We start from the raw sequence: 41296 nt of genomic DNA, 5'->3' as shown, positions 1-41296 counted from the left end.
CCGTACATCACTTTGTGACTTAAAAATAACATTTGTTACATCACTACCTTTTATGAGTCATCAACCCTATTTGACATAGAGCCATAATAAAAAGAGAGTTAGACAATTTGTCTGACTCCTTTTTGTTTTATCATAAGATTAAAATTCATTTTCTTGTATCATTGTTTGTATATGTTTTTGTTTCTTTTTATGAAATTCTGTAATATCACCAAAAAATAAGTTTTTTTCAGGAATTTGATATAACTCTTGCATCTTCAAGCTAATTGATCTTGGTATATGGGAAGAATTACGTTCATATCGAGATAATGTATCTTTGTTAATAGACAAAATTTTTGACGCTTCAATTAGTGTTAAATTGGCATTAGCACGTGCTGCTTTTAAAGATAAAACAATCATGATAATATCCCTCCTTTTATATATATTCTATATTATCCGAATAAATTCGGATAGTCAAATAGAAAAGTGCTTTATATACTATAAAATCTATTTTCTCTATATATAAATTCTTTTTATTTAATGTTTTATTATAGTATAATAGACTTAAATATTTTGTTTTAAATAAAAAATATAGATTTTGTGAATAGAGGATATAAGTTGAAAGAAATATTAAAAAAAGCGATGAGTCAATCTTTAAAAGACGCTCTTTTAAAAAAACAAAAGACACAAACAGCTATTTCAAAAGAAACAGGTATTGCAACAAGTACATTAAATGATTACATCAAAGGGCGCACATACATTTCTGAAAAAAATCAAGAAAAAATAGCACGAGCTCTTGATATGAGTGTTGATACACTATTTCCAAAACAAAAAATAGTTTCATATTTAAATTCACCTATTGAACAAAGTGAAGTGCATGAAGCAAATACAATATATGGCACTTTAACGACTGAAGAACTTCATCAGATTGCAAAACCATTTACACAAGAGCAGGTTTTAGAAATGCATATCGTTAAAAATGATGTAGGAAACTATGACGTATCAATTATACAAATGAATAAGTAATAATTTATATTGATGGTGAATGGCTAATGCTATTCACTGTTTTTTTATTTGGAATAAACTAACCAAAATAAAATACTTGGGTTGCCCCAAGCATTTTATTGGTTATCAAAATAGACTTTTAAAGCATTAACAACGTCTGTTGCCACTTTTTGTCTGTAATCTTCTGTATTAAAAATTTTCACGTCATTATCATTATTCATATAGCCTAATTCTAAAAGAAGAGAAGGCACTTTATTATCGTATAGAACTTGATAAACGCTTAATTTAACACCATTTGTTTTTAAAGGTAGATTTTCAAATTGTTCATTTACTAAGTCTGCTAATCGCATATCTTCGTAGTGGAAGTAGTGAACGGTTGTTCCACTTGGACCTTTTACATCGGCTGAATCATAGTGCAGGCTGATGAACACATCAGCTTGTGCTGTATTGGCAATTTCAGAACGTTTTTCTAAAGTAACATCAACATCAGATGTACGTGTCATAATGACTTTAGCACCACTTTCTTCTAATAATGTTTTTAATACTTCCGCTGTTTTTAAAGCGAGAATACGTTCGTTTATATTTTCTGAAATATTTGAAACAGCACCACCGTCTGTTCCTCCATGTCCTGGATCTAACACAATTGTTGCACCATTTAATGTTTTTGATTTTGTTCCAACTCTTTGCGCTACATTTTCAAAGAATTTTGCTTTACTTGCATTGATATAACCATCTATATTACTACTAGACGTTGCTGAATAATAGCCATTTTGAGCTTCCTTATCTTTTACATATAAGAACTCACCTTTATAAATGTTTTCCAATGCTCCTGAAGGACCAGGAGAAGCGAGTAAACTTGTTGGATCTGTTGCTTTAATAATGTTTCTTGCTGGATAATTATTTGCTTTTATTTTAGAAGTGACTTGATTACTTTCTGCAGATTGTTGTGTTGTTTCTTTTAATGCAGATGATTCTACCCAAGCTAATTCATTTTGATAAAGAATTTGGCTCCAGTCATTTTTATCAAAAAACTTTAAATAAGTAGCTTGTCTATCCAGTTTTCCTATTTCTTTATCAGTGGATCTAGGATCTTTAAACACAGATACATTTTCTTTTGCCACACTCATTGTACTTCCTGAATGTGTTACATTTACTTGGTCAGCATATAAGTCTTCTTCTTGAATCCATCCTTGTGTATTATCGTAAAAGATATGTACCCAATTTTTTTCTTTTTTTAAAATGGTTACTTTACTATCTTTTTTGACTAGTTGTTGGATAACACTGTCGGTATTAGCGTTTTGTCTGACTGCAATATATTCTGCTTTTACTAATGTTGTTGTGACTAAAGATAAAAAGTAAATATTTAATATAGCAACAATAATAATTGTTGCTGTTAAAATGATAAACCTATTATTTTTACTTGTATTCATTTAGTTATTCCTTATATTTCATCTTTTGTAAGTATCTTTTTTTAATATAACATAAAATACATATAAAGAGAACAGATAACTTTCAAAATAAATAGATTTTAAGTATTTTTTAGTAAGACATATTTTTAAAACTAAATTGAAGTATGGTATAATAAAATGTAAAGACGTGAAAAGGAGAGTTTTATGACATCTTTAGGTAATATTTTAAAAGAAAAAAGAGAAAAATTAGGCTATACTCTAAATGACATTCATGAAAAAACGGGTATCCAATTACGCTATTTAGAAGCGATTGAAAATGATCAATTAGATATTATTCCAGGAGATTATTATAAGAAAAATTTCGTTGTGCAATATGCCTCTGTTGTAAAAATGGACGGAGAAAAATTGCTTGAAGAAAACAAACGACAAGCTGAACTAGCAGAAAAAGAACGTTTGAAAAAAGAACAAGCTATGAAAATGAATAAACCGAAAAAAGTAGCACCGGTTTCTCCTAAACCAGCAACGGCGGCTACAACACCAGAACAAAAGAAAAATAGAAAACCTGTTATTATATTTTGTGCCATTGCTTTAGCCATTGTTACTTCGTTAATTTATTTTTCACCGAAACTATTCCAGCAATCAGTAGAAACAACGACTACAACAACGACAACTGCTGCATCTATTACGACAACAAGTACAGCTAGTACAACAAGTACAACAACTGCGACGACCACTGAAAGCACAACAACGACAACAGAAACGACACAGTCTAGTACAGCTAATAATAGTGGTGTATCACAAAATACTGTAGCACCTGGTGGTAGTAATTTGGTTGTTCAATCGTCAACAGCAAATCAAATCGTGTATGGTCTAGGTGATGCATTTAAAAATTATAAAGGTGACTATAACTTAACGATAAAAGTGACTGAACCAACATGGGTGCGTGTGTCTGTTCACGGGAAAGTTATTTTAGAAAGAACGATTACAGATAAAGTGCCAACAACTATTCGTGCTTTAAATAATGCGAATGATGTTACAATTACATTTGGTATTTCTCAAGCAGCAACATTAACACTAAATGGACAAAATGTGGCTGTTCCAACGACATCGAGAGTTGAAACGGTTAAAATCAATTTAGCAAAATAGGTGATAAAAAATGAATATTGCAAACAAATTAACACTAGCAAGAATGATTGCCATTCCATTTTTTATTGTGTCTATGTACGTATTTCAAACTTTTGAAATAGCAACGCTGATTTTTGTATTGGCAAGTATAACAGATTGGTTAGATGGTTATTTAGCTAGAAAATATCATCTCATTACAAATTTTGGAAAATTTGCTGATCCTTTAGCAGATAAAATACTTGTCTTAACAGCATTTATTTTGTTAGTTGAAAAGCACTATATACCTGCTTGGATTGTGTGTATTATCGTTTGTCGTGAATTAGCCGTTACTGGATTACGTTTATTACTTGTCGAACAAGGAAAGGTTATGGCTGCGGACTGGTCGGGAAAAATAAAAACAGCTACACAAATGTTTGCGATTATTTTTTTACTAATGAATAATTTTCATGTTGGAAACATATTTTTATATATTTGTTTATTCTTTACCATTTATTCAGGTATAGAGTATTTTTATAAAAATCGTTCTGTTTTTGAAAATTTATCATCATAATGCATATACTATAAATAGAGGGTTTATTTATGAAAGCAGAAATTATTACAGTCGGAACAGAATTACTCTTAGGTGAAACATTAGATACAAATACGCATTATATTGCCAATGTTTTAAAAGAATTGAGTATTCCAACTTATTTTCATACAAGTGTTGGTGATAATATAGAGAGAATACGTAGTTTATTAAATATTGCTTCCAAAAGAAGTGATTTAGTGATTTTATCAGGAGGACTTGGCCCTACAAAAGATGACTTAACAAAAGACGCATTAGCTGAACATTTACAAGAAACATTATTATTAGATGATGAGGCTGTTGATAAAATCAAACATCATTTTCATAAAATTGAAAAAGAAATGCCAGAAAATAATTTGCGACAAGCTCACTATATCAAAAATAGTCATATTTTAAAAAACCACAATGGCTTGGCTATTGGTATGGTGACAACAAAAGATAATGTGATGTATGCTGTATTACCTGGTCCTCCCTCTGAAATGACAACAATGGTGGAAAAAGAACTATTGCCTTTTTTGAAAGAAAAAATAGGTGGTGTTTTTGTGTCAAAAACACTGAGATTCACAAATATCGGTGAATCTGCTTTAGCAGAAAAAATTAGTGCTATTATTGATACACAGTCTAATCCTACGATTGCGATTTACGCATATACAGGCGATGTTACCGTTCGATTAACCGCAAATGGTCGAACAACACAAGAATGTGATGAAAAAATTAAACAGACGGAAGCGCTGATTTTAGAGCCATTAAAACCTTATTTCTATGGATACGATCATCAAACACTGGCTGATGTTGTGATTGCTTTATTAAAAGAAAAGCACTATACACTCAGTGTTGCAGAAAGTTTAACAGGTGGTTTATGTCAAAGTAAGCTGGTTAGTGTTTCTGGTGCATCTGATGTTTTTTCAGGCGGTGTTGTCACATATCAAACAAGTGCTAAAGAAAAAATACTTTGTATTCCTTCAGAATTACTGTTAAAATATGGAACAATAAGTCATGAATGTGCTATGGCTATGGCACAAAATGTGAAGGCATTATATGGTAGTGATATTGGTCTTTCTTTTACTGGGATTGCTGATGAACATGCAATAGAAGATAAAGTATCTGGAACGGTGTATATTGGTATTGCAATGCCAAATAAAGAACCTATATCATATTGCGTACATTTTAATCGTGGTAGAAATGCCAATAGAGAATTATCCGCAATATTTGGTTTAAACAAATTGAGAGAATTGCTCGAAGAAAAAGGAGAACATTATGGTTATTAGTGAAGAAAGAATGAAGGCATTGCAAGATGCTATTAAGAAAATTGAAAAAGATTTTGGTAAAGGATCCATTATGCGCTTAGGAGATAGAGCCGATACAAAAATTGATGCCATTTCATCAGGTTCTATTTTAATTGATTCTGCATTAGGCATTGGTGGTTTCCCTCGTGGACGTATCATTGAAATTTATGGTCCAGAATCATCTGGTAAAACAACAACAGCTTTACACGTTGTTGCAGAAGTACAAAAAACTGGAGGAGTAGCGGCATATATTGATGCAGAACATGCAATGGACCCTCTTTATGCTAAAAATTTGGGAATTGATATTGATGATTTATTCTTATCTCAGCCAGATAGTGGGGAAGAAGCACTTGAAATTGCTGAAGCTTTAATTAGTTCAGGTGCGATTGATGTTATTGTCATTGACTCCGTTGCTGCACTTGTACCAAAAGCAGAAATTAAAGGTGATATGGGTGATTCTCATGTTGGGTTACAAGCTCGTTTAATGTCACAAGCGTTAAGAAAATTATCAAGTGTGATTAACAAACAAAAAACAGTTGCTATTTTTATTAACCAATTACGTGAAAAAGTCGGTGTTACATATGGAAATCCAGAAGTAACACCAGGAGGACGTGCTTTAAAATTCTATTCAACGATTCGTATGGAAGTACGTAAGAGTGAAGCCATTAAAGGAAGCAAAGATTCTGAAATCATTGGTAACTCAACAAAAATTAAAATTGTAAAAAATAAAGTGGCACCACCATTCAAAACAGTTTATGTCGACATCATGTATGGTGAAGGTATTTCTAAAACAGGAGAAATTTTAGACTTAGCTGTTGAGCATGACATGATTAAGAAAAGTGGGTCATGGTATTCTTATGGTGAAGATAGAATTGGGCAAGGGCGTGAAACAGCTAAAAAATTCTTGTTAGAACACCCAGAAATCATGGCTGAAGTTGATAGAAAATTACGTATTAAAATGGGACTTATTGAACCAACAGCAGAAGAGTCTGCTTTATTAAACAAAGATATTTCTACTGAACAAGAAGAAACAGTCGATATTACAGATCCATTATTAGTGGAATTATTAGAAGAGGAATAACATAAAAGGGCTATCTCAAAAATGAAGTTGACAAATTTTATTTCAAAAATTTAGTCTTATGTATGCTGTATCAATGGCAAGCGGATACCCAAACATGTCTGCTTGCCATTTTTTTATCATATATCGGGTCAACCTCTTTATCTTTAATATTATGAAAAAACGTGTTTATTTATTACTATCATTAGGTTGTATCATACTATCGATATTATTTACATTCAAACAAGTCATACCATATCAATGGCAAACGTCATTTTATGGTTCTGTGTACACTGATGATCAGCCACTTGGAGATTATCGTTTACGAGTGCATGCTATTGAAAAATTAGATACTGTCATTAAGACAAAAAATAGCACTCTTTTTTACATAGTAACACATGAGTATGGTACGATTTTATTAGAAGCAGAAAAAGACGATAAAGATGTGAACATGATTTATAGCCAAAAAGACGCATTAGCAACATTACAACCTACTTTATGTGTTAGAGTTATGCCAAAATATACGTCTGGGTACACAGAAATAGAAAATAATCTTCCTAAGTATTTATCAAGTGATAATATGACATTATCACGCTATGTATCGGTTTATCAGTATAAAAAAGTAGCACCATGGGCGTGGATTATTTCTCTTATTTTCTTATTTTTTGCTCTTAAATATTTATATCGGTTATTGACAAGGAGAAGAACATAATGAGAAAACAGCGATTAAAAGGTACAAAAATAAAATTACTCATTAGTTTTTTTGCTATCATTTTCTCTTGTTCAGCCGTATCGGATATTTTTCAATCTAATGAACAACTGGCAAAAGACGCTTATGATAAAGGGCAAGTTTATAAACAATATACTTTACTATATGCCAATCCTGTAGCAATAAAAGTATTTGATATAGATAAAACATCTATTGAAATAAACGAAACAACATTATACCTCATTAAACATGAGTACGGCTATGTTATGCTTGCAGCAGAAAAAAACAACACTATCGTGCGTGATTTATTTCATCGAAAACAAAGTTTAAAAGAGCAACCTGCCTATGTCATGACAACTTTTGTTCCAACAGTTGAAAAAGTAGGACGTCGCTCAAAACGTTTATTTACAAATGTGACTGTTGACTTATATACCGATTTTTTAAGAGCTGTGCCAAAAGATGCAATAATTGGTTCGGAATATGTATCCTTAAAGAGATTTAACGACTCACAAGTTGTCAAACACTTGATAGGTTTTGGTGGGATAATAATTAGTATTTTTCTATGGATAACATGCACGAAACGTATTAAACAAAATTTAAAAATGTATACAATTTTTGAAGAATACTTTCCAGAAGTGACATTTGGATATGGTATTATTGCTTCAAATGCTTCATACAAAGATAAAAAATTACATCTTTATGTATATAAAGATACCCTCATTGTGAATCAGAAGAGTTTTATTTTTATCCCCTTAGAAGAGATTGCAAGTATAAACTATACAACATATATACGAAAAGTAAAGAATAGTACCGTTACTATTTTTCAATTAAGTGTTAAGAAAACAAATCGACAAACGATTTCTCTAGTAGAGAATGCACGGAATCTTAAATTACGTGTCGTGCTTTTTTATGAGTATTTAGAGAAGCACAATTCAAAAATCCGTCGAAATATGTCTATCTAAGCTTTTTGGTTTTACATCGGTTTTAATTATCTGTATACTAGATGCAGTCAAGCGACCTTCAATCGCTTAATCAAACGAAATGATGGTGATTTTATGACAAAAACAAATGCAAATACTCGAGTTGTTGTTGGCATGAGTGGAGGAGTAGACTCTTCTGTGACAGCACTTCTTTTGAAAGAACAAGGATACGATGTGATAGGTATTTTTATGAAAAACTGGGATGATACAGACGAAAATGGTGTCTGTACAGCAACGGAAGATTATAAAGATGTTGAAAAAGTTGCTCAGCAAATTGGTATCCCGTATTATTCGGTGAATTTTGAAAAAGAATATTGGGATAAAGTGTTTACGTACTTTTTAGATGAGTATAAAAAAGATAGAACACCTAATCCTGATGTGATGTGCAATAAAGAAATAAAGTTTAAAGCCTTTTTAGACTATGCTATGGATTTAGGTGCAGATTATGTCGCAATGGGGCATTATGCACGTCTATCGACAGATGAATATGGTGTAAAGCACTTATTAAGAGGCGTTGATAATAATAAAGATCAAACTTACTTTTTAAGTCAATTATCCCAAGAACAATTACAAAAAGCGATGTTTCCTATTGGGCATTTACCAAAATCAGAGGTAAGACGCATCGCACAAGAAACTGGTTTAGCTACAGCAACAAAAAAAGATTCCACTGGGGTATGCTTTATTGGTGAACGTAATTTCAAAGAATTTCTTTCTCACTATTTACCAGCACAGCCAGGTCCTATGAAAACATTAGACGGCAATATCATTGGTGAACATGCCGGATTAATGTATTATACGATTGGACAAAGACAAGGATTAGGCATTGGTGGTGTGAAAGGTTATTCTGTTCATGAACCTTGGTTTGTCGTCGGAAAAGATTTAAAAGAAAATATTTTATATGTCGGACAAGGTTATCATCATGAGTATTTATATACGGATTATTTAACAGCGAGTGAATTACAATTCACAACAGATGAAGAAAAACCGTCTGTGTTCCACTGTACAGCTAAATTTAGATATAGACAAGCTGATGTTGGTGTGACCGTTCATTTATCAGACTCACAAAAAGAAGCAAAAATTATTTTTGATGAACCAGTTAGAGCCATTACTCCTGGACAAGCTGTTGTATTTTATGACGGCGAAGAATGTTTAGGCGGCGGCATTATTGATGCAGCATATAAAGATAATGAAAAAAGACAATATAGTTAAAAGAACAACCTTCGGGCTGTTCTTTTATAGAATTTGTAAGCGTTTTTTGTTATAATAAATAAAAAGAGGAATAGTATAGCATTTGGTCGTTATACAGTTTCTGTCATACGTCTTTTTTGTTTATTCAGCTGTCAACTAGAAACAGTATCTCTTCATGTTATATTATGGCCTATTAAGAAGAAACATTATTAAACATCTTTGTCGGTAAATAACCGTGCTTTCTTCTTTATTTCAGAAGGTGTTACATACTATTATATTAGGAATGAATATGATTAGAAATTCATTGGTTAAATAAAAGGAGGAAATGGTATATGAAACAAAGATATTTTTTGTTATGTATAATACTATGTTTATGTGGTTGTACACAATCTGTAGGAAAAATACAAGCAAATCCTTTTTCAAAAAATGAAGAAACATTATTATCAATTTTTTTAGAAGATATTCCCATAAGAGTAAAAATTACTCCGCCAAATCAAGCGCAAAAAGTGACGTATATTCTTAAAAAAATCACACATACAGGAGAAACGATTATTGAAGAAAGTGACTTTTTGATGCAAGATGAAAAAGAAATAAATCCTTTTGAATTGATTTTACGATATAACGATCATACATTGCAATTAATACTAGGAAGTCATAGATTTCTTAAACCATTAAAATTACCTGAATTGATGTATGGTATGGCAGGAAAAATATATGAATCAAAACTTAACAAATCTATTCAATTAAATGAATTTATTCCTTTATTTGTGTATAAAGACAGTTCTAATACCACATTGGAAAATATTGATAATTTACTAAGAAAAGATTTTATCGTAGAAGAACAAGAAATATATTATATCTTTGGTATTCAATGTGAATAAAAAGCACGACTATCGTGCTTTTTTTGGTTGTCTGTGTTAAGATAATAAACGAGATATAACTTAGTAAGTAGGTGACATATTGGAAAATGAAGAAATAAAAATACAAGATATCCCTGAAGCGAAAGTTTTTGTTAAAGAAAATCTTGTTTTTATCAATGAACATGAATATACACTAGAAGTCGATTTTAAAAACGGCTTTCAAATAGATGCTCTAGAAGATAGATACACTAAATTATTACAAAAATATCATTATATTGTAGGGGATTGGGGACATAATCAACTTCGTTTAAAAGGATTCTACAAAAATGATATGAAAAATGTAGAAGAAGATAGTAAAATTTATACACTGGAAGATTATTTACGTGAATATTGTGCTTTTGGGTGTGCCTATTTTGTACTTTCTTTAAATGGTAATCCTGTTATGCCTAAAGAAAATGCTCCACACAAGTCTAATCAACAAAAACGTAAAAAACAAAATACATCTAATCATAAAAAGCATACACATCAACAAAAACAACCACAAAAAGAAAAGACAAAAAAACATGCTTTTGTCATTCGTAAAGGAGATAAAAAAGCATGAGATACAAAGGATATTTAATTGATTTAGATGGTACTATTTATGTAGGGAAAAAAAGATTACATGAAGCAGAATGCTTTATTAAAACCTTGCAACAAAAACAGATACCATTTTTATTTGTGACCAACAATGCAACAAAATCTCCTGAAATGGTACAAGCGTTTTTACAAAATTCATTGGATATAGAGGTGAATATCTCACAAATTTATACCAGTGGTTTAGCAGCTTTAGATTATTTGCTCGCTGAAAAATTAGGAAATAAAGGATTTGTTATTGGTGAACAAATTTTGAAGGAACAATTTTTAAATGCTGGATTTATTGAAGAAAAAGAACATCCAAATTTTGTATTGCAAGCGCTGGATACACAAGTGACATACAATGATTTAAAAATGGCGAGTTTAGCGATTCAACAGGGTGCAAAATATATTGTGACAAATATTGACAAACAATATCCAACAGAAAAAGGATTTGTTCCCGGAGCTGGTGCTATTAAAGAGTTACTTGTTGCAGCAACAAGAGTTGAACCTGTTATTATTGGAAAACCATCGTCTATTATTATGAACCATGCAATCAATAGATTAGGCGTTCGTAAAGAGGATGTTATAATGGTTGGCGATAATTATCAAACGGATATTTTAGCCGGTATTGATAATGGAATAGATACATTATTGACGTTAACTGGCGTTACACAAAAATCAGATATTCCTCATTTACCAAAAGTACCAACACATATTGTGAATGACTTAAGTGAGTGGAATTATCTATAAAAATTTTTTAAAGGAAAGTTTTATATCATGACAAAACAAGCAGGACATCAATTTTTAGCTAAATTAGGTAAAAAAAGATTGCGTCCAGGAGGAAAAGAAGCAACAGACTGGTTGATTAAAAATGGAAATTTTTCTAAAGAGAAAAAAGTGCTAGAAGTTGGTTGCAATATGTGTACAACATCTATTGAACTTGTTAAAACATACCAATGTCATATTACTGGTATTGATTTAGACAAAAATGCACTTGAACAAGCAAAACAAAATATTAAAACAAATCAACTAGAAGAGTATATTACTGTTCAACAAGGTAACGCAATGCATTTACCATTTGATGACAATTCATTCGATATTGTCATCAATGAAGCAATGCTGACTATGCTGTCTAAAAATGCTAAAGAAAAAGCCATTAAAGAGTATTACCGTGTTTTGAAACCAAATGGTATTCTACTGACACATGATATTACATTCTTTAGCGATACATTAGAGAACACTATTGATACTTTACGTGAAACGATACATGTCAATGTTCATCCAATGCACCGTGATGATTGGCTACATCTGTTTCAAGAAATAGGCTTTGAAAGCCAAGAAATACACGGTCAAATGTCTTTGATGACGCCTACGGGAATGATAAAAGACGAGGGATTTTTTAATACGATGAACATTCTTAAAAATGGATTGCTTAAATCGGAAAATCGACCAATGTTTTTAAATATGTTTAAATTTTTTAATAAGACAAAAAAAGACTTAATGTACATTGCAATTTGTAGTAGAAAGAAGGAAAAATCATGACAATAGGAAACATAGCCAATCAAGCGGGTGTATGCTTTTCGTTTGATACATTCAAAACAGTCAAAAAAGTATTGGCAAAATCAGAAAAAATTAACAGACATAACCATATCGGACATCAAATTGTTTTTGTTATTGTGAAAGGAGCGGTTACGGTTTTACTAGACAGACAAGAAGAACATTTGTTGACTCCGGGTACAGCACTAACCTTTAATGGTGAACATACTATTGAAGCAGAAGCAAACGAACATTCTGAAATTTTTGTTACGTTAATAAAAGAATAATATCAATCCCTTATTGGAAAGTATGCCAGTAGGGGATTTATTATACATCAAAAATAAGTATTTATATAACTAATATATTGAATAACTGTTAAACAAGGTAAGTGGCTATAAAAAACTATAAAATATTCAAATAAATGACAGATGAACAAGTCGATGACTTGTCTGTATGTATTAAGAATACACTACGCATTATCAATCAAAAAGATATTCAACGCAAAGAAGCGTATCTGTTTTCAGCATGAAAAGATTATTTAAAAAAACCGCTATTCGTGTTGATTATCATCATATAGAATACGATGTAAATAGTACATTATTAGTTGACTATATTAGAATAATATATCATTTCCTATAAAAAAATGAAAATATGATAAAAAATCATAAAATCATATATAACGGTAAAAATGATTGAAAAAAAAAAAAAAAACGATATAATGAGCGTAGAAAGGAGACAAAAATATGAACAAAAAATTAAAATTAAGTGGACTATTATTAAGTACATTATTATTGTCACAATATCAACAAGTGACAACTGTCTTCGCTGAAACAGTGAATACACAACAAGAAGAAAAATATGTCAAAGCAACATTAGAAACAAGAGAAGATAAACCAGTATTAGTGGTTTCTTCTACAAAAGATATTAAAAATATTGTTGTATCTGTTAAAACAGATAAAAACGAAGTATTACATGTGCGAATACCTTTTATAAAAGCAAATACTGAAGAACGGTTAGACGTAGAATTAGAAAAAGCAACAACACGCCTACTACCAAAAACAAGTACTGTCAGAGAAACGTTAACTTTACATGAAGAAATCAATGGCAGACCTGTTACCATTACGATTCGCTATGATATTGAAAAAGTAGTAATTGATGAATTGCCAGTTAGTGTGACGTCACCTGAAAAACACGACACAGTGTCGCTCACAACAACTGAACGTCAACCAAGTATTGAAAAAGAAAAAGAGCAACCTAAACCACAGGGGCAACCAAAAGTGGAGCAACCTACTGTTGAAGAAACACCAAAAGCAGACACTCCAGTGGATGCAAAACCAGCAGAAACACCAGAACCACAACCGATTGCTCCTACACCAGAACCAGTAGCACCAAAAGAAGAACCAGTGGTTGCTCCTAAAGTGGAACAACCAAAAGAAGAGGCACAACCAAGTGTTGAAGAAACACCAAAAGTGGAATCTCCGGTTGACGCACAACCAGTAGAAACACCAGAACCACAACCGATTGTTTCTGCACCACAGCCAGTGGCACCAAAAGAAGAACCAGTTGCTCCTAAAGTAGAACAACCAACAAAACCAACAATCGCACAACCAAGAAATTTAGTACGTTATACACAAGATAACGCACCTTATAGTAGTCGTGTGTATGGCAATTACACAATCGGCAGCACGGGTTGTGTACCAACAGCTTTAGCGAGTATTTTCACTGAATTAAAAGGAACATCTGTTTCTCCAATAGAGGTAGCAGATTATCTATACAATAGCACAAGTGAATTTAACAGACGATTTGTTGGAACATCTGGTAAAGGTGTTGCTTTAGCAAGTGCTCATTTTGGATTAACTGCTGAAGTATTAAGAACTGTTGAAGATGTAAAAGAGGCATTGAAACAAGGGCATTTGGTTTATGCAGCCGTTTCTGGTCAAGAGTTTACACCTGGTTCAAGTCACGCTATCATTTTGACAGGATATGATGAAGAAGGACAAACAACAGTGTATAACCCTATCTCTTACAAACAAGTGAAAAAATATGATGTACATTACATTTGGGCACATCAAAGTTGGGATTCAGACGATAGAGCATTAGGAACACCATTTATTGTGATTAAATAAAGACGAAAAAAGCGACACGGTGTCGCTTTTTTTTGTTTTATAAAAAGGAGCAACTATAAAATGAAAATAGAAATAAAAAATCGTTTAGTTTGTACGATATTATTTAGTTTATTTTTTGTGAATATATTGATTTTCGGTACTCAAATAAGTTGTTTTTTTGATAGGTATGATATAAATATAGCTCTTATTTATGCTTTAGGCAATATGATGGCAATATATGTTCCTATTGGTTTTGCGGTTATTTTACTATATGACAGAAAAAGTACAAGTATACATGAGCAAGATAAAGAAAAAATGATATAATCAATAAAAAGTATATTTAAGGAGAAATATTTTGAAACAAATTAGAACGTTAATGTATACTTTTATTTTGTTACTCCCATTTTCTTTATGTGTTTATTTGGAAACTAAAGATATTTCTTTAAGTTTATTCTTGATGATTGGTTTCACTTTTTTCTTTTGGATTATTTTTTCTATTGGTATGTTAGAAAAAAGGGTATCTCAGTATTTTATATGGTTTGAAAACTCTACGTTCTCCAATGTTTTATCGTTTTCTTCATTGTTTATTTCTATACTATTGGCTGTTGTTGGTATTTTATATACCTTTAAATTTTCTCCAGTTGATATGACTGACATACAGCCCACAAAAGAAGCTATATTTTTAACAAAAGAAAATAGTTTTTTCCCAACACATGGATTGAATGTGTCAAATATAACATCTAATATATCTGGAGCATATAAAGAGATTTTTATTGGTACAATCATACCTTTAGACGATAATAAAAAAAGTTTGGTGCTAGAATCATTACTCACGACTAACAAACAAGAAAAAAATGGTATATTTGTCAATCTAGTAAATATTGATACTGGAATAAAAGATATTCCAAACATTTCACCACAACCTACAAAAATTTTATTTTTCTATGGAGACAAACCTAAAGTAAATCATATTTTTCTTGTTGTCGAAGATTACAATGGAAACAAAAATTATATCATGTATGTTTTATCTATAAATTCAGAAAAAAATCAATCGTACTTAAATTACTATCCACTAAAAGAAAAGGATTTATATAGCACAAATACATTATATGCATTATATGAAAAGATAGATTTTTCAAATGATATTTTTTGGAAAGAAAAACGGATTGAAGATATGCATACCTTTAAAGAGTATTTGATTCAATCGTTCAAACAATTTAAACAGACATTAGAGAAAGACTAAAAAACGACACGATGTCGCTTTTTAGTCTTAGAAAGGAATACTGAGAAAGCATGTTAAATCGAGAAGAGTTACGTTTACGTGTTTTAAACAAAATAGAACAAAGAGGTATCAACAAGCGTTGTTTATCTAAAATTTTAGGTTGGTGTCCTCAAACTTTAGAAAAGTTTTCTTTAAGTGAACATTATTTATCTGATAAAAAGCTATTAGATTTATGCGAATATTTACATATTCCTTTATATGAGAAAACAAAGCCAATGCTTCATCAAGAGTATATTGTAAAAGTAGATACTAAGTTTTATGCAGGAAAAAGAAAGCATACAGAATACTCTTTTGGCTATAAAGAATGGTATACGCATGTGTTCCATTCACGGAGATATAAAGCAAAAATATATAACAATTTTTTGTCTGCTGAAGCAGTTGCAAAACAATTTCATGGAACTGTTATAGCCCTTTAGTTTGTAAGTGAACTTATTAAAAAAATCAAAAAAATATTTATACAGTATTTTGTATGAAAGCCATTTTTGAAAACAAGTGTTTGAAACAAATGTTTTTTTATTTATTCAAAAAACTGTATAAATAAACAAAAAACCTTGTTTTACAATATTTGGTAGTGTTTACAATAAAGAGAAAAAGTTTTATAATATGTTTGTAAAAGAAAAACATATTAAAAAGAAACAGGTGAATCCAATGTACACAGTATAGCTTTTCATTAGAAAATCTTTAAAGTAAGAACATTAACAAAAAAGGAGAAGATTAACATGAGAAAAAATTTAAAAAAATTAGTAGTGTTAGGTTTGGTTGGTGTGTCTTTTGGTGGAGCGATTGTTCCTACTGTGTCAAGTGGAGTAGTTTATGCAGAAGAAATTACGAGTTCACTTACTGAAAATGGATATTATTATACGAGTTCAGATGGTATTACAAGATATGTTTATATAGATAGTAATAAAAACATTTTTGTTGATGGTCAACTAGTGATTGAAATTAAACCTATTTATGAAGATAGATCAGTTATATGGGATGGAAACTGGATGTATAATGTTACTGTTAGAACAACTCGTAGTGCAGGCAGTTCAGGTAGCGGTACTTTAAAAGCTGCATTATCTGCATTACCAGTTGTTGGGATTCCTTTGACAGTTGGATTTGGTATAGAGTCTATTAAAGCTGCATTATCTAAACCACGTCCTGGAGAATATCTTATTATTACAATGTGGACAAGAAAAGATTATAAACAAATTAAAATGGTTACAGAACGATTTCTAAATTCTGATTATTCTGGTTTTGTTGGAACAGATACAAATATAATTGATACAGGTGTCTAATATGGAAAAATTTTTTAGAATTTGTTGGGTAGTATTATGTATTTTAGGATTTGTGGGGGTTGTAATAATAAACTGGCAAAATATTATTTCCTTTGATATTAAAACAATTATTGTTTTAATATCGTTAATCTTATTTATTATTATTAGAAAAAAAGAATATAAACATATGAATGATTGATTCTATTTATTTAGCCACTTTTTCAAGTGGCTTTTTTTGTTTGGAAAGGAGAGAAAAAATGTTTTGTGTTGTGTCTCAAATGCTTTATATCATTTTGTGTCAAAAGACACGAGAACCGCCTTAAAAATCTTTATTTTAAGCGGATTTTATAGTACAATATACACAAAAAAATGATGAAAAAAAGAAAGGAAATGTGTCTATTATGAAAATGAATGAATTGAAAGAAAAAGCGTTAACGATTGTAAAAGAGAGAAAAGTTGTTGTGTTAAGTGTGAGTGCTGTCTTGTTATTAACAGCTGTTGCTATACCTGTTGCATTGACGCAAGGAAAACCAACACAAGTAACGAAAACAGCTTTAACATTGACAACAACGACAACTGTAAAAGCTAAAGCTGAAGATAAAAATAAGGAGAAAGAAAAAGCAGTAAAAGACAAAATTGAAACAGCTTTAAAACAAGATATTAAAGCAGATACGGATTTATCTTCTTTAGAAAAAGAAATAGAAACAATCACAGATACAAGTGTGAAACAAGCGTATCAAGAAAAACTATCACAGTTGAAACAAACCGTTGAGGAAAAGAAAAAAGAAGTTGTTGCGAAGAAAGAAAAAGAAGCAACTGTTTCAGTAACATCTCCGCAAGACAATACCGCTAATCAATCCGTTCATGTGGCACAAAACGTTCCTACTTCATCATCAAAACCAGAACAACCTCAACCACAGGAGCAACCAAAACCAAGTACACCAGCACCACAACCACAACCGAAAGTGGAACAACCAAAGGTAGAACAACCTAAACCTAGTTCAGAAAATGAGCCATTAAAAATTCATGGTCAAGTTTGGGTACCAAGAAGTTCTTATGAAAAAGTATTCATGACAGAAGAAGAAGCAGTTGCTTATGCTGAAAATTTACCTGATGAAGTTTTGCTTGCTTATAGTCGTGTTGGGTATGGTTCTTATCCTAGTAATCGAGGGGTTGTATGGATGGTATATTGTTACAACTAAATAAATGAGTGATTAACTTTATCAGTTTGATAAGGTTTTTTTATTTTTAGGAGAGGTAACATGTTAAAAAACAAATCATTTAAAAAGATATGCATGGTCATCACATTACTGTTTAGTTATGTGTTACCATTTGTCAAGCAACCTGTTCTTTATGCCATTTCTGAAAATCCAACAGTAACCGTTGGGGAATTATCAGACGTTGTGTCTAATGTGACAAAAGACGGGCAAACGTTTCAAGACAGAATGGGATTTATTTATGCAGACGGAGAGATTGTCTTTTGTGTTGACCCACGAACAATCGTGGACAATGGACGTGTCTACAATACTGGCTCTTTTTCACAAGGTGAAATTCATGATAGCCAAGGAAACACTCTGACTCAAGGACAAGTTGAAAAAATCAAAAGTATTATTTTCTGGGGTTGGGATATGAGCGATGACCATTCCTTAACACAGTATGTGAAAGTGCAAGGAGCGATTTATAAAGCGTTAGGGTATGATTTTGATAGAATGTCTAGTCAAGTTGATTCGGCTGATGTGGATACATTTATATCAGAAGTTGACGCACACGTTATAGGTACTTTTTCTTTTGCTGGAGATACTATTACTTTAAAACCTGGTGAAAGTCGTACATTAACTGATACTTATGGCAACTTACAATATTTAGACTTTACTAATAAAGACGGTTGGGAATTTTCAAAAAATGGAAATACTCTGACGATTACAGCTACTGAACAAGCAACAAATACAACGGTGTCATCTTTTAACAGAAAATTAGGAAGATTTATGAAAACTAGTCTTTTGTTAACATCAAATGGGTCACAAACCGTTGTGGCATTTAAAGACCCGAATTTTTTAAGAGGAATATTTAAGTTAAATGTTGAAGAACGAAAAGGGCATATTCGCATTGTGAAAACAGACGCTCAAACGGGCGAAGCACTACAAGGTGTCGAATTTGCATTATTTGAAAAAGGTGGTACCAAAGAATTAAAAGTTGCATTAACGAACGAACAAGGGATTGCTGAATTTAGAGATTTAGCTGTAAAAGAATACGATGTTAGAGAAGTCTTAGCGAAAACAGGCTATGAATTAAACCCTCAAACATTATCTGTCACTGTTGAAGCGGATAAAACAGCAACCCTAACCGCAACAAACGTGAAAAAAGGTTCTTTATTAAAAATTGTCAAAGTAGACGCTGAAACGCAAGAAACAATCGCTGTTGCTGGTGTATCTTTTCAAGTTTATAAAGATGATCAACCTATTTCTATGAATGGTACAGATACGTTTGTGACTGATTCAACTGGTATGATTATCCTACCAGAAAAATTACCAGTGGGTTCTTATCTCATCAAAGAAGTAAAAGCACCAACTGGTTATGTGTTATCTAAAAAAGCCATTCCAGTTGTCATCAACGGAAAAGAAACAACAGTGACAGTCACTGTACAAAACACCAAACAAAAAGGTCAAATTTGGCTATCTAAACGTGGTTTTAAAATCACAGCTTGGAACAAGTTAGAAAATGGTGTTTACTTAGCTGAAACCGATAGTGTACTTTTAGGTGGGGCTACATTTAGATTTACAAATACAGCAACACAAGCACAATTCGAGTTAACAACTGTTGACGGAGAAGTCTTAAAGACAGCAGAATTGCCACTTGGTACTTATGAAGTAGTGGAATTAACAGCTCCAAACGGCTATGTCAAAGACAATACGGTTCATACAGTAACCTTAACAGCAGAAGACCCAGCACAAGAAGTTAGTATCGAGTCTTTAAGTGTTTATAATACACGTCAATCATTAACTGTTAACGTCACAAAAGAGTTTGAAACGTCTGAAAAAGGACACGAGGCAAAAGCAACGATTGGGTTATTTTCTGCTGAAGATTACACAGAAAATAATGTGACATTGCCAAAAGATACGTTAATTGGTCTAAAAGAAGTGACTGGCACATCAAGTATCACTTTCGACAATATCCCGTCACAAATGAAAGTATATGCAAAAGAAATCTCAACATCTCAAGCATACACATTAAACGAAGAAAAATTCCAAGTGACACCTGGTAAGATGAGTGATACAGGTAAAATTTCTAGTGAAATTGTGACAATCAAAAATGCATTGAAACGTGGAGAATACAGCTTTGTTAAAGTGGATTCTTCTAGTAAAGAACCTCTTGCGAAAGCAGAGTTTAAATTAGTATCTATTTTATCGGACGGTTCAGAACGTGAAGTTGGGTTATTTACATCTGATGACAAAGGTTTATTGAGCTTTAAAAATTTAGAGTTTGGTAAATACTACACACAAGAAACAAAAGCACCTGCTGGTTATTTCTTAAATGCGATGAAACATTTCTTTGAAGTGAATGGTATCAGCAATGCAACCAATATGTTGCGTATTGAAAATGAACGTATTCCGTCTATTGTCACAGAAGCAACCGCTCTTGACGGTGGAAAAGTAGTTTATAAACATGAAAAAATCAAAGAAGTGGCACGTTTTGATAGTTTAGTACCTGGTAAGGAGTATGAAGCTGTTGCTACGATGTATACGTCAAAAGGAGAGGTTTTAGCAACACAAAAACGTATGTTTACAGCTAAAGCCATTCAACATGAAGAAGTATTCTTCTTTAATGTACCAGTCAAACATGTTGGAGATACTGTTTTTGGTGAAGAGTTATACAGAGACGGTGAAAAAGTTGCGGTACACTTTGATTTAACAAATAAACATCAAACAGTGACAGTATTAGAACCAACAATCGGTACAATCGCTAAAATCGGTGGTCAAAAACAAATGACAGTAGGCGAAAAACAAGAACTTGTTGATACGCTAACATACAAACAATTTAAACATGGTAAAGTGATTGTATTAGCTTGGTTAGTGAAGTATGGTACTGATGACATGGTTGTGAAACCAGTTGAAAAAGTTGTAGAATTAAATGGTGACGGAGAAGTTGCAATCACATTAGATACTATTGATGTATCTAAATTACCAGTAGGAAAATATACTATTTTAGAACAAGTTTTTGAAGTTGATGAAAACGGTAATGTTGGGAAATTAATTTCAGAGCATACAAATAACAAAGATGAGCAACAATCCTTTACGATTGTTGAGAAAGCTAAATTACCAAAAACAGGTGAAGATGATTTATTTGCATTGGTTTTAATTGGTTTAGCCTTTGTATTATGTGGTATTGTTTTATTTTTACAAGTGAAAACAAGACAAATGGATAGATTAAACGATAAAGAAAAATTATCATAAGGAGTAAAAAAGCGACATCGTGTCGCTTTTTTTACTAGGAAGTATATTAACTATGAAAGATAGAATATTTTTAAAATTATTTATATATTTTTTGGCTGTAGTGATTGTATTTGTGTCACTTATTTATTTTATAACAGCTACATTTAGTGGACAAATAACAGCGTTTGTGTTACCGATTGCGATTATATGGTTTGGGTATCTTATTCTTAAAGGTCTTTTGTATCTAGCAAACAATTTTTAGTCAATCTGTTGTATCATATACATTATCAATCATAGAAAATTGAGAAAGAAAGAGAATTAAATGGAAAAGTTTATCACATTGAATAGACTTTTTTGTTAGGAGTTATTCGATATGCAAAAAATGGGAATCAGACTAGCAAATCCTAAAAAAATAGATGAAAATGGATTTATGACATTTGATAATTTTTCTTTTCCATTAGATGAAAACCATGTTTTTAACATGATTGGTAAAGAAAAAGATTATTTAGTGTGTCATGTATTTGAGCAAGGTGATTTGGGTTTAGGTGGTACATTGATACAAACGAATAAAAGTGTTGATGAATTAAATGCTTTTTATAAAAAATATTGTCATGTGCATAATGAATTGCTTAGTCGTTTGAAATGGTCAGTAACAATGTTTGCTGTTGCGGATTATTTTAACCATGATATTGATAAAATATATTCTGCATTATCTGGTTTAAAAATTGAAAGAAATGATGTTGAGACAGTCTACTATCATGGTAAAAAAATTAAGGGTTATGAAAAAAGAGACGTGAAGACTTTAGAAGAACAACTAAACATTGCACAACAAAAAGCAACGATACTCAACAAAAACGAAACCCAACATGATAACAAAATCAATATCGAAAGATAAAGCGACACCGTGTCGCTATTTAGATGACATCATCTATGTATAAGTTGTGAGTATATCGTTCATTATGATATAATATAAAAAATAAATTCATTAAAAGAGTAAGGTATTTTGCAGTAGGATTACCAAGTTCTGCTTCGTATAGGTGAGTATATGGATAGATATACAGTTTCTTTAATTATACATGGAATAGCAAGTACACCATTGATAGCGATATTTTTTCTAATCTTTTTATTGATAGTTCCTTTAGTATCAATAGGTGTAGGCATATTGAATGTATCATTGTTTTTAATAATAATACTTATATTACATACATTCGTCATTAGTATATTTATTATTTTAAGGTTCTTGCGATTAAAAAACATGTTAGTGCCGTTAGAAAGAAGAGTTGATTAGTCATCACAAACGGTGCTAAACAAAAAATAAAATTGATATTGAAAGATAAAGCGACACGGTGTCGCTTTTTTATTTTGGTTGTATGATTTTTAACCTTTATTTTTTAGGAGGTGATGTTTTTGTCAGATGAAAGAGCTGTTGAATTTGTATTACGAAGCGGTAAACTTTCTGCAAAACTACTCTCAAAAGCCATTTTATACTCTATTCGCCCTTTGACTAGTCCGAAATATAAAAGAGAAAAACGGCAACAGATTGTTTATGGAAAACAGACAATGAAAAAATTAAATTTACATGGACGACAGTTAGAACATGTGGATATTAACAAAACAGATTTAGTCTCTTTTAAACGTCATTTAAATAAATTAGGTGTTGATTTTAGTATCGCAAAAGATAAAACAACAGGAAATTATCATGTTTGGTTTAAAGGACAAGATGTGGAACGTGTCAAACATGCTATGGAAAAAACAGCTATTGCCTTTAGTCAATCTGATAGACCAATAGATAAAGAAAAGCCTTTATCTGAAAAAGTGAAAGAAGCAAGTGAAAAAGCAAAAGAAAGAAATAACGAAAAAGGACAAAAACATCTAAAGGAGAAAACAGTATCCCATGAAAAATAAACAAGAACGTATATTATTTGTAGGTCTTTTTGGTCTGTTATGTGCGTATATTGTTCATAGATGTGTGCTATTGTATGAACAAGGAACAGGTACGTTTTTAGAAAAACTACAATATCTATTAAAGCATACACACCGTGCTCTTAATCCACTTTTTCATTTTTCTTTTTCTTTTGCGTCACTGATTGGCTTTTGTTGTGTGCTTCTTTTTACAGGCTTATTTGCCTTGTATATTGCGTTTGATGACAGAGTGTACCGTCATGGAGAAGAATTTGGTTCTGCTAAGTGGGGTACACGTAAAGATATTAAACCTTTTATTGATAAACAGTTTGATAATAATATTATTTTCACAGAAACAGAACAGCTTAGTATGGCACCTAGACACAAAATATTTAAATACACTCGAAATAAAAATGTTTGCGTGATTGGTGGAGCAGGTAGTGGGAAAACCTTTTCCTTTGTGACACCTAACCTACTTCAAAAATACGGTTCTTATGTTGTTTCTGACACAAAAGGATTGATTTTAAAAGATACAGGATACATTATGAGTCAAACACATAAAATACGTGTTTTGAATTTAGTAGATAGAGAAAACAGTGATTATTATAATCCTTTATACTATATCAAAACAGAAGACGATATTTTAAAAGTAGTGACAAACTTTATGCAAAACACAGCCAATCCAGATAAAAAAGGTGGAGATGAGTTTTTTGATAAAGCTGAAACATCGCTTTATATGGCATTGATTGGCTATTTATTAGAAGAAGCATTACCTGAAGAACGTCATTTCCCTCAAGTCATCAATTTAATTCGTTCAATCGAGGTTCGAGAAGATGTTGAGGATTATGTGAGTGCGGTTGATATTTTGTTTGAGGAATTGGCTTTAAAAAATGAGAGTAGTTTTGCTGTGAAGCAATATAAGCTGTTTAAGCAAGCCACTGGAAAAACACAAAAGAGTATTTTGATTTCGGCTGGTGTACGTTTAGCACCGTTTGATATACCGAGTATTGCGTCACTAATGTCACATGATACACTTGAATTAGATAAAATAGGTGATGAACCTACGGTTTTATATATTATTTTACCAGACACAGACACCAGTTATAGTTTCATTTCTAGTATGTTGTATCAGCAGCTATTTGACACATTGGTTCATAAAGCCGATACAGTGTATCGAGGGACGTTGCCATACAACGTTATTTGTTTACAAGACGAGTTTGCAAACGGCGGAAGAATCCCTGATTATGATAAAAAAATTGCAACTTTGCGAAGTCGTGGGATTTCTACAAATATTATTTTACAAAATTTAACACAGCTAAAAACGTTATATAAAGATAGTTGGGAAACCATTGTAGGGAATTGCGATAGCTTTTTATATTTGGGAGGTATGGAATCAAGTACACACAAATATGTATCAAAAGAAATACTAGGAAAGCAAACGATTTATACGACAGATACAAGTGAAACGAAAGGAACAAATGGGTCGTGGTCAAAACAAAATAAAAAAATGGGACGTTCTTTATTAGAGCCTGACGAAGTGGCACGTCTTTCTGGAGATAAAGCCATTTATGTTTTAAGAGGTGTTAGACCGTTTCTATCAGATAAATACAATGCGACAAAACACCCGTTTTATCAGGAATTAGGAAGTGTAGATGATACGAAGTGGTTTACATATAATCCTATTGAGAATGAATTAGGACGATTAGTCATTGATGAATCTGTCGATTTATCCATGATACAGTTTGAGCATTAAAAAGATAAAAAGCGACACTGTGTCGTTTTTTTGTAAGGAGGTAAGTATGGATTTATTAGGACAAGTTATAAAACTTATTATTGACGCTGTTACGCTTGGAGGTGGTCTTTGGTTACTTTTTGGAGCGATTATTTTAGCTGGTGGACTAAGAGATAAAAATGGACCTCAAATACAAACGGGGATTTGGCAAATCGCTGGAGCTTTGGTTATTTTAGGAGCAGCCTTGTTATTTAATAGTTTACAAACAAACTCAAGTGCAACAACAGAGACAGGACTTCACATCATCAAACACTTTTTTTAATGCTTATGTTGTGGATTGCTAAATGATGAAAAAGCGACACGATGTCGCTTTTTCTTTAGGAGGTGTTTTTTATTGGATAAAGCAATAAGAGGTATTATTGAATTGATTTTTAAGATGATTACCTCTTTTTCTTCAGATTCAAAATTAACGTTAAGTTTTACAGACTATGCACCAAATGTTTATAAGTTTGTTGAATCGATTATGACGACTGTTACATTACCAGTTGGCTATTCAATTTTAGGTTTGTTTTTCTTGCTTGAAATGCAACGTATTGCTTATAAGGTAGAGCAAATGGGAGGCTCGCAATTTGGCTTTCAAACAACCGGTATGACACTAGTCAAGTTAGTGTTATGTAAAATTGCTATGGATAGTATTAGTCTTATTTTAAAAGCTATTTCGGAAGTATCTATTTTTTTAGTTGGTGAAATAGCAAAAGTAGAATTTGCGTCTGCGGTTGGACAAAATACAGTAAGTATTGATAAGTTAATGGAACCAATTTCAAAATCTGGTTTTTTTGAACAACTTGTTTTGTTTATCATTATGTTATTAGTACTGATTTTAACGATTATTAGCACAGTCATCGCACATGTCTTATTGCTTGCACGTATGATTGAACTATATGTTTTATTTGCTTTTTCACCAATTCCGATTGCTACCATGCCAAACCAGGAACATAGTAGTATCGCAAAAAATTTCTTAAAATTATTTGCCTCAGGTTGTATTCATGGCACCGTGATTTATTTGGTGATGTTGATGTATCCGTTATTTATTGCACAAGGTTTATTAAATGCTAGTCAGTTAGACGTTTGGAATACGATAGGAACGGTAGCAGGATTTAGTTTTCTGTTGATTTTTGCATTGATGAAAACACAACAATTATCAAAAGCTATCGTTGGAGCAATGTAAGTAAGGAGGGTTTTATGGCAATAGAAGTCACTGTATTAAAAGATATTCAAGAATATAAAGAGAAAATTATTTTTAACATGAGTTTAAGACAGTTGCTGTGTAGTTTTATTTCTGTTGTGTTAAGCATAGGTACTGGTTTGTTGTTTACATTTGTGTTTCATTGGCATATTAGTCATACAAGTTACATCATTATTTTGTTAAACATTCCTGTTTTTTATATTGGGTGGTTTACAAAAGGCAATTTAAATGCGGAAACATATTTTAAAATTGTGCGTAACTGGTATTTACAAAAGTCAATTCGTCTGTATCAAACAACATCTTTAGAAATAAATAAGAAAAAAGAAAAACGGATTGAATATGTTGAATAAGGAGGATATATGTTAGGCAAACATAAGAAAAGCGACACCGTGTCGCAAAAACTAAATAAACAAAAAAAGGTACGTGCAAAGCGTCAAAGAAAGAATGCTCCGCCAAAAACCTCACAAGATAGCATAGGGTATCTAGCGATGTATGAAGACGGTATTTGTGAGATTGAACCAGGTTTATTTTCAAAAACACTTTTCTTTTCTGACGTGAATTACTCCATGGCTGATGACGATGAACAAATTAATGTTTTTTCAAAATATTGTGATTTACTCAACGTAGCAGATAATAATACACATCTTCAATTAACTGTTCTTAATCGAAAAATAGATTTAGAAGCCTTTCAAAAAAGTGTACTGATTCCTGCAAAAGACGATATGTTACAAGTATATCGAGATGAAATGAATGACATGCTTTTAGAAAAAGTCAAAAGTGGACAGCATAGTTTTTTTAAAGCAAAATATTTAACCTTTTCTCACAAGGCGAGTGATTTACAACATGCTCAAACTGTTTTAAAACGGATTGAGTATAATCTTATGCAACAATTAAAAAAACTAGGCACTGAACCTAAGGCTCTCAATGGTCTTGAACGACTAAGTGTCATGCATGAACAATTACGACCTGAAAAACAATTTTTATTTACCTATGATGATTTACGTTACAGTGGATTAACAACGCATTCAGCGATTGCCCCAATGTCGTTAAATTTTAAGAAATCAAAAAGTCAATTTGAGTTTGGTGATTTTATAGGATCGGTATTGTTGTTAAGGGATTATCCAACGGACTTAACAGACGGTATGATAGCCGATTTAACAGCTATTCCAATCAATATGACGATTACAATACATATTGATAATCGTACAAAAGAGGAGTCATTAGACTTTGTGAAATCGAGAATTGGTTTCATGGAACAACAAAAAATTAATGAACAACAAAGAGCATTAAGAAGTGGTTATGACCCGGAAATCGTCTCACAAAATTTAAAAGAAAGTTTAGAAGAAGCAGAAATACTAAAGACAGATTTAAAAGAAAAAAATCAAAAATTAACGAATGTTACCTTTTCTGTATTTGTTTATGCTGAAAATCAGGAAACATTAGATGATTATGTTGAGCGTGTTTTCTCTGTTGGGCGTTCTAACAGTTGTGTCTTTGAGCGTTTACATTATTTACAAGAACAAGGGTTGTCTTCTAGTTTATTGATTGGGAAAAATAATGTACCAATACAGCGAACACTGACAACTGCTAGTACTGCTGTTTTTGTACCATTTACAGCACAAGAAATCATGGACGCAAATGGTACTTACTATGGTGTGAATGCAACAACTGAAAACATTATTACCTTTGACAGAACGAAATTGAAAGCTCCGAATGGGTTTATTTTAGGGACACCAGGTAGTGGGAAATCCTTTACGTCAAAAAGAGAGATTATCAACGCTGTTTTGAAAAATCCTGAAGCTGAAATTATTGTGATTGACCCAGAGCGTGAATATTCTATATTAGCAGAACATTTTAATGGTGAAATTGTCAAAATTTCTGCTGGGTCAACCAATTATATTAATCCCTTTGATATTTTATCAGACGATTACGGAAATGGAGAAGACCCTATTTTACATAAGACAGACTTTTTACTATCGCTTTTTGAGTTGCTTTTAGGTGGGAAAAATGGGTTGGAAGCTGTTCAGCGAGGTATTTTAGATAGAACATGTCGACAAGTGTATCAAAGTGTGACAGATAGAACACCAACCTTAGTAGACTTTTTTAATGTGCTACACACACAGTCTGAACAAGTGTCTAAAGATTTATCTATTTCATTGGAACCATATACAAAAGGAAGTTTAAGTCTTTTTGCACATGAAACCAATGTGAATACAAAATCTCCGTTTATTGTGTACGATATTAAAGATTTAGGAAAACAATTACGCTCTTTAGGTATGGTGATTGTGCTGGATCAGATATGGAATAGAATTACCATTAACCGTGCAAAAGGTATTCGTACTTATGTCTATATTGATGAAATGCAACTATTGTTTTCCAATGAACATGTTGCGGTATATTTTTTTGAATTATGGTCAAGAGCACGTAAATGGGGAGCTATCCCAACGGGTATGACTCAAAATGTAGAGACGCTTTTATTATCTGACTTGGCAAGACGTATGTTATCAAACAGTGATTTTATTATTATGTTAAACCAAGCAACAAGTGATAGAGATGAACTAGTACGATTGTTACATATTTCTCCAGAACAGGAAGAATATATTACTGGTTCTGAAGAGGGGTCAGGGTTATTGTTTGCCGGTAAAGGCATTATTCCTTTCTATGACAGGTTTCCGAAAAACACGCAACTCTATAAAATCATGTCAACGAAAATTCAGGAGTCGTTATGACAACAGATTGGAAACGATATGCTCGTAAGAAAACCGTTGAGGGTAAACAACTGATTAAAAGTGACCGTAAAAAACAACTCGCTTCTAGTCGACGTGTCCAATTCAAGAAACGGTACATCAAAAAAGCAACAGAAGATATTTTGTTGTCCTCTGAAGAGGAAGAAACAAAAACAAATAGACAAAGAGTTTTCACGATTAAAAGGCGAACAGCCAATGTGACACATCAGATAAAAAATAGACTCTTTAAGAAACCGTTTGTTGCACAAAAACCAATAGCTTATCAAAAGAATGGGTCAGTAGTCACCATTCGTCAAAAGCGACACAATGTCGCTAAAAGCTCAAAACGCCAACTTGGGATAAAAAAGAGAAAAAACACAAGCGGTATTCAAAAGCTGTTTAAGAAAAAGTCAAAACAAAAATTACGTCAATTATCGATGAAAGTCGCCACAGAAAGTATAAAAGGTCTTGTACGAATCATTACAGCTCTTGTGAAAACAATGGTGACAAATATTCCACTGATGATTCCAGCGATTGTTGTTGTCAGCGTTGTCTTATCTATTTCCTCGATTATTCCGTCTTTTACGATTAAACAAAATGAAGATGATTTAACAGCGATGTATACATATATTACTGAATTGGATACGGATAAAACTTTATTGATTAAAAGAAAAGTAGAAGAAGCAAAAAGGAACACGGAAGACCTTGTACAAGTAAAAATCAATGGACAGCTTGCCAATGTCAATCACTTAAACATTATTACAGATACAGATACTTTCTTATCATTCTTTGATGTGAAATACGATAAATACAAGTTTGATGATATTATCAATGGGTTGTTAGGCGGAAAAAATGTTAAAGATGAAGTCAATCGTATTCACGATAAATTAGTGCATACAGATACACAAAAACGTGTTGAGACCGTTAAACAAACGAAAACAACCATTGATAAAGACGGAAACACTCATAAAGAAACGGTGACGGTTAATCGTACGATAACAGAAATCAATATCACGATTAAAACATTATCTGCTTTATTAGAAGAAGATACCACATTATTAACCAAAACAGATAAAGATCGATTAACGGCGCAAAAACATATAGGGCAATATGTAGCTTATGTGCGTTTTAGAAGTCCATTTGATGACCCTCAAGAAAAAATACGTGTGTCTGAACGTTTTGGTTATACACCAAAGAATAATCAAAAAAAATTTTTAGATACGATGACAATCGCTGTATCATCAGAAAAATCTATTTTTTCTGGTCAATCAGGTACTGTTTCCTCTGTTACAGAAAACAGTGTGTCTGTTACAGAAGCAGATAGAGTATTGACATATAGTGGGTTATCACAGGTGTATGTAAAGCAACATCAAACGGTGACACAATCTGATGTTCTTGGAATTGCTTCAAAAGACTTTACTATTCATTATACATTTCATCAGAAAGTCTATAATCCTGCTTTTTATTTCCCTAATATTGAATATCTCCAAAAAACGAGTTATACCATAGGTGGACAGTCTTCAGGAAGTATTAAAGGTGAATTGATTAGTCCTCCTCCAATGGTCACACAATGGAGAGAGCTTGTTACAAAATATGCGAAAGAACAAGGGATAGAAGATTATGTAGATACATTGTTGGCGATTATTTGGGAAGAAACTGGAGGAAATCCTGATTATTCTCCTGATATTATGCAATCAAGTGAAAGCATTGACGGACGGATTGGAAATATTACAAATCCTGAAGATAGTATCAGACAAGGTGTCAAACATTTTGCCTCTATGTTGAGTGCTTCAAGACAATATGGGACGGGGGAATTATCTGCTATTCAAGCGTATAACTATGGTGGAGGATTTATTACCTGGTTAGCCAATAGAAGTAAAACGTATAGTTTTGATGAAGCTGTGTCATTTGCTCATGAATACAGTAAAGGTGCAAGAGTCTCTTATCCTAATCCATTGGCTATTGAAAAAGGTTATAACTGGAGATATAACTACGGGAATATGTTTTATGCTTTACTAGTCACACAACATTTAACGTTATCTTCAGGTAATGTAAATACATCAGGTCAACCATTAGATAACATGTCTGAAGTTATTATTACAAGTCCTTTTGGTTTAGCTAGACAGATTGATTTAGGAAATGGACAAACGCATGTCGATGTGCATAATGGCGTTGATTTAGTTTATAAAGACGGACGGGCTAATGCTCCGATTTATACAATGGCTGACGGAGAAGTTGTTTTTGCACAGCCTGATTCTGCGGGTGGTTTAGGTGTGATTGTAAAACACTCTGAAGATTTTTATAGTTATTACTGGCATTTATCCACTATAACTGTATCACGAGGTGAACACATTACAGCTGGTACGCAAGTTGGAAATATGGGTGCTACTGGATTAGCAACGGGTATTCATTTACATTTAGGATTTTCAAAAGGGTATTGGTCTGATTATTTTGACCCAGTCCCTGCTTTAAAATTTGAATAGGAGAAAATATGAGTAAAAAACTAGAACAAAAACGGAAAGCGTTCATGACGGTTGAAGAAAAAATAAGTCAACTGTTACAAGAAAAGGAAAAATTAGAACAAGAGATTAGAGATTTAGAATCAACAGAAGTTTTACAATTACTTGAAATACATCATCTATCAATAGATGACTTAAAAGCATTATTAGGCAATAAATAAAGGAGGTTTGACATGTTTTTAGAATGGATAAAATCCACGAAAGGAAAAATTATCTTGCTTATTTCAAGTGTCTTATTCATTACTATCATCATGATATTTATGACATTTTACCAGGTAAAAAAACCAGGTGTGTCTAAAGAAGAAAGTAAGCAAGAGTATGTGAAAAAACAGGTGTTGTATGCTGGCACTTACTATGCTGATAATGACAATCAAGATACATTCACTTTATCTAATGACAGTACATTTGTTAGTTCAGCGTTTGGTAGTGGCACATTCCAATTTAGTAAAGACAATAAAACACTTGAATTGCTGTCAAAAGAAAAAGGACATATTGTGTTTGCTTTAGACACAAAGTATCACGAAACGATTTTTATCAATATGAGTAATGGCGAAACGTATTATGTTAATGAAAAATTTAGAGATATTGCGATTGAAGAAAAAGAAAAAACAAACGCTAAAAAAACAGTATTGTACGATTCGATTGCGAAAGACATTTTATTTAATAGTACGTGGACATACAAAGATGATAAACAAGAAGCCACGCTTACGTTTACAGAAGATAGCTACACTGTGCAATATAAAGGGTTTGGTTTAGATAAAGCAGAAGTTAATTATTTTAAAGCATTAAACTATAAAGAACCAGACGTCAAAGAAGAAAACACCTATCGTTTGGATTTTTTAGGTTATTATCATAAAGGCTTCAAAGGACAAAAATTTAACGGTACTTTCTTCATTCGTGAAAAAGATGGTCAATATATCTTAACATCTAAAGAGTTTAATTTTGGTATGACTACTTTTTATAGTCCTGTTTTATCAGTAAAAGCAAAAGAAACATATTCTACTGATGAGAAAGGGCAACTCACAAAAACAAGAGAAGAGATTATCAGTACATCTATTATTTCAAATGAATAGGAGGATAAAAAACGATGTCATTTATGAAGAAAAAACCTAAAGGATTGCTTATTCAATTTTTTAATACACGAAATACGATATTTCCAGTAGAACCTCTTGAAATTCATGAGGGATTAGATAATTTAGAAGTAGAACATCAGCGTCTTGTATATAGTAAAGACGTTGGGTATTGCCAATATCGTTTGCTGAAACAAGGGCATATCCTTTATGAAGATGAATTTTCACTACCTCTTGACCAATCGATTGAGTCGATACTAGAAGACCTATTACAGAAAGAGGCTGCACCTAAAGTGAAAAAATCTGATAAAACATCTTTTAAAACGCCTATTTATCGTGAAAAAAGAGCCTTTCCTTTTGTGAGCGTGGTTGCGATTGTTTTATCTACGGTTAGTTTGTTAGGGAGCTGTACTGTTTATTTATCACAACAAACACATCAAAAATTAGCAGATGAGGTTATATCTCTTCGTAAAACGGTAGATAATCTATCTTCAAATCATTCTAAAACGCAAAAAGCGGACGTTTTTAGCCGTTTTTTTCTATCGGCGTATTATCAGTCGTCTAATGATGAAAATACGTTCCAAGAGCGTTTAAGACCCTATTTAGATACGAATACACGATTATCCTTTATCAAACAAACAGATACTTTACGCAATATGTTACTTTATGATATATCGTTCCATGAACATGTTGTAACGGTAACATACGTGATTACATTACAAAAAGACAATACAATCCGTTCTTATCTTGTGACGTTTGATATAAATACACAAGAAAACGAAATGTACAAAGTAACATCTGATGTGAAACAAACATTATTTTCAATCAATAAATAAAAGAAAGAGGTTATGATTATGCCAAAAAAAATGATGATATTATTAAGTTCAGTATGTCTTTTAACAGCTATTACATCAACAACAGGTAATAGTTACGCTGAAGAAGCGGGAGGTTCTGAAGATACAGCACTTGTTGTTCCTGGAGCGTCTAATGACACAGCACATACAACAAACGAAGAGACACCAAACGCTTCTTCCGATGATACAACGGAAGAAGTTGCCCCAGCACCAGATTCAACCATTCCAATAGCAGAGGAAACACCAAAAGTAGACGCTCCGAGTGAAGAACAACCTACCGTTCCAAAAGAAGAGACAGAGCCTACTGTCACAGAAAAAGAGCCGGATACACCAGAAACGGATACGATACAACCAGAGATAGATATAGCACCGATTGGAGCACCAGTTGCTCCAAAAGTCACTGAAAACGTCCAATCTGAAAAAGAAGTGCCAGCAGAGAAACAAGACCCTAGCCAACAAGAAAAAAATGGCAAAAAAGAACAAGCTAAATTACCACATGCAGGAGAAAAGCATTCTTTTGTATCTGTTGTTCTTGGAAGTGTCGCACTTTTATTAGGATTTTTCGTACAGAAAAAACGTTCTTAATAACATTTAGATTTACAAATACAGCACAAGGAGGAGTACAGAAGTGTACTTCTCTTTTTTTATAGGAGGAATGAAAATGGCATATTTTACAGACGAACAAATCGCACAAGCAAAATCTATTTCTATTGAGGATTATATTTTAAAAAATAATATTGCAGATATTTTACAAAATTCAAATAAATACATGAAAATATCTATTGCAGGTCATGATTCTATTGTCATCAATAAAGTAAAAAATTATTTTGTTCATAATGGCAATAGTCAGGATAAAAATGCCAGAGGAAGTATCATTGATTTTATTCAATATTTTGAAAACAAATCTTTTTATGAAGCTGTCGATACATTGTTAAACGATACCTACACAGTTCATGACTCACGCACATACGATAAGGAAGACACTTTTGTTTATCCAAAACAAAATGATGTGACACGAATCACTCAAGCAAAAGATTATTTAATCCATGTGAGACAACTAGATGAAGAGATTGTCGATTATTGTTTTGAGAATGGTTATGCCGTTCAAAATAAATATAATGCTGTTGTGTTTAGGTGGTTTGAACATGGACAACCAACTAACAAAATTGTTGGAGGAAGTCTTCAGGGGACTGTATATAACGAAGAAAAATATGGGAAAAGAGGTACGTTTAAAGGTGTTTTAGAATATAGTAAACAAGAGGTTGGCTTTCATATAACAAAAGGTATTCCAAACCATATCTATGTCTTTGAATCAACGATTGACGCATTGAGTTACTGGTCACTACATAAAGAAACATTAACCAATCATTTTAAATTGGTATCAATGGACGGCTTAAAAGATAGTGTTGTTTTTCATCACTTGAGAGAAACATTGACACACCCAGATACAAAAGATGTGACGTTAACATTATGTGTTGATAATGATAAACCAGGGATTGATTTTGCACAAAAAATTGAAGAGAAACTCAATCAATCAAAAGATGTTTACATGAAAGGAAATCAACAATATAGGTTTACACATGAGCTTGATATTCCAAAAAACTTTAAAGATTATAATGAACAATTAGTCTCATTAAAACAAGGACAAGTATTTCTTGGAAGACAGGTTGAACAAAAAAGTATCGTTCCACTTGATGAGCAAACAACATCAAGTCCACAACTGTATGTATCGTTTTTGTATTCTGAAAATAAAAAATTAACAGCTACCTATTTAGAAAGACAAGTGATTCCTTATGAACAATTTGTCACAGTACTCTATCAAGAAAATAATCGACTGTTGAATTTAGGCTATTATAAAACAGCCTTTGATTTACAAGATGAACATGGTCAAGTATTGGTTAAAGATATTCGTTACGCTTTAGGAAGTGAAACAAAATCATTATCAGACGATTTAAAAAATGATTTACCTAAGACGTATTTAACACTTGCACAACGTGCAGATAAAGTGGCTAAAGAGGCTATGTACATAGAAAAAAGCATTGATAAAAAGCAACAACAAACAGAAAAACACATCATACAACCAGAGAAAAAACAAGATAAAATAAAACTCCTTTTTGAACAATTAAAAGCAGGGATACAAGGTGTTTTTGAATCTGAACGATACAAAGAATATTTAAAAACACTCTCTAAATTTCATCAATATAGTGCTAATAATATCCTGTTAATCATGCAACAAAATCCAAATGCGTCGCTTGTTGCCGGGTACAATAAATGGAAAGAAGTAGGACGTTATGTTAAGAAAAATGAAAAAGCTATCCAAATTATTGCGTTAGCAGGAATGTCTGTTAGAGAAATGGAAACAGATAAATTAGATGACTATGGTAAGCCTGTTGTTGAAAAAATTTCTTATCCTCGATATAAAACTGCTTATGTTTTTGATATTTCGCAAACGGACGGCAAAGAGATTGGTTTAACAAAAAATCTAGTAGGTGACGTTAAAAATTACGACACACTTTTTCAATCATTGGTATTAAGTACACCTTTTCGTGTCTCGTTTGGTAACTTAGGAAATGATGTCAAAGGCGTTTGTCGTATCAAAACAAAAGAGATTATTCTTCATGAAAATTTGTCACAAGTACACACCATTAAAACACTCATTCATGAAATGACACATGCAGATTTACACAGTCAACCACGAATGGAACCATTCAAACAAGAACAAAGAGAAATCGAAGCAGAGAGTGTAGCGTTCGTTGTGTGTGACTATTATGGCATAGATACAAGTGATTATTCATTCCCTTATTTGTTGAGTTGGTCCAAAGATAGAGAACTCACACAACTAAAAGAAAGTTTAGAAACGATTCAAAAACAAGCGAACGAATTGATTGAACGTGTGGATAAACATATGCAAGAGTTAACAAAAGATAAATCATTAACGCATGATTTATTGAGTGAAAAAAAGTCTTTAACAGAAAAAATAACACATGCAAAAACAGTGGCAACAGACCGTAACACAACACAAAATTGTCATGAAAAACAAAATATAGAATTGTCAAAATAAATTTTTTTAATAGAAAAAAATGTGTCGAGTGGTTTCTTTTTTTAGACGGTCTCAATAAAAAATAGGCAAAAGAAAAAAAGTAGACATGATATTTTAATAACAAAATTTTACACAGCAAAAGGAGATGATGACATTCATGAGACAAGAAGAGAGAGAAAAAATTGAAGACATCACACGTCTTTTAAATGATTTAATGGCACACAACTACACCTATTTTATTAAAGCATTGCTTATGGTTGAAAAAGAAATAGACGATATGGAAATCATAGATAAGATGTATCAAATGTATATATCAAACGACCAAATGACTTTATTACATGAGTCTTTTGATGATATTCTTATGGAGATAGAAAACGAAAAAGAAGAGAGGAGGAATGATTTACTAGAAGAAAAATGACAACATGCAAAAGAAAAAATAGATAGACAAAAGGAAAGCAAAACAGAAAAAATATATGACGAAAAAAGACAAACACAAGGAGAAAAAAGATGACTTTACAAACATTCACAACAGAAGAAATTGAATTGATAAAACTTCAAAAGGTGACAAATGTTGACGTGTTAAAATCAAAATTAGAACAACTTTTACACTTCATTTCTATTGATGACGGACGTATCTATTCAACGGAAGAAGAGAAAGAATTTTGTTTCAATCTTTGTCAAAGTGTCCTAAAAAAATGTTCTCATTTAACAGATGAAGACATTCAGTGTCTGCCAAATATTTACTAAAAGGAGGAAAAAAAGTTTGTGAAATTGACAGGAAAATAAGAGATATTTTGAAAAAAATGGGGGATTGGGGGTGTCCCCCAAATTGAAAAAAATCATTTTCGTTAGAAAAAATTTTTTGGTTTTTTGTGCAAAATGCCGGCATCTTGCAATACTTGCGATTAACGAAATGACTAAAAAAGGGGTATTTTCAAGGGATTAGTGAAAAGGACTTATTTTTCAACAATAGGAAAAATAAACTCTGCTTTATAAAAAAATAGAAGTTCAAAAAAATTTCACAAACTATAATAAAATGGAAAATAATTTACATCGCAATATAAAAAAAGAAACGAGGATAAGTGTTGAAGAAAATGAATTGATTTTAGAAAAAATGACGCAAGTAAAGACAACAAATTTTTCACAGTACGCACGCAAAATGTTGATTGACGGGTATGTGGTGTATCAAGATTTTTCTGAAATAAAAAACTTGATACGAGAATTAAATTACATTGGAAACAATATTAATCAAATTGCAAAACGTGTTAATACAAATGGTGAAACATTAAAATGTGACGTTGAAGAATTGAAAACAGAATTTAAATTTTTAAAGAAACAAATACACGACATGTTACTTAAAAACATGAGAAAGGTAGATGAGATTTAATGGCTATTGTTAAAATTCATTCGATTACACAATCTACAAAAACAGCCATTGACTACATTAAGAATCCGGAAAAAACAGATGAAGAATTATTAGTATCTAGTTATAATTGTGATGTTGATTTTGCAGAAATTGAATTTGAGATGACACGTCAGTTAGCAAAACATGTGTCTGGAAATTATACACGCACAGGTGGAGCAGACATTCAATCTTATCATATCATTCAATCATTTAGTCCAGCAGATAACGTCACACCTGAACAAGCACACGAGATTGGTCGAGAACTTATTTCACAGTTTACAGACAACAAACATGAGTTTGTGATTTCCACACACATTGATAAAGGACATATTCATAATCATATTATTGTGAATGCAACGAGTTTTTATACACATAAAAAATTAAGAACGAGACCCTTTGTCACATCGAGAGAATTATTAAATATTTCAAATAAGTTGTGTCAAGAACATCAGCTGTCCACGATGGAATACGAGAATGATTTCAACAGACACTATACTGACTATCAAGTGAGACGTCATTATAAAAGTTATCGCATGCAACTAAAAGAACGATTACGTTTTATTGAAAAACATGCGACAAGTTTTAATGACTTTATGGTGTATGCACATGCTTTAGATGTTGAGGTAAGTTTTCGAGGGAAGCAGACATTGTATAGATTAAAAGATGTGCAACAACGATTTATCCGATCGGATACGTTAGATGATAAAGACCGTTTTTCTAAACAATGGCTGGAACAATATTATCAACAACACAAAGATGAACAGACACAACATGAATTACAAGATATTAAAAAAATGTTTGAAGCATACAAAAGAGAAAAAGAATCTCATTTTGTATTTCATTGTCCACTGGAAACATCTGAAGACGTAAAAAGTACAGCGTCAGGTTTAAACTTTGTCGTCAACGGCTATACCTTTTTTGTTGATTTTTCTCATGTGGTAGATGATAAGATGACACCTTTGTTAGCAATCAATCGAGGGTACGAATATGAGGGAGTTTCACTTGATACAGATAAAAAAATTGTCATACGAGGCGAACAGTTATTACGGCACATACAACTTCAACAACAGCAAAAGGGAACGACACTGTCTATTAGTCAGCAAGATATTTTGTCTCTTACTAAACGAGGGGTCAAGATAAAAATAGATGATAATATTTTGTTTGTTGAGAAAAAATTTATAGATGTAAATACATTGACTGGTAATGTGTCTGTGACTTTTTTTAATGATTGGCATTATGCCTTGTCTCACAAAAAAGGAGAGTATGTATCTGTCTCTGGTAGAGATTTGATTGGTCATTTCATGAACAATAAAGAACAGGACATTGTCTCTTCTTATGCCTTGCAGTCATACAAAAAACAACTCAACAAAGAAGAGCTACATACACTTAGCAAAACCTTAAATATGTTAAGACAGAAACAAGCAGGCTCTCTTTCTGATGTTGATGTGATTTTGTCTGATATATTAAAAGAAGCAGATAGACTAAAACGAGATATACAAAAACTGGACAGCCATATTCAAACCTACAATTCAGTTGCAACATTACTCGTTACATATCATGACTATTTACCTATCAAATTAGAAACACAAAAAAATCCAACCATTCGACATCACTATACAAGAGAGCTACAACTTTTTAATTATGCAGAAAAAGAATTAAGCAAACATCATATTGATGTGACCGTTCCAAAAGAAAAAGTCGTTGAGCTTGTCAAAAAACAAGAATCAGATAGAAATAAATTAAAAGAAAAATTAGCCACAGTCGAACAGCAATTACAAGATGTGAGACAAGCAAAACAAGTTATGCAAGATTTAAACAAAAAAGTAAAAAGAGAAAAAGAGAAAGATAAAGGAGTGGAACTATCATGAATTGTGTAAATATCACAGGATACTTAACAAAAGAATTATCGCTAAAAATTTTAGAGAATGGTACTAAAGTTTTAAACATTCGATTAGCAAATAATCAGTCAAAAAAGAATACTTCAGGGGAATATGAGGTATGCTTTTTTAATATGGTTGCGTATAATCAGATTGCAGAAAACATGTGTCAACATTTAAAAAAAGGAGATAGAATTGGTGTCACTGGTAAATTGATTAGTGAACAATATAGAGATAAAGAAAACCGAGAGTGTGAAATCACTAAAATTACTATTCAGCATGTGGATTATTTGATGTGATGATTTTTCATATAAAAGTCAAGTGTCATCTATTTACACAAATAGTCAATAGTTATATACTATATACATGAAAGAGAAAATGGTAACGGAAGTATTCTAATGAAGAGAGTACTTTTAAATGAAACGCAACATTTTTTCAAAATGTTAGACGTGGTATATAACTATTGTAGATGTTAAAAGATGACAAAAAAGAACTTCAAAAAATAGAAATTTATTAAGGTGACTTATCACATTATTTATGAAAATAAATTAAAAATAGAACGAATAACCCTTTTATGCTATAATCATGATAAAATATAATCAATAATAACGAGGTGATACTATGGAAACTTCAATGAAAACGTCTATTCAATTTTCTCCTGATGTTTTAGAATTTTTAAAAATTTTATCACAAGAAGCAAATATGACTGTTTCTAACTATATTCAACGTATTGTAATTGAGCGTTTAGAAGATGATTTTGATATTGAATTAGCGGATAAAGAAGTGTCTGAATGGAGAAAAAATGGGAGTAAGGTTTTATCAATGGATGAAATGATGAAAAAATATGGCTAAATATACCGTTGAATTTTTAGAGTCATTTGAAAAAAGTTTAAAAAAACTAGATAGAGAGACACAAAGAAAAATTATGAAATGGATTAATCAACATTTACATAATGTTGATTTTCCAACAAAACCAGGAAAAGTTTTAACGGGAAATCTTGATAGTTATGTTCGTTTTCGACCTTTAAAAAATTATAGAGTTATTGCTCTAGTTGAAGAAAATATTTTTAAAATTATTTGTGTTAATGTAGGACATCGTTCTGATATATATAAAAGATTAGATATTTAGTGAATGGCTCTTCGTCAAATTGTATTGGCGGAGAGCCAATATTCTTTTAAATCTTCGTCAATTATATTGGTGGAGAGTTAGTAGCCTTTAGATATAAATAGAAAGGAGGATTTTATGGCAAAAAAGAAAAGGAGTGGAACTATCATGAACTGTGTAAATATCACAGGATACTTAACAAAAGAGTTATCGCTAAAAATTTTAGAGAATGGTACTAAAGTTTTAAACATTCGATTAGCAAATAATCAGTCAAAAAAGAATACTTCAGGGGAATATGAGGCATGCTTTTTTAATATGGTTGCGTATAATCAGATTGCAGAAAACATGTGTCAACATTTAAAAAAAGGAGATAGAATTGGTGTCACTGGTAAATTGATTAGTGAACAATATAGAGATAAAGAAAACCGAGAGT

43 protein-coding genes are annotated in these 41296 nt (G+C 31.9%); 41 read left to right on the top strand and 2 right to left on the bottom strand.

Annotated elements, in window-relative coordinates:
• Nucleotides 1–138: 138 nt before the first annotated feature.
• Complete coding sequence (locus GMA11_RS06335) at nt 139–396, bottom strand: helix-turn-helix transcriptional regulator (protein ID WP_205422881.1); 258 nt, start codon at nt 394–396, stop codon at nt 139–141.
• Between the two features lie 198 nt (nt 397–594).
• On the opposite strand from GMA11_RS06335, the gene GMA11_RS06330 reads away from it, so the two are divergent.
• Nucleotides 595–1002: a helix-turn-helix transcriptional regulator gene (locus tag GMA11_RS06330; protein ID WP_163545840.1), complete on the top strand. Its 408-nt coding sequence runs from the start codon at nt 595–597 to the stop codon at nt 1000–1002.
• A 95-nt stretch (nt 1003–1097) separates the two neighbouring features.
• On the opposite strand, the gene GMA11_RS06325 is transcribed toward GMA11_RS06330, so the two are convergent.
• Nucleotides 1098–2411, bottom strand: a complete 1314-nt coding sequence (locus GMA11_RS06325) for an N-acetylmuramoyl-L-alanine amidase (protein ID WP_163545839.1) — start codon at nt 2409–2411, stop codon at nt 1098–1100.
• 183 nt (nt 2412–2594) lie between these two features.
• Between GMA11_RS06325 and GMA11_RS06320 the strand changes: the two genes are divergently transcribed.
• The 40 genes from GMA11_RS06320 to GMA11_RS06125 form a co-directional block, all read left to right on the top strand.
• Nucleotides 2595–3536 carry a helix-turn-helix domain-containing protein gene (locus GMA11_RS06320; RefSeq protein WP_163545838.1) on the top strand — a complete coding sequence of 314 codons (942 nt, stop codon included), beginning with the start codon at nt 2595–2597 and terminating at the stop codon, nt 3534–3536.
• 10 nt (nt 3537–3546) lie between these two features.
• A complete protein-coding gene (gene pgsA, locus GMA11_RS06315) occupies nt 3547–4065 on the top strand; it encodes a CDP-diacylglycerol--glycerol-3-phosphate 3-phosphatidyltransferase (RefSeq protein WP_163545837.1) in 519 nt (172 codons plus the stop codon).
• A 29-nt stretch (nt 4066–4094) separates the two neighbouring features.
• A complete protein-coding gene (locus GMA11_RS06310; protein ID WP_163545836.1) occupies nt 4095–5348 on the top strand; it encodes a competence/damage-inducible protein A in 1254 nt (417 codons plus the stop codon).
• The gene (gene recA, locus GMA11_RS06305) at nt 5338–6447 is read left to right on the top strand and encodes a recombinase RecA (protein ID WP_205422880.1); all 1110 of its coding nucleotides are present in this window, start codon (nt 5338–5340) and stop codon (nt 6445–6447) included. The genes GMA11_RS06310 and recA overlap by 11 nt, the downstream gene beginning before the upstream one ends.
• A gap of 151 nt (nt 6448–6598) precedes the next feature.
• Complete coding sequence (locus GMA11_RS06300) at nt 6599–7135, top strand: hypothetical protein (protein ID WP_163545835.1); 537 nt, start codon at nt 6599–6601, stop codon at nt 7133–7135.
• Entirely contained in the window at nt 7135–8094 is a 960-nt protein-coding gene (locus tag GMA11_RS06295) for a hypothetical protein (RefSeq protein ID WP_163545834.1), read from the top strand. Before GMA11_RS06300 ends, GMA11_RS06295 begins: the two co-directional genes overlap by 1 nt.
• Before the next feature lie 93 nt (nt 8095–8187).
• Nucleotides 8188–9321, top strand: coding sequence for a tRNA 2-thiouridine(34) synthase MnmA (gene mnmA, locus GMA11_RS06290; protein ID WP_163545833.1), 1134 nt, complete (start codon nt 8188–8190; stop codon nt 9319–9321).
• A gap of 311 nt (nt 9322–9632) precedes the next feature.
• Nucleotides 9633–10181, top strand: coding sequence for a hypothetical protein (locus tag GMA11_RS06285; RefSeq protein ID WP_163545832.1), 549 nt, complete (start codon nt 9633–9635; stop codon nt 10179–10181).
• A gap of 79 nt (nt 10182–10260) precedes the next feature.
• On the top strand, nt 10261–10761 hold the full coding sequence (locus tag GMA11_RS06280) for a YutD family protein (protein WP_163545831.1): 501 nt from the start codon (nt 10261–10263) through the stop codon (nt 10759–10761).
• The gene (locus GMA11_RS06275) at nt 10758–11525 is read left to right on the top strand and encodes a TIGR01457 family HAD-type hydrolase (protein ID WP_163545830.1); all 768 of its coding nucleotides are present in this window, start codon (nt 10758–10760) and stop codon (nt 11523–11525) included. The genes GMA11_RS06280 and GMA11_RS06275 overlap by 4 nt, the downstream gene beginning before the upstream one ends.
• Nucleotides 11526–11549: 24 nt before the next feature.
• On the top strand, nt 11550–12317 hold the full coding sequence (locus GMA11_RS06270; RefSeq protein ID WP_163545845.1) for a class I SAM-dependent methyltransferase: 768 nt from the start codon (nt 11550–11552) through the stop codon (nt 12315–12317).
• Nucleotides 12314–12598, top strand: a complete 285-nt coding sequence (locus tag GMA11_RS06265; protein WP_205422878.1) for a cupin domain-containing protein — start codon at nt 12314–12316, stop codon at nt 12596–12598. Before GMA11_RS06270 ends, GMA11_RS06265 begins: the two co-directional genes overlap by 4 nt.
• Before the next feature lie 456 nt (nt 12599–13054).
• Nucleotides 13055–14437: a C39 family peptidase gene (locus GMA11_RS06260; protein ID WP_163545829.1), complete on the top strand. Its 1383-nt coding sequence runs from the start codon at nt 13055–13057 to the stop codon at nt 14435–14437.
• Nucleotides 14438–14497: 60 nt separating this feature from the next.
• Nucleotides 14498–14740 (top strand): hypothetical protein, encoded by a 243-nt coding sequence (locus GMA11_RS06255; RefSeq protein WP_163545828.1) that lies wholly within the window; start codon nt 14498–14500, stop codon nt 14738–14740.
• A gap of 31 nt (nt 14741–14771) precedes the next feature.
• Nucleotides 14772–15659: a hypothetical protein gene (locus GMA11_RS06250; protein WP_163545827.1), complete on the top strand. Its 888-nt coding sequence runs from the start codon at nt 14772–14774 to the stop codon at nt 15657–15659.
• A gap of 50 nt (nt 15660–15709) precedes the next feature.
• Nucleotides 15710–16114 carry a hypothetical protein gene (locus GMA11_RS06245; protein WP_163545826.1) on the top strand — a complete coding sequence of 135 codons (405 nt, stop codon included), beginning with the start codon at nt 15710–15712 and terminating at the stop codon, nt 16112–16114.
• Between the two features lie 303 nt (nt 16115–16417).
• Complete coding sequence (locus GMA11_RS06240) at nt 16418–16978, top strand: hypothetical protein (RefSeq protein ID WP_163545825.1); 561 nt, start codon at nt 16418–16420, stop codon at nt 16976–16978.
• Nucleotides 16979–17358: 380 nt separating this feature from the next.
• The gene (locus GMA11_RS06235; RefSeq protein ID WP_163545824.1) at nt 17359–18159 is read left to right on the top strand and encodes a hypothetical protein; all 801 of its coding nucleotides are present in this window, start codon (nt 17359–17361) and stop codon (nt 18157–18159) included.
• A 60-nt stretch (nt 18160–18219) separates the two neighbouring features.
• Nucleotides 18220–21408: a SpaA isopeptide-forming pilin-related protein gene (locus tag GMA11_RS06230; RefSeq protein WP_163545823.1), complete on the top strand. Its 3189-nt coding sequence runs from the start codon at nt 18220–18222 to the stop codon at nt 21406–21408.
• Nucleotides 21409–21760: 352 nt separating this feature from the next.
• The gene (locus GMA11_RS06225; RefSeq protein WP_163545822.1) at nt 21761–22282 is read left to right on the top strand and encodes a hypothetical protein; all 522 of its coding nucleotides are present in this window, start codon (nt 21761–21763) and stop codon (nt 22280–22282) included.
• 512 nt (nt 22283–22794) lie between these two features.
• Nucleotides 22795–23292 (top strand): PcfB family protein, encoded by a 498-nt coding sequence (locus tag GMA11_RS06220; RefSeq protein ID WP_163545821.1) that lies wholly within the window; start codon nt 22795–22797, stop codon nt 23290–23292.
• The gene (locus GMA11_RS06215) at nt 23282–25042 is read left to right on the top strand and encodes a VirD4-like conjugal transfer protein, CD1115 family (RefSeq protein ID WP_205422877.1); all 1761 of its coding nucleotides are present in this window, start codon (nt 23282–23284) and stop codon (nt 25040–25042) included. Before GMA11_RS06220 ends, GMA11_RS06215 begins: the two co-directional genes overlap by 11 nt.
• 46 nt (nt 25043–25088) lie before the next feature.
• Nucleotides 25089–25343, top strand: coding sequence for a hypothetical protein (locus GMA11_RS06210; RefSeq protein WP_163545820.1), 255 nt, complete (start codon nt 25089–25091; stop codon nt 25341–25343).
• 72 nt (nt 25344–25415) lie between these two features.
• Complete coding sequence (locus tag GMA11_RS06205) at nt 25416–26249, top strand: hypothetical protein (protein ID WP_163545819.1); 834 nt, start codon at nt 25416–25418, stop codon at nt 26247–26249.
• Between the two features lie 14 nt (nt 26250–26263).
• The gene (locus GMA11_RS06200) at nt 26264–26617 is read left to right on the top strand and encodes a PrgI family protein (protein WP_163545818.1); all 354 of its coding nucleotides are present in this window, start codon (nt 26264–26266) and stop codon (nt 26615–26617) included.
• A 9-nt stretch (nt 26618–26626) separates the two neighbouring features.
• Nucleotides 26627–28996, top strand: coding sequence for a VirB4-like conjugal transfer ATPase, CD1110 family (locus tag GMA11_RS06195; protein ID WP_163545817.1), 2370 nt, complete (start codon nt 26627–26629; stop codon nt 28994–28996).
• Entirely contained in the window at nt 28993–31476 is a 2484-nt protein-coding gene (locus tag GMA11_RS06190) for a lysozyme family protein (protein ID WP_163545816.1), read from the top strand. Before GMA11_RS06195 ends, GMA11_RS06190 begins: the two co-directional genes overlap by 4 nt.
• 8 nt (nt 31477–31484) lie before the next feature.
• The gene (locus GMA11_RS06185; RefSeq protein ID WP_163545815.1) at nt 31485–31673 is read left to right on the top strand and encodes a hypothetical protein; all 189 of its coding nucleotides are present in this window, start codon (nt 31485–31487) and stop codon (nt 31671–31673) included.
• Nucleotides 31674–31685: 12 nt separating this feature from the next.
• Nucleotides 31686–32585 carry a hypothetical protein gene (locus GMA11_RS06180; RefSeq protein WP_163545814.1) on the top strand — a complete coding sequence of 300 codons (900 nt, stop codon included), beginning with the start codon at nt 31686–31688 and terminating at the stop codon, nt 32583–32585.
• Between the two features lie 14 nt (nt 32586–32599).
• Nucleotides 32600–33418: a hypothetical protein gene (locus GMA11_RS06175; protein ID WP_163545813.1), complete on the top strand. Its 819-nt coding sequence runs from the start codon at nt 32600–32602 to the stop codon at nt 33416–33418.
• An 18-nt stretch (nt 33419–33436) separates the two neighbouring features.
• Complete coding sequence (locus GMA11_RS06170) at nt 33437–34021, top strand: LPXTG cell wall anchor domain-containing protein (RefSeq protein ID WP_163545812.1); 585 nt, start codon at nt 33437–33439, stop codon at nt 34019–34021.
• Nucleotides 34022–34097: 76 nt separating this feature from the next.
• Nucleotides 34098–36497 carry a toprim domain-containing protein gene (locus tag GMA11_RS06165; RefSeq protein WP_163545811.1) on the top strand — a complete coding sequence of 800 codons (2400 nt, stop codon included), beginning with the start codon at nt 34098–34100 and terminating at the stop codon, nt 36495–36497.
• Between the two features lie 136 nt (nt 36498–36633).
• Nucleotides 36634–36894: a hypothetical protein gene (locus tag GMA11_RS06160; protein WP_163545810.1), complete on the top strand. Its 261-nt coding sequence runs from the start codon at nt 36634–36636 to the stop codon at nt 36892–36894.
• 89 nt (nt 36895–36983) lie between these two features.
• Nucleotides 36984–37223 (top strand): hypothetical protein, encoded by a 240-nt coding sequence (locus GMA11_RS06155; RefSeq protein ID WP_163545809.1) that lies wholly within the window; start codon nt 36984–36986, stop codon nt 37221–37223.
• 289 nt (nt 37224–37512) lie between these two features.
• Nucleotides 37513–37863: a plasmid mobilization relaxosome protein MobC gene (mobC, locus tag GMA11_RS06150; RefSeq protein WP_163545808.1), complete on the top strand. Its 351-nt coding sequence runs from the start codon at nt 37513–37515 to the stop codon at nt 37861–37863.
• Entirely contained in the window at nt 37863–39749 is a 1887-nt protein-coding gene (locus GMA11_RS06145) for a relaxase/mobilization nuclease domain-containing protein (protein WP_163545807.1), read from the top strand. The genes mobC and GMA11_RS06145 overlap by 1 nt, the downstream gene beginning before the upstream one ends.
• Nucleotides 39746–40057, top strand: a complete 312-nt coding sequence (locus GMA11_RS06140) for a single-stranded DNA-binding protein (RefSeq protein WP_163546350.1) — start codon at nt 39746–39748, stop codon at nt 40055–40057. Before GMA11_RS06145 ends, GMA11_RS06140 begins: the two co-directional genes overlap by 4 nt.
• 322 nt (nt 40058–40379) lie before the next feature.
• Nucleotides 40380–40610: a type II toxin-antitoxin system RelB family antitoxin gene (relB, locus tag GMA11_RS06135; RefSeq protein WP_163546349.1), complete on the top strand. Its 231-nt coding sequence runs from the start codon at nt 40380–40382 to the stop codon at nt 40608–40610.
• The gene (locus GMA11_RS06130; RefSeq protein ID WP_163546348.1) at nt 40603–40887 is read left to right on the top strand and encodes a type II toxin-antitoxin system RelE/ParE family toxin; all 285 of its coding nucleotides are present in this window, start codon (nt 40603–40605) and stop codon (nt 40885–40887) included. Before relB ends, GMA11_RS06130 begins: the two co-directional genes overlap by 8 nt.
• Nucleotides 40888–41001: 114 nt before the next feature.
• The coding region (locus GMA11_RS06125) for a single-stranded DNA-binding protein (RefSeq protein ID WP_163546347.1) at nt 41002–41296 on the top strand (295 nt) is incomplete at its 3' end.

Source organism: Granulicatella sp. zg-ZJ (assembly GCF_010892355.1).
Lineage (GTDB): Bacteria > Bacillota > Bacilli > Lactobacillales > Aerococcaceae > WM01.
Note: the sequence above shows the minus strand (reverse complement) of the source record. Positions and strands in the feature narration are given on the sequence as shown.

Coding starts and splice junctions, on each gene's coding strand:
- GMA11_RS06210 (WP_163545820.1), top strand. CDS start 25,089: ATGGATTTATTAGGACAAGTTATAAAACTTATTATTGACGCTGTTACG.
- GMA11_RS06275 (WP_163545830.1), top strand. CDS start 10,758: ATGAGATACAAAGGATATTTAATTGATTTAGATGGTACTATTTATGTA.
- GMA11_RS06230 (WP_163545823.1), top strand. CDS start 18,220: ATGTTAAAAAACAAATCATTTAAAAAGATATGCATGGTCATCACATTA.
- GMA11_RS06180 (WP_163545814.1), top strand. CDS start 31,686: ATGTTTTTAGAATGGATAAAATCCACGAAAGGAAAAATTATCTTGCTT.
- GMA11_RS06300 (WP_163545835.1), top strand. CDS start 6,599: ATGAAAAAACGTGTTTATTTATTACTATCATTAGGTTGTATCATACTA.
- GMA11_RS06255 (WP_163545828.1), top strand. CDS start 14,498: ATGAAAATAGAAATAAAAAATCGTTTAGTTTGTACGATATTATTTAGT.
- mobC (WP_163545808.1), top strand. CDS start 37,513: ATGGAAAATAATTTACATCGCAATATAAAAAAAGAAACGAGGATAAGT.
- GMA11_RS06265 (WP_205422878.1), top strand. CDS start 12,314: ATGACAATAGGAAACATAGCCAATCAAGCGGGTGTATGCTTTTCGTTT.
- GMA11_RS06155 (WP_163545809.1), top strand. CDS start 36,984: ATGACTTTACAAACATTCACAACAGAAGAAATTGAATTGATAAAACTT.
- GMA11_RS06200 (WP_163545818.1), top strand. CDS start 26,264: ATGGCAATAGAAGTCACTGTATTAAAAGATATTCAAGAATATAAAGAG.
- GMA11_RS06285 (WP_163545832.1), top strand. CDS start 9,633: ATGAAACAAAGATATTTTTTGTTATGTATAATACTATGTTTATGTGGT.
- GMA11_RS06310 (WP_163545836.1), top strand. CDS start 4,095: ATGAAAGCAGAAATTATTACAGTCGGAACAGAATTACTCTTAGGTGAA.
- GMA11_RS06240 (WP_163545825.1), top strand. CDS start 16,418: ATGAGAAAAAATTTAAAAAAATTAGTAGTGTTAGGTTTGGTTGGTGTG.
- relB (WP_163546349.1), top strand. CDS start 40,380: ATGGAAACTTCAATGAAAACGTCTATTCAATTTTCTCCTGATGTTTTA.
- mnmA (WP_163545833.1), top strand. CDS start 8,188: ATGACAAAAACAAATGCAAATACTCGAGTTGTTGTTGGCATGAGTGGA.
- GMA11_RS06130 (WP_163546348.1), top strand. CDS start 40,603: ATGGCTAAATATACCGTTGAATTTTTAGAGTCATTTGAAAAAAGTTTA.
- GMA11_RS06140 (WP_163546350.1), top strand. CDS start 39,746: ATGAATTGTGTAAATATCACAGGATACTTAACAAAAGAATTATCGCTA.
- GMA11_RS06295 (WP_163545834.1), top strand. CDS start 7,135: ATGAGAAAACAGCGATTAAAAGGTACAAAAATAAAATTACTCATTAGT.
- GMA11_RS06260 (WP_163545829.1), top strand. CDS start 13,055: ATGAACAAAAAATTAAAATTAAGTGGACTATTATTAAGTACATTATTA.
- GMA11_RS06320 (WP_163545838.1), top strand. CDS start 2,595: ATGACATCTTTAGGTAATATTTTAAAAGAAAAAAGAGAAAAATTAGGC.
- GMA11_RS06245 (WP_163545826.1), top strand. CDS start 15,710: ATGTTAAATCGAGAAGAGTTACGTTTACGTGTTTTAAACAAAATAGAA.
- GMA11_RS06145 (WP_163545807.1), top strand. CDS start 37,863: ATGGCTATTGTTAAAATTCATTCGATTACACAATCTACAAAAACAGCC.
- recA (WP_205422880.1), top strand. CDS start 5,338: ATGGTTATTAGTGAAGAAAGAATGAAGGCATTGCAAGATGCTATTAAG.
- GMA11_RS06165 (WP_163545811.1), top strand. CDS start 34,098: ATGGCATATTTTACAGACGAACAAATCGCACAAGCAAAATCTATTTCT.
- GMA11_RS06335 (WP_205422881.1), bottom strand. CDS start 396: ATGATTGTTTTATCTTTAAAAGCAGCACGTGCTAATGCCAATTTAACA.
- GMA11_RS06235 (WP_163545824.1), top strand. CDS start 17,359: ATGAAAATGAATGAATTGAAAGAAAAAGCGTTAACGATTGTAAAAGAG.
- pgsA (WP_163545837.1), top strand. CDS start 3,547: ATGAATATTGCAAACAAATTAACACTAGCAAGAATGATTGCCATTCCA.
- GMA11_RS06185 (WP_163545815.1), top strand. CDS start 31,485: ATGAGTAAAAAACTAGAACAAAAACGGAAAGCGTTCATGACGGTTGAA.
- GMA11_RS06160 (WP_163545810.1), top strand. CDS start 36,634: ATGAGACAAGAAGAGAGAGAAAAAATTGAAGACATCACACGTCTTTTA.
- GMA11_RS06175 (WP_163545813.1), top strand. CDS start 32,600: ATGTCATTTATGAAGAAAAAACCTAAAGGATTGCTTATTCAATTTTTT.
- GMA11_RS06190 (WP_163545816.1), top strand. CDS start 28,993: ATGACAACAGATTGGAAACGATATGCTCGTAAGAAAACCGTTGAGGGT.
- GMA11_RS06170 (WP_163545812.1), top strand. CDS start 33,437: ATGCCAAAAAAAATGATGATATTATTAAGTTCAGTATGTCTTTTAACA.
- GMA11_RS06225 (WP_163545822.1), top strand. CDS start 21,761: ATGCAAAAAATGGGAATCAGACTAGCAAATCCTAAAAAAATAGATGAA.
- GMA11_RS06195 (WP_163545817.1), top strand. CDS start 26,627: ATGTTAGGCAAACATAAGAAAAGCGACACCGTGTCGCAAAAACTAAAT.
- GMA11_RS06215 (WP_205422877.1), top strand. CDS start 23,282: ATGAAAAATAAACAAGAACGTATATTATTTGTAGGTCTTTTTGGTCTG.
- GMA11_RS06325 (WP_163545839.1), bottom strand. CDS start 2,411: ATGAATACAAGTAAAAATAATAGGTTTATCATTTTAACAGCAACAATT.